At 42.0% G+C, this 41821-nt stretch carries 37 protein-coding genes and 1 pseudogene; 21 read left to right on the top strand and 17 right to left on the bottom strand.

Annotation, left to right across the window (positions count from 1 at the left end):
- Window positions 1–309: 309 nt before the first annotated feature.
- The 6 genes from CSV70_RS14595 to CSV70_RS14625 all read right to left on the bottom strand — a co-directional run bounded on the left by CSV70_RS14595 (window position 310) and on the right by CSV70_RS14625 (window position 4573).
- Window positions 310–546, bottom strand: coding sequence for a hypothetical protein (locus CSV70_RS14595; RefSeq protein ID WP_099629402.1), 237 nt, complete (start codon window positions 544–546; stop codon window positions 310–312).
- Between the two features lie 744 nt (window positions 547–1290).
- A complete protein-coding gene (locus CSV70_RS14605; RefSeq protein WP_085131502.1) occupies window positions 1291–1842 on the bottom strand; it encodes a hypothetical protein in 552 nt (183 codons plus the stop codon).
- A gap of 98 nt (window positions 1843–1940) precedes the next feature.
- Window positions 1941–2795, bottom strand: a complete 855-nt coding sequence (locus CSV70_RS14610) for an ABC transporter permease (RefSeq protein ID WP_099629404.1) — start codon at window positions 2793–2795, stop codon at window positions 1941–1943.
- A gap of 3 nt (window positions 2796–2798) precedes the next feature.
- A complete protein-coding gene (locus tag CSV70_RS14615; RefSeq protein WP_099629405.1) occupies window positions 2799–3710 on the bottom strand; it encodes an ABC transporter ATP-binding protein in 912 nt (303 codons plus the stop codon).
- Complete coding sequence (locus tag CSV70_RS14620) at window positions 3694–4116, bottom strand: DUF3021 family protein (protein ID WP_099629406.1); 423 nt, start codon at window positions 4114–4116, stop codon at window positions 3694–3696. The genes CSV70_RS14615 and CSV70_RS14620 overlap by 17 nt, the downstream gene beginning before the upstream one ends.
- Before the next feature lie 10 nt (window positions 4117–4126).
- Window positions 4127–4573 (bottom strand): LytTR family DNA-binding domain-containing protein, encoded by a 447-nt coding sequence (locus CSV70_RS14625; RefSeq protein ID WP_099629407.1) that lies wholly within the window; start codon window positions 4571–4573, stop codon window positions 4127–4129.
- Window positions 4574–4967: 394 nt separating this feature from the next.
- Between CSV70_RS14625 and CSV70_RS14630 the strand changes: the two genes are divergently transcribed.
- A complete protein-coding gene (locus CSV70_RS14630) occupies window positions 4968–5888 on the top strand; it encodes an HNH endonuclease (RefSeq protein ID WP_099629408.1) in 921 nt (306 codons plus the stop codon).
- A 171-nt stretch (window positions 5889–6059) separates the two neighbouring features.
- Entirely contained in the window at window positions 6060–7394 is a 1335-nt protein-coding gene (locus CSV70_RS16630) for a hypothetical protein (RefSeq protein WP_199171632.1), read from the top strand.
- A gap of 78 nt (window positions 7395–7472) precedes the next feature.
- Here CSV70_RS16630 and CSV70_RS14645 read toward each other — a convergent pair whose 3' ends face one another.
- Window positions 7473–10058 carry a CBS domain-containing protein gene (locus CSV70_RS14645; protein WP_099629409.1) on the bottom strand — a complete coding sequence of 862 codons (2586 nt, stop codon included), beginning with the start codon at window positions 10056–10058 and terminating at the stop codon, window positions 7473–7475.
- Between the two features lie 169 nt (window positions 10059–10227).
- The gene (locus CSV70_RS14650) at window positions 10228–10668 is read right to left on the bottom strand and encodes a cell wall hydrolase (protein WP_085131495.1); all 441 of its coding nucleotides are present in this window, start codon (window positions 10666–10668) and stop codon (window positions 10228–10230) included.
- Window positions 10669–11059: 391 nt separating this feature from the next.
- On the opposite strand from CSV70_RS14650, the gene CSV70_RS14655 reads away from it, so the two are divergent.
- The 9 genes and pseudogenes from CSV70_RS14655 to CSV70_RS14695 all read left to right on the top strand — a co-directional run bounded on the left by CSV70_RS14655 (window position 11060) and on the right by CSV70_RS14695 (window position 21099).
- Complete coding sequence (locus CSV70_RS14655; RefSeq protein ID WP_085131494.1) at window positions 11060–11836, top strand: gluconate 2-dehydrogenase subunit 3 family protein; 777 nt, start codon at window positions 11060–11062, stop codon at window positions 11834–11836.
- A gap of 23 nt (window positions 11837–11859) precedes the next feature.
- The gene (locus CSV70_RS14660) at window positions 11860–13620 is read left to right on the top strand and encodes a GMC family oxidoreductase (RefSeq protein WP_085131493.1); all 1761 of its coding nucleotides are present in this window, start codon (window positions 11860–11862) and stop codon (window positions 13618–13620) included.
- 69 nt (window positions 13621–13689) lie between these two features.
- On the top strand, window positions 13690–14262 hold the full coding sequence (locus CSV70_RS14665; RefSeq protein WP_099629410.1) for an SCO family protein: 573 nt from the start codon (window positions 13690–13692) through the stop codon (window positions 14260–14262).
- Between the two features lie 330 nt (window positions 14263–14592).
- Window positions 14593–16188 (top strand): annotated as a pseudogene (locus tag CSV70_RS14670) (long-chain-fatty-acid--CoA ligase).
- Between the two features lie 191 nt (window positions 16189–16379).
- Window positions 16380–17669 carry a polysaccharide deacetylase family protein gene (locus CSV70_RS14675; RefSeq protein ID WP_085131491.1) on the top strand — a complete coding sequence of 430 codons (1290 nt, stop codon included), beginning with the start codon at window positions 16380–16382 and terminating at the stop codon, window positions 17667–17669.
- A 19-nt stretch (window positions 17670–17688) separates the two neighbouring features.
- Window positions 17689–18189, top strand: a complete 501-nt coding sequence (locus CSV70_RS14680; protein ID WP_099629411.1) for a sigma-70 family RNA polymerase sigma factor — start codon at window positions 17689–17691, stop codon at window positions 18187–18189.
- A complete protein-coding gene (locus CSV70_RS14685; protein ID WP_099629412.1) occupies window positions 18182–19258 on the top strand; it encodes a S26 family signal peptidase in 1077 nt (358 codons plus the stop codon). Before CSV70_RS14680 ends, CSV70_RS14685 begins: the two co-directional genes overlap by 8 nt.
- Window positions 19259–19666: 408 nt before the next feature.
- Entirely contained in the window at window positions 19667–20059 is a 393-nt protein-coding gene (locus CSV70_RS14690; RefSeq protein ID WP_085131488.1) for a hypothetical protein, read from the top strand.
- 560 nt (window positions 20060–20619) lie between these two features.
- Entirely contained in the window at window positions 20620–21099 is a 480-nt protein-coding gene (locus tag CSV70_RS14695; RefSeq protein WP_099629413.1) for an OsmC family protein, read from the top strand.
- Window positions 21100–21188: 89 nt separating this feature from the next.
- On the opposite strand, the gene CSV70_RS14700 is transcribed toward CSV70_RS14695, so the two are convergent.
- Window positions 21189–22943 (bottom strand): GMC family oxidoreductase, encoded by a 1755-nt coding sequence (locus CSV70_RS14700; protein WP_099629414.1) that lies wholly within the window; start codon window positions 22941–22943, stop codon window positions 21189–21191.
- A 26-nt stretch (window positions 22944–22969) separates the two neighbouring features.
- Window positions 22970–23773, bottom strand: coding sequence for a gluconate 2-dehydrogenase subunit 3 family protein (locus CSV70_RS14705; RefSeq protein WP_099629415.1), 804 nt, complete (start codon window positions 23771–23773; stop codon window positions 22970–22972).
- A gap of 359 nt (window positions 23774–24132) precedes the next feature.
- Between CSV70_RS14705 and CSV70_RS14710 the strand changes: the two genes are divergently transcribed.
- Complete coding sequence (locus CSV70_RS14710) at window positions 24133–24705, top strand: SCO family protein (protein WP_085131484.1); 573 nt, start codon at window positions 24133–24135, stop codon at window positions 24703–24705.
- Window positions 24706–24771: 66 nt separating this feature from the next.
- Here CSV70_RS14710 and CSV70_RS14715 read toward each other — a convergent pair whose 3' ends face one another.
- The 3 genes from CSV70_RS14715 to CSV70_RS14725 form a co-directional block, all read right to left on the bottom strand.
- Window positions 24772–25905, bottom strand: a complete 1134-nt coding sequence (locus CSV70_RS14715; protein WP_085131483.1) for a CapA family protein — start codon at window positions 25903–25905, stop codon at window positions 24772–24774.
- 186 nt (window positions 25906–26091) lie between these two features.
- Window positions 26092–27072: a bile acid:sodium symporter family protein gene (locus tag CSV70_RS14720; protein WP_085131482.1), complete on the bottom strand. Its 981-nt coding sequence runs from the start codon at window positions 27070–27072 to the stop codon at window positions 26092–26094.
- The gene (locus CSV70_RS14725; protein ID WP_099629416.1) at window positions 27069–28469 is read right to left on the bottom strand and encodes an FAD-binding oxidoreductase; all 1401 of its coding nucleotides are present in this window, start codon (window positions 28467–28469) and stop codon (window positions 27069–27071) included. The genes CSV70_RS14720 and CSV70_RS14725 overlap by 4 nt, the downstream gene beginning before the upstream one ends.
- Window positions 28470–28782: 313 nt before the next feature.
- Between CSV70_RS14725 and CSV70_RS14730 the strand changes: the two genes are divergently transcribed.
- The 4 genes from CSV70_RS14730 to CSV70_RS14745 all read left to right on the top strand — a co-directional run bounded on the left by CSV70_RS14730 (window position 28783) and on the right by CSV70_RS14745 (window position 32263).
- The gene (locus tag CSV70_RS14730; RefSeq protein WP_099629417.1) at window positions 28783–30006 is read left to right on the top strand and encodes an ATP-grasp domain-containing protein; all 1224 of its coding nucleotides are present in this window, start codon (window positions 28783–28785) and stop codon (window positions 30004–30006) included.
- A 6-nt stretch (window positions 30007–30012) separates the two neighbouring features.
- Window positions 30013–31032, top strand: a complete 1020-nt coding sequence (locus CSV70_RS14735; RefSeq protein WP_099629418.1) for a YheC/YheD family endospore coat-associated protein — start codon at window positions 30013–30015, stop codon at window positions 31030–31032.
- A gap of 107 nt (window positions 31033–31139) precedes the next feature.
- A complete protein-coding gene (locus CSV70_RS14740; protein WP_099627341.1) occupies window positions 31140–31553 on the top strand; it encodes a CotY/CotZ family spore coat protein in 414 nt (137 codons plus the stop codon).
- 23 nt (window positions 31554–31576) lie between these two features.
- Window positions 31577–32263, top strand: a complete 687-nt coding sequence (locus tag CSV70_RS14745) for a DNA alkylation repair protein (RefSeq protein ID WP_099629419.1) — start codon at window positions 31577–31579, stop codon at window positions 32261–32263.
- A 171-nt stretch (window positions 32264–32434) separates the two neighbouring features.
- On the opposite strand, the gene CSV70_RS14750 is transcribed toward CSV70_RS14745, so the two are convergent.
- Together CSV70_RS14750 and CSV70_RS14755 are read right to left on the bottom strand one after the other, a co-directional pair.
- A complete protein-coding gene (locus CSV70_RS14750) occupies window positions 32435–33079 on the bottom strand; it encodes a hypothetical protein (RefSeq protein ID WP_099629420.1) in 645 nt (214 codons plus the stop codon).
- A 25-nt stretch (window positions 33080–33104) separates the two neighbouring features.
- Window positions 33105–33620 (bottom strand): hypothetical protein, encoded by a 516-nt coding sequence (locus CSV70_RS14755; RefSeq protein WP_369822365.1) that lies wholly within the window; start codon window positions 33618–33620, stop codon window positions 33105–33107.
- 114 nt (window positions 33621–33734) lie between these two features.
- Here CSV70_RS14755 and CSV70_RS14760 point away from each other — a divergent pair, with 114 nt between their 5' ends.
- On the top strand, window positions 33735–34622 hold the full coding sequence (locus CSV70_RS14760; RefSeq protein ID WP_099629421.1) for a 5'-3' exonuclease: 888 nt from the start codon (window positions 33735–33737) through the stop codon (window positions 34620–34622).
- Here the strand turns inward: CSV70_RS14760 and CSV70_RS14765 are convergent.
- Window positions 34611–35126: a C39 family peptidase gene (locus CSV70_RS14765; protein ID WP_099629422.1), complete on the bottom strand. Its 516-nt coding sequence runs from the start codon at window positions 35124–35126 to the stop codon at window positions 34611–34613. The genes CSV70_RS14760 and CSV70_RS14765 overlap by 12 nt on opposite strands.
- A 51-nt stretch (window positions 35127–35177) precedes the next feature.
- Here CSV70_RS14765 and CSV70_RS14770 point away from each other — a divergent pair, with 51 nt between their 5' ends.
- Window positions 35178–35360, top strand: a complete 183-nt coding sequence (locus CSV70_RS14770; RefSeq protein ID WP_099629423.1) for a hypothetical protein — start codon at window positions 35178–35180, stop codon at window positions 35358–35360.
- 26 nt (window positions 35361–35386) lie between these two features.
- Here CSV70_RS14770 and CSV70_RS14775 read toward each other — a convergent pair whose 3' ends face one another.
- Entirely contained in the window at window positions 35387–35707 is a 321-nt protein-coding gene (locus tag CSV70_RS14775) for a thioredoxin family protein (protein ID WP_085131471.1), read from the bottom strand.
- A gap of 166 nt (window positions 35708–35873) precedes the next feature.
- Between CSV70_RS14775 and CSV70_RS14780 the strand changes: the two genes are divergently transcribed.
- Genes CSV70_RS14780 through CSV70_RS14790 form a run of 3 tightly spaced genes read left to right on the top strand, consistent with a single transcriptional unit; the run spans window position 35874 to window position 41334 of the window.
- Window positions 35874–38300: a 3-hydroxyacyl-CoA dehydrogenase/enoyl-CoA hydratase family protein gene (locus CSV70_RS14780; protein WP_483315632.1), complete on the top strand. Its 2427-nt coding sequence runs from the start codon at window positions 35874–35876 to the stop codon at window positions 38298–38300.
- Between the two features lie 27 nt (window positions 38301–38327).
- Complete coding sequence (locus tag CSV70_RS14785; RefSeq protein ID WP_099629425.1) at window positions 38328–39503, top strand: acetyl-CoA C-acetyltransferase; 1176 nt, start codon at window positions 38328–38330, stop codon at window positions 39501–39503.
- Window positions 39504–39534: 31 nt separating this feature from the next.
- The gene (locus CSV70_RS14790) at window positions 39535–41334 is read left to right on the top strand and encodes an acyl-CoA dehydrogenase family protein (RefSeq protein WP_369822366.1); all 1800 of its coding nucleotides are present in this window, start codon (window positions 39535–39537) and stop codon (window positions 41332–41334) included.
- Window positions 41335–41821 lie beyond the last annotated feature (487 nt).

Genomic DNA, 41821 nt, shown 5'->3' on the forward strand with positions numbered 1-41821 from the left:
TCTTACTTAATGGCTTTTTGAATCGACTGGAGTTTCTTTAATTCTCAAAACAACAACCGATATCAAAGACAATAGATTCAGACAGAGTAATATCCAGTTATATAAGTTAGTCGAACCCTCTAGAAGATAGGTTCCATACCTCAGAGTATTTATTCCTAAAACAACTAATAATAATGCAAACATTTTGGTACTCACATTTCTCATCTGCTTTAACCCCCATTTCACAAGAGTTAGATGTAACAAAGTCTTAGATTATGTTCAGCATAGTGGCCCGTTTATCGAAATACGCTCTTTCACAAATGCCAGATTTTATTTTGAATACCGACGCTTAGAGATAACCCGAATAACAACTACTCCGACAACACTCGCTATTGTAGTTTTTATTAGAAAGTTATTAAGTAGCCCATCAATTACATAACCTTTGAATTTTTGATACACCGTTGCTTCTGAAACCCAATCAATCACATGGCCAATCCCAAATATTGCAGGTAAACTTATTAATATATAAATAAAAATAAATGTAAGTAGAAAAGCTTTTAGATTCATACTTCTCCCCACCCCCTTTGTACAGGCTTTATAAAGGTTAGTCGTTATTACTAAGCCAAAGTTTCACACATAAGGAAATGGCCAATTGCGACATAGTTGTGTTACAGAAAAAAAACCTTTTACAGAATTACCTCTGTTTCATGTTCATCGAGGATTTTATGAACACAATATATAAAATTACCCCTAGGCTTATAACAATTACGTAATAGTACCAGATTCCGAAGAGTAATAAATTTGTTAAAAAGCAACATACGAGCACTGTTGCTGCTATTCCCAATGAATGCTGAATCAGAGTGGATTTGAAGAATCTGTTACTTGCCTGGTAAACTAAAAACCCGATAGCCGGACTAATTACCGCAGAAAAAATAATTACAGAAACAAGCGCAAAGTATAGCATTAGAATACTCCTTATCTATTCATAATCTGGCCCAATTGCTTAATAATCCAACTTCTTATAATCCATTTTAACATAAAAACCCTTTTCTACTTCGATGTTTTCAATTATCTCAAAACTGTGTTCTAGGAAACCATTCCACTCATCAATTAGCAGAGCAGATAAATTTATCCGCTGTTATTGATTTGTCTATCCATTTTAAGTCGATTTATTATCGATATACGTATTTAACGTTGATACAATAATAAAAATAGAGGACACCGATTCATACACGAATCGTGTCCCCATTTGCCACGCATTTAATAGTTTCTTTCCATGTACCAAACCCATATCTCCATAAAAACAGCACGTTACCTATACCGCTGAACTTTTTCAGCCCTTGGCCAAATGAAGTAGGAGAGTGAGATCACCATATCAAGGCCTACGATGAGCGCCCAAAGCTTCAACATTTGAGAGAGTGCTTCCGTTTTGTTGGCATCTCCAATTAGGTAAATCATTGCAACCAAAAACCCGCCACCGATGATAAACGCTAGTACATGTTGCAACGCACCTTTCACGGAATGGCGTGCATGTGCATATCCTGTTTTCTTCGCTGGTTTTGTGCCTTGCTTCTTGACGTAGTAAAGAAAGCGTTCATCCGCCCAGCGAATCATACTTTTTCCGAATGCGATTGATACGCCGAGATAAATCGCCGCAATGGCATGAACTTGTGTAGCCACAGCGCCATTATAAAGATCGGAAGCCGTGACGACTAACAATAGTAAATCGATGACTGGTGTTAACGCTAGAAAAAACAAACCGAGCCGTTTTTTATTACATACATATCGTGTAATGAGGCCCGCAAGAATAACGACCCAAAAGCCTATTTCACAAGCAATAATCGTCCAAGCAATGAAATCCATTCATTCACCTCTTTTACTAGAGTGATATTGGTTATGCGTATCATAGCATAAACATTCTGAATTGTTTATGGAGTGGATACCGTTTAATGGTTTAATACTTATCTTCTACTATATTTCATCACACTCACTGAAAGTATAAAGAAAATGATGGTGATTAGTAAGAGATACACGACACTGACGAATGGAGAGATTTGCCATCCATTTACTTTGAAGAACACGCCCATATTCAACTGAAAGCTTTCTTTCACTTCAACGGGTGCTTGAGCGAATGCTTCGGCCATAGGAGCGTCCATGAGAATTTGGCGAAGCAAAGCAGCGATATGTGAGATGGGGAAGATGTGTATCAAACTTTGTAAGTAGGCAGGTAAAGTGCCGATTGGAATGTAGATACCTGTAAGAAAACCGACTAATGTACCAATTACTGTGCTAGCCGCAGCGAATGCAGGGGAGGTTTTAAAGAAAATAACGAGTAGAGAGATCATGGAACCAGCAGTCAAAACGGCTAGAAATATGACGCCTACCGATTGAATGATTTGTATGAATGAAAGTACCGGCTCCCCAGTGGCGAAAAGCATAGCGTTTGCTACAAGAAGAGTCATACTGCACATCAGAAATCCTATGGAGAGTGAGCTAATTATATAGCCACCGAGTAATACGGATTGTTTAATTGGTGTGACACGGAAATCTTTATAGGCATTGGTTGCTTGGTCGTTTACCATCACACTGAATGCGCCTAATGTGGTCGTCACACTCGTAACCGTGACGACCCCCGCAATAATCCAAGACAGCAACAGCCAATGCTTTGCTGGAAAGTCTGGCACTCCATCCGCGATCAGATCACCAAGAAAGAATACATAGAGTGCAATCAAGATGAACACAGCTAGCAATGAGAAAAACACTGCAGACTTATCCCGAAAATAGAGCAGTAAATTCCTTTTAGCGAAAACTAGCATCGTCTACACACCCTCTCGATCATGAATACGGATAAAGACATCATCCAAACTAGATTTTCGTACTTCAAAAGACGTAATAAGCGATTGGTATTTATGTAACATAGGAATAGCTGCTATCGTATTCGGTAAATCGATTGTGTATCCGCCAGTTTCTTCTTGAAACAGCACATGATCATGTAGAAATTGCGTGCGCAGTGCAGTGTGATCGGTTGTCGTAATGAATAAGCGATCCGCAGAGTATTGCTGTTTTAAATCAATCGGAGTGCCTTTGGCGATAATCCGTCCTTCTTTTATCACTATAACGAAATCCGAATTTGCGGCCTCTTCTATATAATGTGTCGTCAGAAAAACGGTCATGCCATGTTCTTTTTGTAAGTGTCCGATCATTTTCCAGATTTGCTGACGACTTTGAGGATCGAGTCCTGTTGTCGGTTCATCGAGCAACAAAATCTTGGGTTGATGGAGAAGGGCACGTGCGATATCGACTCTTCGCTTCTGGCCGCCAGATAATTTGCCGTATCGCTGCTTTAAGATGGAATGAATATCTACAATTTCAGCGCATCGCTGTATGGCAGACAGTATTTCATGCTTCGCCATTCCATATAATTGTGCACGAAATGCCAAGTTCTCTTGTACAGACAATAGTGGATCTAACAAGCTTTCCTGGAAGACGACTCCGATCTCTTTTCGAATGAATTCATCCTCTTTACCAACCGTAAATCCGTTGACCGTTACGGAGCCGCTGTCCGGTTGGAGCACGGTTAAAATAATAGAAATGACGGTAGATTTTCCGGCACCGTTCGTTCCAAGAAATGAGAATAGACTCCCTTTTGTCACGTAGAAATTCAACTCGTCAACTGCTTTCACATGACCGAAAGATTTACTGACATTTTCCACTTCAATGATCGTTTGCATCCCGATTCCTCCTCTGCAAGATCGTGTGATTTATTTTTAACTCATCTGCTTTATTGTTCAAGTAAATCAGTACAATAACAGAACCATACGCAATAAGCCCCACCAGTACAGCCATCACTAGGTTATACAACCCGAAAGGATATAAGTCGAAAAATGCACCGGCTACGATCATCACAGTCACGACACAGCTAGCTTCTAGCACATACACCCATATCGGATTCTCTATTGGTAATTGATGTGAAAGAAAAATAAGAATCGTAATGATGATAGAAATGACTAGTATGGAAAGAGTCAGCTTTTCTGTCAGTGGAGGGAAGATCCCAAGTAACCGAAATAAAGAGTAGACGATTGTGCTGAATGTAAACGCGAAGCAAGCCCCGCTTATATAGAGTAAAAGATTTTTCAACTGGATCACCTCATCCTAGGAAATGCTTTCGAAATATTTTTGCGTAGTGTCGATTCACGATGACCATTTCACCGTTTTCTAAGGTGGCTTCAAATCGCCCATTCAATAACGCACGCACACTTTCTATTTTGGATGTATTGACCATCATATGTTTGCTGACCCGTAGAAATCGCGTATTTTTCAATTGATTCTCAAATTCATAAAGCTTCAGTTCGCTTTCATAGACGTCTTCTTGTGTGTACAAAAAGGAGGCATTATCTACTGTCTCGATATATAGAACATCACTGGATGGTATCGAATACACAGCGTCATCTTGTGTAACTGTAAAGCTATACATCATTTGATTGATCTGCTGGATAAGCCGGGATAAGCGTTCATCCACTTCAGGACATTTAATGGTGATTTCAATCTCCTGAAATGTAGTGGATTCTTCAATTTTCAGCCGTATGGTCGTCACCCCCAGTTAGTCTTCATGGCTGAATCGTATCACGGTCATGGAAATCGAACAATAGCTTTTACAGTGACCTGCATATAGAGGGGGCTTAGTTGCATGAAGAGCTGTTGTGATTCAAATGAATGGACATTTCGTAACGCTGAAGCAGATAAAATAACCGCATTACAATGTAGTGGTCCCTCATATTCGTAAGGAGTGGGAGACCTTATTAAAGAATGAACTAAGTAAAAAGTTTTATCTAGCGTAAATGTCTGAGAATTTTGTATTTCACTAGTCATTGTTTTAACTGAATAGAAAGATAACGCCATGCGATTAATCAATCGGCTGTTGAAAGGTAGTCAGTTTCGTTATAATCAAGAGAGAAGAAATACATCAGTTCGCAAAGGAGTGAAGCACGATGCAAAGTTATATCGTTATGCAAGGACGTACATACGATGAAGAGAAAGAGTTAGGTGTGCTTTGGTCATTGCAGCAAGACAGTATAGGCAATGTTCATCATTTTTGGGAACGGATGAAAGAAGTGCGTGAAGGAGATCGTATCTTTCATTATGTAAAAGGGGATATGGTCGCCATAAGTGTAGCGAAGTCCAGTTACCGCGAGGAGCGAAAGCCGTCTGCGATTCCCTTGGCAGACAGTGAAGACGCCAATGGGTACTTAGTGGAAGTGGAGTATCACGAACTCGATCAACCGTTAACGATTGTGGATTGTTTAGATGAACTTCTACCATTATTGCCGATTAAGTATTCTGCGTTTCAAGAGAACGGCAATGGAAATCAAGGCTATCTCTTCCCATGCAATGAAGAACTGACTATTAAATTAGTTGAGTTGATTGCAGATTTAAATATTTATGAAATCGATGAAGAACAATTGGAGTTCGTCATGGGGACCGTTCAGAAGACGGAGCATGATTTCCTCATTCCAGTTCTCGCTGAAACCGAATCGGAAACGAAAACGAAAGTGCGAATGGGACAGCAGCGATTCCGCCATGAACTTATGCAGCTATGGAATGATCAGTGCGCTCTATGCGATATCGAGCTACCGGAATTATTGCAAGCTAGCTACGCTAAACCATGGAAAGATTGCACGAATAACGAACGCATCGATCCGAACAACGGCGTCCTTCTCTGTCGCAATCATGATGCGCTCTATCATAACGGCTTCATTGCGTTTGATGGAACAGGCAAGATTCATATTTCATCTAGCATTCCTGAAGGGGATTACGAGAAGTATGGATTGCATAGCAAGATGAGAGTGAACCGAACGGAGAAGAACAAGCCGTATTTGAAATGGCATAAGAAGCATATGTTTAAGGAATAGCTCTACCCGCTACATTGCATAGTAAGTCATTGGTCATATATATACACTCTAGTTCCGGTTAAATCACCACACTTCACCGATCACCTTGCAAAACTTGGTGAGTTTACCCTCTTTTTGTAGTATGATGCATAGAGAGAGTGAATTCGATAACATAGTGTGCGGAGGTACGACATGAATTATGGGGATCCGTTAAGAGATAAAGACATAGAACGAGATACGACAATTTATAATAGTGAAGGTTTTGACAGACGCGGCTTTAATAAGTTTGGTTATGATCGTCATGGGTTTAATGAACAAGGATTTAATGCCAGTGGTTTTGATAAGTATGGCTTTGATGCACAGGGCTTTGACAAAAACGGCTATAATAATCAAGGCTATGACAAAGAAGGATTTAGAGCCACGGGCTATAATAAAGCGGGCTTTGATCGAACGGGTTATGATCGTTATGGTTATGATGCAGACGGGTATAATAAAAGCGGTTATAACGTCCAAGGGTATGACAGAGAAGGCTATAAAGTAGATGGTTTCAATCGACAAGGCTTTCACAAGAATGGCTATAACAGAGACGGTTATGACGTCCATGGTTTCAACCGTGCGGGTTTCAATAAGCAAGGGTATGACAAGTACGGTTTCAATAAATACGGTGTGAGTGCGCAAGGGTATGGAACGGATGGATTTAATAAGCTAGGTTACGATAAGAACGGTTTTAATCGCCAAGGCTATAATAAATTCGGCTATGATAAACGAGGATTTAATCGTGATCGCAAGCATATGAACGGTACGATGTATGACAGCAAAGGCTTTGATTTTCAAGGTGTTCATTTAAATAATAGTCCGTTCGATGACCACGGCTTTGATCAAGCAGGCTATGATGCACAAGGTTTCAATAAAAGAGGATACAATCGTGAAGGGTTTACCCGCGATGGCGCACATATTAGTGAAAAGACGTATGATGAAGAAGGTTATGATCAGCACGGTTACAATCGTGATGGCTTTGACCGAGCGGGATACGATGCATCAGGCTTGAATTCGCTTGGTTATGATTCGGAAGGATATGATGCCCAAGGTTTCAATAAACAGGGTATAGACCGAGAAGGTTATAATCGAGATGGCTTTAATAAAGCAGGCGTCGATCGAGAAGGTTTTGGGAAGAATGGTCGAAATCGACAAGGGTATGATAAAAAAGGTTTTAATCTGCAAGGTTATGATAAGAACGGTTTTAATAAAGAAGGCTACAACCGATTCGGTTATGATCGCTATGGGTTTAATCGGGATGGCAAACATGCCAATGGTACAAAATATGATACCAAAGGATTCGACTGCAATGGTTTCACTCCGCAAGGACTCCACCGAAATGGAACGGACCGGGATGATCAGGGGTATGATAAGTCGGGCTATGATGCGGACCGCTATGACCGAAAAGGTTTCAATAAGCTTGGCTATGATCGAAGTGGTTATGACAAATACGGTTATGATAAAGCAGGATTTAGGGCGGGTTCAAAGTAAGGGGATTTTTTAGTAAGAGAAAAACACCTGGCAAGTTAGAGTGACACTCTAGCTTGCCAGGTGTTTTGCGTTTTTTCGTTACAGCGTACACAAATACTCTTCCAACCATTGATCGGCATCCTCTTTCGATGAAACTTCTCCATTTAGCTGACTCACTTCCAACTGAAGCAAAATCTTAGAAAAGGTTGGGCCTGGTTTGAGTCCCGCTTTTACTAAATCGGCACCGTTCAAATAGCTTTGAAGGGTGTTTCGATTGTATAAATACGCAATAACAGATTCCAGATAAGGCACGTGATCAGCTACTAGAATAAACAAGATGGCTTCGTCGGAGTAGTGATGCAAAAACAAATGGTAGTCCCCGGTTTGTGTAGGTTCTTTCCATTGTTCATGTTTTTGTAACGCCATGACTTCTTCCAATAGTTTTTTCCTGTTTTTCCGCAACGTGAATTTTTCTGCGGCATACAAACTATCATTACAATAGAATGGTAGTAAAAAGTAATTGAACCAACTAGGTTTTTCAGCGATCTTTAAATTAGAAATCTTACGTACTTGTTCGTTGTAAAGTTGCTCTAAACTTTCAGCCGTAACGACTGAGGCATCTAGCTGTTTTTCGTTTACACCGAACTGTTGCCAAACTTTCAAGTTGAACAGGCGTCGGATCACTTCTTTCGGACTGCCTTCCGTAAATAAACGGATCATTTCTTCGTTAATGCGTTGTGGTGACAAGTGGATTACTTTGTCGATAGACTCGAGTGCCAATTTTTCAGTCTGCTCATCCATCGAAAATCCGAATCGTTGTTCAAAGCGAACCGCTCGAAAAATGCGGGTAGGGTCTTCGACAAAACTCATATTATGAAGGATTTTGATTTTCTTCTCGCGTAGATCGTTCTGTCCGCCAAATGGATCAATCAATTCACCGAATGATTCGGCATTCAGACGAATGGCCATGGCGTTGATCGTGAAATCACGTCGCTGCAAATCATCGCCAAGAACAGATGTCTCAATCTCAGGTAAAGCGGCAGGCTGTTCGTAATATTCGAGTCGAGACGACACGATATCGATCGATAAACCGGATGGCGTATTCCATGTCGCCGTACCAAAGCTTTCATGTTCCATGACGTCGCCACCATGTGTTTCCAACATACGATTCGCCAATTCGATTCCATTACCTTCCGCTACAATATCGATGTCATAATTTGGCTTGTCCAATAAAATATCTCGTACGATCCCGCCAATTAAATAAACAGGCATATGAATACGACTGGCCGTTTCTCCGATTTCTTTCAACTGCTGTAAAGCCTCTTCGGATAATTGCTTTTTCATTTTTTCAATCAAGTCATTAGAAGAGAGAGTACTTGTTGCTTTTTTGTTTTCCGTCATATCACTGTATAGCACTTGGATAATATTAGATCGAGTCACAATCCCGACGATTTCTTCATTCTCAATAACAGGCAACCGACCGATGTTGTGTGCAATGACGAGTTCTTGAATTTCTTCGAGTGAAGCATCCGGTCCGATTGTGTAGAGTTTAGTCGTCATATACGCTTTGACAGGCGCATGGCCCAGTCCATGGTGATTCGCTTTATCGAGATCGCGTCGAGTAATGAGTCCGACTAGTTTTCCATTTTCGACGATAGGGTAGCCTGAATGTCCGTAGCGGTACATACGACGGCCAGCTTCTTCAATCGTCGTCTCGGGAGTTAGTGTTTTAACAGGAGAAGTCATCAACTCTTTGGCGGTAATCGCTGGGCGTAGCATCGTTTCCAAACTGTTGTTGATGTCTTCAAGAATTGCTTCTTTATCTCCTTTTTTTACCGTGGCGGAACCTGCATGTTGATGCCCGCCGCCTCCAAGCTTTTTCAGGATGGGTTGCAACGTGATTCGTTCTGAATTCGCACGACCAACGACGCATACTGTGTTTTTCATTTTAACGACAGCAATAACCGCATCCGTCCCTTTGACTCCTAAAACTTTTGTTGTAATTAAGGCAAGGCCGTTGACGAAGTGATCCAGTTCATGTGTACTTATGGCAATCTCGAGACCGTCAACTTCATGAATTTCTGTATGTGTAAGCAGCTGATCCAATATATCTTGCTGTTCGGAAGTTAACGTTTCCTCAGCAAAACTAGCGACCATTTCCAGGCTCATTCCTTGTTCAAGTAAATAGGCAGCTGCCTGCATGTCCCGTACTGTGGTGTTTGCATATGTAAAATTCCCTGTGTCTGTATACAGGCCGAGTCCAAATAGTGACGCTTCAAAGCTGGAAATAGCTATATTTTGTTTGCGTATTTCTTCAATAAGTAACGTGACTGCAGCGCCAGTTAATTCTACGATGCCCCCATCAGACTGCACGTCGTTTTCGCCTTGTTGGTGATGGTCGTAGACGATGATTTTGCGCGTGGATGCATCGAAATCGTCAGGAAGTTTACCTATTCTAGATAAAGATGCGACATCGACGATAATCATTTCCGTCACTTGTTCCCAGTTCACTCGAGCGCTCGGCACAAAGTCGAAGACATCCCGGTACATATTTAAAAAACGTTGTACGCGGCTTTCGAGCTTATCTGAAATAATTAGCTGTGCATCTGGATACATTTTTTTTGCAGCAATCATCGAAGCGAGTGCGTCGAAGTCTGTATTGACGTGTGATGTAATAATTTGCACGGGTAATACCTCCTATGTAAAAGCTATTCAATGTAGTAAATAGAAAAGTAACCACCTTCTACCCTGACCCAGTGGAAGGTGGTTACTTTTTACGTTCGATCGTATTCATAGGACCAGTTTACCATCTTCAACCAAAATGTTCAATCGAGTCTAGTCAAGGGTATTTACATTATCCCATGTACACACTGTCACAAGTTCCGGGTAGCGGTTCATAGAAACAATGGTTTTTAAACTGCCCTGTAAACGGTTGATCATACCAAGTGGGCGGGCAGGGACCATAGGGATTGAAGTACCATAGCGCATAGTGAGCCGGATGTTCTCGCCAATTAGTTAAATTCCTTCTAGCTAATTTCTTTTCAGATTCTCTTGCACGTTGATAAAATAAGTTTCCTTTTTGAACCGCTTCAAATGAATAATTATTCCCTTGTATTTGGAAAATGACATCATATATGGACCGTACATCATTGAAGTCCAGACAATCGGCTACTGCACGATTGACGATGACATTTCCGACATATAACATTCCTTGATTTCCTTCGGCTTCGGCTTCGGCTCTCATCATTCTAGCCATTAAATCGACATCTGAATCTCGGTATTTGACTCTCGCCATAGTTTTTCACCTCATTATAGTGTATGAGAACAAGTGGAAATGATGTTACATTTGGAGAACTATCGACTGAAGAACTTTGAAGTAAAAATACGGATCTATGCCTGACTAGATGATAGGCTTATTTTCAATAATAATTGAAAAAAGGTTAATAGTTTGAAAAGTCAGGACTTAAGATTTACACTATGCATAGAACAGTCCGTTTAGTAAGCGGAGTATTTTCTATTTGATCTACTAGAGAGTGGAGTGTTCTGTTTTCTACTAGCGTTGTCAACAAATACATAATGATCGCCTCAATGTAAACGCATTCATTATTTTACTGATTGCGCATATATTTCAGTATGGATCGCTAGTGTAGTGTTGAACTATTTACCTATTAAAGGAGGACAAGCTAATGGCTGATAATAATTCGAATAACCCGAAGAATACGAACGAAGTTTCTGATCCGGGACGCCGCAGTTTCGTCAAGAACACAGGAATTGCTGTCGGAGGTGTAGCCGGTGGTGCGTTGCTAGGAGGTCTGTTTAGCAGTCGATCGAAAAATAATAATTCGACTTCCACTGCGACTAAAGAAAGCGTGAAAGAGAAGCGCTATGAAGAAGCGCGTATGTACTTCACTCGTATTGCCGATTTCGCTATTTTGGAGCAGGCAGTGGAGCGGATTTTCCCTGAAGATCATAACGGTCCTGGAGCGATAGAATTAGGCGTTCCGTATTATATTGACAAACAGTTGGCAGGTCCTTATGGATCCAATGTAGGCGATTACAGACAAGGTCCTTTTATAGGTTCTAAAGCTTCGGCTGCAGACTCTAGTCTCGATCGTGGTCAGATTTTCATTAATGGATTACGAACAATGGATGTCGAGAGTCTAAAACGATTTGATACTAATTTTGTTAAAGCGACGGAAGATCAGCAATTAGAAATTATGACGGACTTTGCAGATGACAAAGTGGAAATCAAAGGTATTAGTTCGAAAGGATTCTTTAATTTGTTGCGTTCTACTACGCTTGAAGGCGCGTATTGTGATCCATTGTACGGAGGCAATCGAGATATGAAAGGCTGGAAAATGAAAGAATATCCAGGCGCCATCGCATCGTATGCCCATATGATAGAAGAAGATAAGTTCGTGAAAATGGATCAAGTGAGCCTTACAGATTACCAACCTAAATAAACTACAGGAAAGGGGAGAAAAGAATGGTAAAAACATTAGATAAAGTAGATGCAGTCATCGTCGGTTCAGGCTGGGCAGGCGGTATTGCGGCAGCTGAATTAACGAAAAAAGGATATAAAGTAGTAGGTTTAGAAAGAGGGAAAGCGCAAAAACGAGAAGATTTCGTCGGCGCGAAGGATGAACTTCGCTACGATGTGCGGAAGCTGATGTTCCAAGAATTGAATAAAGAAACGTTGACGATTCGTAATACGCTAGACGAAACGGCGACACCAAACCGCAGTAACGATACAAATGCGATCAATGGTACGGCTACTGGCGGTTCAGGTGTTCACTGGAACGGCATGGTATATCGTTGGCTTCCAACGGATTTCGAATTCCATACGAAAACGGTAGAAAAATATGGAGAAAAAATCATCCCGAAAGATATGCAACTCCAAGATTGGGGTATTACATATGATGAGCTGGAGAAGTATTACGATCAGTTTGAAAAAACTGCCGGCATCTCAGGTGAACCAGATCCATTGCGACCCGGTCAGCGTTCGGATGAATACCCGACACCGCCGATGAAAGAAACGGATATCATTCGTACCTTTACGAAAGCGGCAAAAGATTTGGGCTATCATCCGTATCGTATTCCTTCTGCTAACATATCCGAGACGTATACTAACCCTGACGGTGAGACGATTAACGGATGTGTGTACTGTGCATTTTGTGAAGCGTTCGGTTGTGACTTCGGAGCGAAAGCAGATCCGATTGTTACGGTTTTAGCTACAGCACATAAAAGTGGTAATTATGAGTTGCGTAATAATTCGTATGCGGTTCGGATTGTACATGAAAATGGCAAAGCAGTTGGTATTAAATATGTAGACACAGAAACAGGAGAAGAGTTCATTCAACCGGCAGATATCGTCGTGGTTGCCGGATTTACCTTCACGAATACTCGCCTCATGCTGTTATCTGAAATTGGCAAGCCATACAATCCGAAAGATGGAACAGGCGTGATCGGTAGCCACTTGACTGCTCACCAGCGCAACTTGACGCATACGCGTGTCCGTGGATTCTTCGATGAGAAGAAATTCAATCGCTATGCAGGTACCGGTGCGCTCGGCGTAACATTGGATGATTTCAATGTGGAGCAACTTGATCATACGAAACTCGATTTCTTGCATGGTTTCTGTTTGCGGACATCTCAAAGAGGAGATCGACCGATTACGAATAACCATGTTCCTGCAGACGTTCCATCTTGGGGGAAAGAATTTAAAGACAAGTCTATTTTCTATGCGAACCGTCGTATAGATGTTCAGCAACAAAACGGTGCCCTTGCTTGGCGAGAAAACTATATGGATTTGGATCCGACGTATAAGGATATGTTCGGTGATCCATTACTGCGCGTCACGAGCAAGTTCCATGATCAAGACCGAAACATTGTACGATATGCGCATCAAAGAGCGAAAGAGTTACTGGAACAAATGGGCGCAGACCATATTACGATTCCTGAAATTACAGAGGAAACAGAGTTTGATAAGTCGTCATTATCTGACCATACAGGTGGCGGTGTAGTCATGGGGGATCGTCCCGAAACGTCTGCTGTAAACAATTATTCACAAGTATGGGACATGGACAATTTATTCGTAGTGGGGGCTTCTTCATTCCCACTTATGGGTAGTTCCAATCCAACAGCGACAGTTGGCGCACTAGCTTACCGTGCCGCAGAAGGTATGATCAAGTTTTTAGAGACTGGCGGAGGCCAGTTAGTTAAAGAAAAGGAAACAGCAAAAGCATAATACTACAAAAGGAGAGAGGGATTACCTCTCTCCTTTCTTTCATACATACTAAAGCGAGGTAATATGCCTATGAACATACGGGCCGTCCTACTCCTACTGGCAGCCGTCCTTTTACTGAGTGCCTGCAATCATACCATCGAAACGAATAGGTCAGAGAAAATACCAGTTTTTGAATACACTACGCAAGATGAGAATAAACTAGGCTTGGATGACTTGACAGGTGATTGGTGGATTTCTTATTTCTCCTATACACATTGCACGACCGTTTGTCCGAGGACCACTGCTAATATGGTTGGTATTCAGGAAGCATTAAAAAGTGAAGGTTTAACACCTCCTATCATTTCATTCAGCATCGATCCGGAAAATGATACACCGGAAGTTTTACGAGAATACGCAAAAGACTATGGTGCTGATCTACAGACGATGACGTTTTTAACAGGTTATGATTTTGAAGAAATACGTGATTTATCAGTTACTACGTTTAAAGCCATGCTGGAAAAAGGAGCGCTTGACCAGCGATCACATAGCTTTTTCTTTTATTTGATTAATCCTGACGGAGAGATTGTGAAGCAGTATAACGGTATGAGCGATACAGATAATGAGTTGCTGGTGGCGGATGTGAAGAAAGTTTTAGGGAAGTAGATTTTTTGTTTGTGTAATCAACAAGAGGCTGGGACAAAACCCAAGAAATGCATGATGGATCATTTTTCTCCTTCATGCATTTTTCTTTTTGACTACGTATTTATAAAAGTAACTTTTGAGAAACAAGAGCGCAGGGGAGCGGACTATTTTATAGGTAAGTCCCAGCCCCTTTCATGTGAGGTGTACATGTGCCAGACTATAAATTATATGGACGAATACTGCAATAGAAGAATATTTCTATTAAACTTGTATTTTAAACTATTAGAAAATATAGTAAAATGGAAATGTTTGAGATACAATTGTGGTAGAACAGAATGAGGAGGTATGCAGATGAATGTTCCATTGGTTTTGACGCAATTTCTAGATCGTGCTGTTACGTTGTATGGAAGTAAGGAAGCGATTTTTGGGGAAGCAGGACGCTCTTTTACATATGCACAGTTAAATGGTCGAGTGAATCAGTTATCACACGGGTTACGTGACGTAGGTATTGAAAAAGGAAATCACGTGGCTTATTTATGTGGCAACTCCATCGAAATGCTGGAAGGATTTTATGGGCTTTATCAAGTAGGCGGCGTCATGGTGCCGTTAAATACACGATTGAAGCCTGAGGATTATCTATTCATTTTAAATCATAGTGAGTCGAAGTTATTATTTGTAGATCAAGATTTATATCATTTTATCAAACCGATTGAGCACTCGCTCGATACGGTAGAAAAGATTATTGTTCATCATAAAAACGATGATTCGGAAGCAGTAGATTACGATGTGTGGCTCGAATCATTCTCTACGGAATCATTTGACCGCGCAGACGTGCAGGAAGATGACGTATGCAGTTTACTTTATACGAGTGGTACGACAGGTAATCCAAAAGGAGTTATGCTAACGCACCGCAATAATTATTTGCATGCCATGAGTGCAATGCATCATTTGCGTGTGACCGATCATGATGTTCTACTTCACGTGCTACCGATGTTCCATGTGAACGGCTGGGGATCACCGTTTTATTATACAGCGAACGGCGCTTCTCAAGTATGCTTACGTAAAACGTCGCCGCAGACGATTATTGACGCGATTGAAAAGCATAAAGTCACGATAGTGCATATGGCACCGGCTGTATTGAATTTAATTTTTCAGTATTGCGAAGAGCATAAGCCGACGTTCACTCATAAGATTCGCGTGATTGTTGCGGGCTCTGCTCCGCCACCGTCGTTCATCTCACGGGTCGAAAAAGAACTCGGTTGGGAATTTATTCAAGTATATGGCATGACGGAAACATCTCCTTTAAGTTTGTTCTCTACGATTCGCTCGACTGTTCAACATTTATCGGATGAAGAGAAGCTTCAGTTAAAAGCCAAAGCGGGTTATTCCATGATTGGTGTGGACGTTCGACTAATTGATGACTACGGAGAAGATGTGGCACAGGACGGTCAGCAAGCGGGCGAAATCGCGGTCCGTAGTCATGGCGTCATGAAAGGCTATTGGAAGAATCAAGAGGCGACTGATGAAGTGTTGCGTAACGGCTATATGATGACGGGAGATATGGGGACGATGGATGAACACGGTTACGTCAATATCGTGGACCGGAAGAAAGACATTGTCATCAGTGGTGGTGAAAATGTTTCTTCTATAGAAATTGAAGGTGTACTCTATGATCATCCTGCTGTTTTAGACGCTGCGGTAATTGCTGTACCTCATGAGAAGTGGGGAGAGACACCGCATGCTTATATCGTGTTACGGAGTGGTTGAGAAGCGACCGAGCAAGATATTATAGATTTCACGAGATCGAAGCTAGCACATTTTAAAGCGGTGACAAGTGTGACGTTTGTGGAGGAACTTCCAAAAACGGCGTCAGGAAAGATCTTGAAAGTGCAGATCCGAGACGATTATTGGGATAAGCTCGGGAAAACAGGACGCAAAGTGAATTAACTAAGTGGGGGCAGTCTTTCGTTCTACTAAGAGCGAAAGAGTGCTTTTTCTCGTGAAGAAATAGAAGAGCCTTGGAAAGTCACATCGGTTCTGAACAACAAGCATCGTCAAAAAACTTACTAAAATATTTTTGAAACTTTTTCAGGAATCCTCCGTCTATACGGTGCGCAAATGATAATAGGGGGATTCACATGAAGAAAATATATAGTTGTCTGCTGTTACTTGCGAGCTTACTGTTATTTATAATGGGAAATGAAGCCAAGTGGAATTTGAATGAAGTACCATTGTTCCATGAGCAATCAGCGACAGCTTTTGCAGAAACGATACAAAGTAAACCATTCATTACAGAAAAAGAATTTGATCAGGTATTGACGCTGACAAACACTCAACCGATTTTTATGAAGCAAGAGAACTTAAAGCAAATTGGTGAACTGCAAGCCAATCAACCGGTTGCGCTCGTAGGAGAAGACGAGGAATATTACGAAATTCGAGTAGGTAAGATGCCAGCCTTCATTCGTAAAGGTCAGGCAAAAGTAGAAAAGCATGTGATGAAAACTCCTTTACATACAGAACGATTGGGTGCTGTAAAAACGGCTCAACCAACACCTGTCTATACGGAAGCGAATCTTGAAAGTGATGTTCTCATCCAATTAAGAAAAGGCTATCGCTATCCTGTTATAGAGGAAGATAAAGACTGGTATCTCATCAAAGTGGGTGAGCGCGCTGGTTATATCCATAAACCTTCAGTAGAAATGGATGAAGGCTTACCGGTACTGCTGTATCACCAAGTGCTACCCCGTAAAGAGATGAAAACGGAGATCAGCACGATTTCACTTGAAAGCTTTGAAAAGCAGATGGCATATTTGGCAGATGAGCAATTTACGACTTTGACTTCACAACAATTATATGATTATTTGGAAGGCCGACTTGTTGTGCCAGCGAAAGCGTTGATTATTACATTTGATGATGGTTTATTGTCATCTAAAGAATACGCCTATCCTATCTTGAAACAATATGGCTTTACTTCGTCTCAACATATTATTTCATCTCGTATGGATAGAGAAAAAGGCGGTCCGGCATTTGACGGGGGAGGCCTACTGAAGTATTTGAATGTGGAAGATCTAAACGAAATGAAAGATGTATTTCAGTTCGAAGCCCACACATGTGCATTGCATGAACTAGGTAGAGAAAGTGGTGCAGGATTAGTATTCGAACATACAGAAGAAGAAATCATTGAAGACTTACAGAAAAATTTACAACACGTTCCTTCAGCGCTTTCCATCGCTTATCCCTATGGACAATATAATGAAGAGTTCATTGCGGCGGCGAAAGAAGTAGGATTACTGATCGGCTACACAACAGTCGAAGGATATGCCAATATGGATCGATCCAATTATGAAGTGAACCGCTTTGGCATGACAGAAAAAAGGTCATTTAAGGATTTTGCAACGTATGTTGACGGAGACATGAGATGGCCATAGAAGAGAGTGACTAGCCCAAATGAATGAAATGGATCAAATCATGAATGAGCATTCGCGTTATTTAGTGCGTATCGCTTATTTATACGTGAAAAACTGGTCAACTGCGGAAGATGTCGTACAAGAAGTCTTCGTTACGTATTTCCAGAAGAGTGACCAGTTCCGTAATGAAGCGTCTATTAAAACGTACTTAACCAAAATGACTGCTAATCGTGCAAAAGATTATTTGCGCTCCTGGAAGCATAAAAAAGATGTAGTGTTCGAGACGATTTTTGTATCTTCTAAGAGCTCGGAACAACAACTATTGGAGAAAGAGCAACTGGCTTCACTTGAAAAGCATTTATTCCAGCTTCCTTTGAAATACCGCGAGCCATTACTACTATATTATTATGACGAACAATCAATTGCGGAGATCGCGGAATTTCTTGGGCTTAATGAAAATACTGTCAAGACTAGATTACGAAGAGCCAAGTTGCAACTTAAGGAATTCTTTGTGAAAGAGGAGGTAGAAACCTTTGAATGATTTTAAACAAAAACTGGACCATATGATGGGAGATACGACGGAACAGGAACGACGAATCAAACAGCGGGTACATGAAACCCTTCAACCTTCGCAAAGGAGACGGTTTTCTTGGCAAGCGCTACTGGTCACCGCAGCACTACCAGTCGTGGCTTTGTTGCTAGTGTTTAATCTAGTGTCAGATAATCAATTCTCTTCTGATCAAGGTCCAGGAACGCCGTATGATCCGCTTGACGACATGGCGTTAATTTCTGCTTTACAAAAGAAAGATCAACTATCCACTATAGATTACGAAGAATTTTCTTCATTACCTGTAGTAAAGAAAGTAGACGGTCTATTATATGTTGATGACGATTCCTTTTCACTACAGTGGAGCCCCGATACGTATCATCCAGTGATAGAACGTAAGGCAGACTTGTATGATGCCTCCGTCTATGATCCGGGAGATGTGGTACGCACATTTACGAATACGAATAGCCACTTACCGACGTATGCGGGTGTCTATTATGAAGTCGTTGCGGTTCCTGGAGATCGAGTTGTACTGCAAAACGGCAAACTAAAAGTCAACGGTAACGAGGTATCATCCGAACTAATGGATCGATATAAGGAGCAAAATGTAACGATTGCGGGCGGTTATGACCAGTTGTTAAATGCCCGGGAATACTTATTATTAAATCATTTCCCGGCAAAAGACACTGTGCAAGGAGCGACCATCACACCTATACACAAGATTTACGGCAAACTGATTGGTGTGGCAACCGAAGAAAAAACCGACTCTATCTATATAGATTATCTGACAGATCAGCTCAAAAGCGACTATACAGCCGAGCAGTACTTTGATTTATATTTATACGACCAGCTTACAGGATTGGGTAAACTACCTGAGTCTTCGGTATTTGCACAATCAAGCCGAATTGGAGAGCTTTTCCTGGAGGCAGCGTATCGTCGAGCCATTCCGATTGCCGATGATAAAGTAGAAATTCGTTATCAATATGGACGTGAAGGCGTCGTGGAGCAAGTGTTCACTATGGGAAGGGATGCAAGCTCCGGGCAATGGATAGTGGAGGAATAATGTCTTACACACTGTAAAGGAGGTGATGCATACATTTTCACGCAAACCAGGTTGGCACCTGTTCAGCACAAGCCGTCAACCAACCGCTCGCTTATAGAGCCAGCCTGGTTTTCATTACGCAACAACATTGGGAAGTATTATCGAAGTGAGAAATAGAAAACCACCAGACCGGCAGCTGTTTTGCATAAGCCGTCAACCAACCGCTCGCTATATAGAGCCGGTCTGGTGTGTATACATAATGGGTGAAATAGAAGACTAGTGATGCAGAAACAGAATTCGTTATCGCTGGTCAAAAGACAAGCATTTCAATGTTGAAAAGTACCGAACAAGTGTCTAGACTTTCCTCTTTGCATTGGGAGATGTATGATGAAATACTAAACGAGTATACTCATACTAGGAGATGATACTATGGCACTCAGTAGAAAAGATTATTTACAGAAAATTATTGGATTACACGAACGCTTAATCATAGCGTCAGAAGAGTATGAAGGCATTTCCGAACAATTCATTTCGAAACAAGAGCTGGATATACCCGCAATGAAAGAACAATGGTTAGTGAAAGTGGAAGAGTTCAAGCAGATCCTGGCAGACATGAATGCGTTGGAAGTTCCGAATGCCTTTGAAACAGAAGGCAATGAACTAAAAGAAGCCTATACGGTATTCGTCCATTGTGTAGAAGAGAAGACAGAGAAGTTCAGCGTGGAAGCGATGGAGAGCGGTGAGCTCGACGCCCTTCAGTCGAAAGAACTGCATGCTGCGGAAGATATGGAAGAATTGATTGAAAGCATGTTCCAAAAATAAATTATAAAAAAATAAAGAAACATTCAAACGGTAGACAAAATTTTAATGAAATTTGTCTACTGTTTTTATTGATAAAATTATTAACTATAGAAATTGAAACAGCGACTGTTCAAGTAGGTATGACGAGAAGAGTAAATTACTCTCTTCAAGCGAACGTTTTGTTCCACTCCAAGAGACGATTTTGCTACTAGCAATAACCTAAGAACTTAAACACACTACAAAAAAAGATATAGTGCGTGTGGAAAAAATATTTCCACACGCTGTATTCTTTTCTCTTTCTGACTCTATATAGTGTGCAAAGGAGGAGTCAGCTATGACGTATGATGGATCAGTTTATCAAGCGAGATGTGCTACAGTCGTGATGAGGCTCATCATCACATACATAGATTATGTAGTAACAGACAACACGTCATAAGTTTCAGTTCTATACTTCTTGTTAGTACTAGAAATTTGTTATCCTATCACTAGACAATCGATAAAGCGCAATGCATACCTTATTAGCAAATCAATGTTATACATGTATAATAGACACCATGAGAACAATCTGGAGGCATTAAAATATGAGCACAACAAAAGTTATGAATATAATGAAGAAATTGATAGAGCAAGATCCGTCACTCGCAATTAGTGAATGGCAAGGGACAAGCCAGTATGTAGTAGGAGAAATGATGTCACTTGAAACGAAAGATCTACAGGAAATTGATCTGGAAGGTATTGCGAAGCCAGGAGAAAAACAAGTCATGCCGATTGAATTATTAATCGCTGCAGCAACTACTAGTTTCGGTGTTACATTCCATTTGGAAGCGTATAATCAAGGAGTGACTGTAGATAGAGCGGAAATCGTTTTCACTGGCGTATGTGATAAAGCGCCGTTTCTAGGAATTCAAAGCGGCAATAGCGGTATTATGAAACCGATGATCGTTTTATCGGCTGAGTCCACTACGAATAAAGGACAACTGGCTGAAATCGCGGCTACTGCAGTTGAACGTTCACCCATTTTATCCAGTTTGAAAGAAGAAGTTATATTGCATATTAAGTGACTTCATAGAGTTATGATGTATTCTTACACAAAAAATACGCCATCACCTTGTCAATTCAGACATGGTGATGGCGTATGTAGTTAGTAAAATTAAGCGTTCTTTTCAAGTGGTTTTACAGCTACATTGCCGCCTTCTTTTAAGAATTTAATCATCCCTTCGGCTGCACGATAAGCGAATGCGCCAATTGTAACGGTAGGGTTGTAATTACTGTTATGCGGGAATGAGGACCCGCCTACGACGAATAGGTTTTCCATATCCCACATTTGTGAGTAGGTGTTGACTGCGGAGTTTTTAGGAGAAGCTCCCATGATGGCACCACCGAAGAAGTGATCCGTATAGAATTTATGGTCAAATACAGTATCGTCTTTCACCACATCGACGTTCATTTTGTCTGCGCCCATTTCTTTCATGATCTCTTCACAACGTGCGACGCCTGCTTTCGCACGTGCGATGTCTTGTTTTGCATATTCAACGGTGACACGAAGAAGTGGATTGCCGAGTGCATCTTTATATATTGGATCCAGATCCATATACGTATTCTTGTTCGGCAAGAAGCCACTTTGTGGTGTGATGAATAAGTTACGGTTATAATACTTTATTGAATTCTTTTTAAATTCTTTACCCCAACCAGGTGTATCATATGGAACTGCGTTATTGGCAATAGGACGTGAACCAAGCTGACTGTAGTGCACTTCATAGCCATGCAAGAAGTCTAGGTTCGTGTGATCTTCATTGTCCCCACTGAAATCATCGATCGTCGCGCCCATCCCGCCAGCACCCATGAAATTATTGAACTTTTTGTCTTCGAAGAATCCGCGAGCGCCAATATACGTTGACAAGTTGTTGAAGTGGCCTGTGAAGTTCTTGCCGATGATGCCTTGTCCTGTTTTCGGATCGTAGGGCTGCCCGATTTTAGAGTGTAACAGCAACTTCGTATTCGTAAAGACGAAACCTGCAAGTACCACGATATCTGCTAGTTGTTCGAATTCTTCACCAGTCGTGGTATCGGTATAGATTAATCCGTTCGCTTTCTTTCCATCGTGGCTTACTCGATTCACGAACGCATCATTACGAATTTCCATCTTACCTGTTTTATGTGCCGTCTTGAGTACCGTACCGATCGGATCCGCTTTCGCTCCGAAGTCACAACCATACTCTTCACAAAATGCACAGTATACGCAACCATTGATCGTTTCACCATCAGGGTTGGTGTATGTTTGTGAAGCATTAGCAGAAGGGATACGATAGGGATGATAACCAAGAGCTTTCGTTGCTTTCGTGAATAGACGAATATTCGGCGTTTCCTTCATAGGAGGATTAGGATACTTATCAGACCGTGGAGGACCAATTGGGTTTTCTTCGCCTGAGATGGCAGCTGTTTTTTCATATTGATCATAATACGGTTCGAGCTCATCATATGTAATCCCCCAATCCTGCATGGTCGATTCTTTAGGGATTTTATCTTTACCATAGCGCTCTACAGTCTTACTGTAAATTTCGAAATCATATGGCAACCAGCGGAAAGCTATCCCGTTCCAGTGAACACCTGCGCCTCCAGTATGATTTCCAAAACGTGCGTTCATATTATTCCGAACGGGTATTGCTTCCTTACTCATGGAGTTACGTGAAGTAATTGTATCCTTATTCAATTCTTGCATGAGATCGTATCGCTTAGAATAGCGTAACTCATCTTTCGTACCGATATAGTCTTCATGCTTTTTGTTTTTCCCTCGTTCTAATATGACTACATTATATCCTGCTTTCGTCAGTTCCGCTGCCGCAATTCCACCGACCCATCCTGAACCTACGATAACCGCATCTACCTTTTTAAGTTGTTTTACCATTTTATATCCTCCTTACGGTTTCTATTTTAATGCCCTTGGTAATCTCGCAGACTGACGGGATCCAGCTTTGCAAAATCATCTGATTCAATATAGTTAGCGTAAGAAGCCACAGCGCCCGGAAATTCTTTCATTTTCCATCCTTCCATATTGATATTGCCGCCGTACAATGGATCACAATAAGCGCCTTCTAATGTCGCTTGTTTTAACAAAATGAAATACTCTGAAGCTTTTACGCCTTTCATTTTCACTTTGTTTGCCTCGAAGTCCGTCATGATTTCTATTTGTTGCTCTTCGGTTGCTTTGTCAAAAGTAACTTCGAAACGCTTTTGACTTTCTTCGTCCATTTTACGAAGACCTAGCAAGAAGATCATGCCACGATCCAAAATCGATTGTTCTCCGCCAGGCCCTGCCGTTTGATCGACTGCTTTCAAATCAATTGCATAGGGAGCCTGTCGATAGTCGTATGCGTTGACACCCCAGCGTCCTGCTAATTGTTTGTCAATATAATAAGGGACACCTAACTTAATGGCGCCAGGACCGAGTTCGTCCTCAGGTAAAATTTGTTCTGTTGCTGCATTTAATACTTTAAAATCTTGATGACGTGTGAAGAATTGACGTGCTTGCGTTACTTCGATACCTTTATTGCTATCATTTTTCGCTATGTTGTCATTTTTCTTATCCAAACCGCCTGTGAGTAGACCCCCGAAAATAGATCCTCCGACGAGTCCACCAGCAACGAGTCCGGTATTTTTCAAGAAATTTCTCCGTCCCAAATCTTGCTCGTGTTGTGGTTTTCCATTTACGTCTTTGGGTGGTTGTTGATCCGCCATTTTAACCCCTCCATATACATAAAAATTTTTCATTGATTAGTACATAGAACATGTAGTCATTTCCATACGTTATCCTTATTTATCCTGCCCTTATTTATCCTATTTAGACAACAATATATTCTTTTATCATATTTCTTTTAAGTTTTTTGATTTAGTAAGTGAAGAAGTAGTAGACTGTAATACAGTGCCATTATCTATTATGATTCGAGTGAAATGGATCACGTGCGTCAAGTTGGAATAAAGATGATACAATCATTTAAGACTTAACATGATTGTAGTAAAACGTGCAATACTACACAGTAGGCCGTTGCAGAAGAATCACTTTATTTTTTGCGACATACTAAAGAGGGAGGATATTTATGAAAGTAAAATTTGCTGTTATTTTCTTGACCATGATTCTTATACTAAGCGGCTGCAATAATAAGATCGAAACGAATATGTCCCAAACGATGCCGGACTTTGAATTTACTACACAAGACAACGAACCGCTTGGCTTGAAGGATTTAAAAGGTGATTGGTGGATTGCCTATTTCTCCTATACCAACTGCATCACAGTATGCCCAAGAACGACCGCTAATATGGTCGGTATTCAAGAAAAATTAAAGGAAGATGGTTTGGAACCTCGTATTGTTTCATTTGGTATAGATCCCGAAAATGATACACCAGAAGTATTAAGGAACTATGCTGCAGATTTTGGAGCCGATCTCCGTACGATGAGTTTTTTGACAGGTTATGATTTTAAAACGATTCAGGAATTATCGAGAAACACATTCCTTTCTATATTGGAAAGTGGAGCATTAGATCAACGTGCGCATAGTTATTATTTTTATTTAATTAATCCTGATGGTGAAATTGTGAAAAGATACGATGGTCTAACAGAAACCGAGAATGAATTGTTGATAAAAGATGTAAAGACCGTGTTAAGTAAATAATGAGGTACATAACAAATAACGCCTTTCTAATCGATTGATTAGAAAGGCGTTATTTGTTTTATCTCGTTACCATTTCGGTACACCGACATGGTTTTCCACCCATTCTTCAGTGTAATGAATGGTGGAATGGGCTTTGTTAAGTGGTACGACTTTAAAGCGCTTATTTTGATCTTTAATGACGCCCGTCGGGAAAAAGCGTGGATCTTCGATAGTGACAGTCTTTTGCCCACCCGTTTGTTCTTTCGTTACAGACAGTCTGGCGATTCCGCCGAAGTTCGTATAATCGAACGGTTGGGCAGAATAGAAATTGCCGAGCGAGAAGAACACTTTGGTATGTCCGACTTCTCCATAGCGTTGTAGAACATGTGGGTGATGTCCGAACAGCACGTCAGCACCCGCATCCGAAACGAATTGCGCGAGCTCTGCTTGATCTTCGGACGTTTCGAGATGATACTCAGGACCCCAATGCAGCGATACGATCGTCACGTCTACCATTGGCTTCATCTGTTGGATTTCATTTTCCATTCGATCACGATCGATGTAGTTCACCAAGTACTCTTTGTCATGTAAATCTATCTCTACATTTGTACCGTACGTATAGGCGAGCACTCCGATTTTGATGCCGTTCACTTCGACAATTCGTTGGGTCTTGCGGTCTTTAAACGATTCATAAGCACCTACATACTGCATGCCATATTGTTGCGCATGTTCAATCGCCTTGCGCACACCATTTTCCCCTTTGTCGAACGTGTGATTGTTGGCGAATGAAACCATATCGACGCCAACATTTTGTAAAGCGGGGAGTATATGTTTTGGACTGTTGAACTTTGGATAGGTAGATAAACCAAGTTCCACACCGCCAGGCATAGATTCCTGATTTGCCAAGAGAAAATCAATACTGGTCATCTTCTCTTTTACCGCTTCGAATGCAAAATCGAAGTGAGGATACGTGTAAATTGGATTATGTAATAATATATCGCCAACCATACCGATTGTTGCCGTATGAATAATCGTTTCTTCTAATTTTTGATCTGGTTCTACTTTATTCATTTTTTCAGATGTACCGTCTACTGCATTTTTTTGTGCTATTACATCGGCTTTGGCAGATAATGTTTGCTCTCTATTATTCCAATCGCTCCACAAAATCACGCCACCTATAATCCAGACAAAAGCCAAAGAAGCAACAAGCCATTTTCTCATTACAATAATCTCTCCAAATCTATAATTGCTTTTCCTAGTACGTCTCCAAAAACTAACGATAGCATACTAGTAGAATAGTAAACAATTAATTTTTACAAATAAAACAACAAAATAGTTTTTTCTTTATTTATAGATAGAAAATGCCAGACTTCGACAAAGACATCGAAGTCTGGCATTTTCAGTTTACTATACATTGACTTTTGCTTTTGCTTGAATCAAAACTTCCGGTTCCTCGATATCTTTCGTTGGCTTCTTCGACCAGATTGTCGCAAGAATTGGACCCGAGATATTATGCCAAATCGCACCCCATACACTTGGAAGTGCAGCAAGGGGTCCGAAGTGCGCAGTCGCAAGCGCTACGCCCAGTCCGGAGTTTTGCATGCCCACTTCAAGTGAAATGGCTCGTCTGTCGTTTTCGTTCAATCCAAGTCCCAGTGCAATCAAATACCCAAGAAGTAATCCGATCCCGTTATGCAAGAACACGGCGATAAATACGATTAGACCTGAGCTTGCGACGTTGCCTGCATTTGCGGAAGTAACCGCAGCGACAATGATGAGAATCGCAACAACTGAAATAATCGGTACGACGGTTACACTTTTCGCAACTCCTCTTGGGAAGAATCGTTGGATGAGTAGTCCTAACGCAATGGGAATGATGATGACTTGTACGATTGACTTGAACATCGACAACGCATCCACCGGTAGCCACTGTCCAGCTAACAATAGTAATAATAGCGGCGTGATAAGTGGTGCTAATAGAGTAGAGAGGGATGTCATCGCAACAGATAATGCGAGATTTCCTTTTGCTAAATAGACCATGACATTTGAAGCGGTACCTCCTGGAACAGATCCAAGCAATACAAGACCGGCTGCTAGTTCAGGTGGTAGTTTCAATAAATAGGCAAGTCCGAATGCAGCCAATGGCATGACAATAAATTGAGCGGCTACACCAATGATCACGGGTAACGGATTGGTCAAAATGATTTTGAAGTCCACCGCACGTAACGTCAGTCCCATGCCGAACATGACAACGCCGAGTAAAATCGTGATGTATGCACCTAGTCCAAGAAAAGGAGTCGGGAACATGAACGCAATCACAGCGACTAGAATGACCCAAAATGCAAAGTACTTTCCAGCGATTGAGCCGATTGCTTCAAGTGTTTTCATGGTTTCATCACCTCAGAATCTAAATGGAAAATCTTGTTTGGATTGAGTAAGTTATCCGGATCGAGTGCTCGCTTGATTTTCTGCATGACCAGAAGTGCAGCGCCATGTTCTTCTTGCTGGTATTTCTGTTTGCCGATTCCGACGCCGTGCTCTCCGGTACAAGTACCGCCACGCTCCAGTGCATAGCGAACGATTTTTTCGTTTAGTTCATCGGCTTTCGCCAGTTCTGCTGGATCATTCATATTCATCATCAGCAAGACGTGGAAGTTGCCATCGCCTACATGGCCGACAATTCCACCCGGCATTTCAAGTGACTCGACTACTTCACGTGCATGATTGACCGCGTCAGCCAGTTCTGAAATCGGTAGACAGACGTCAGTGACCATTAGTTTTTTGCCGGGATTTCCATGAATATATGCATAGGCCAGATTGTGACGGGCTTCCCATAGTCGATTGCGTTCGGCGTTGTCTGTTTCAAATTCGATATCCGTGCACTGGTGATCTGCAACGATTTCTTTCGTGAATTCGACATCTTGCTGTAACCCTGCTTCATTGCCATGGAATTCCAAGAATAATGTGGGTTTTTCTTGATAATTCGTTTCACTGAAGATATTCGCTTGTTTAATAGATGGCTCATCCACCAATTCTACCCGCGCAATCGGAATGCCTGCTTGCAAGATAGAAACGACTGCTTCCACTGCATCATGAACGGTAGGGAACGATGCACGAGCGGCTGTTGTGAATTCAGGAATACCATAGACGCGTAATGTCAGCTCCGTGAAGCAACCTAGTGTTCCTTCTGAGCCAACAAATAATCCATTTAAATGAAGTCCAGATGCAGATTTAGCCGCTTTGTTGCCGGTATGGATGACCGTACCATCTGCCAAGACCACTTCGAGATCGCGAACTTGATCGCGCATGACACCGTACTTGACGGAAGTCGTGCCGCTAGCATTTGTTGCCGCCATGCCACCAAGTGTCGCATCTGCCCCTGGATCGACAGAGAAAAACAATCCATGTTTCTTCAGTTCTTTATTTAATTGAGTACGCGTGACGCCTGGTTGTACCGTAACGAGAAAATCTTCTGCCCGTACGTCTAGAATCGCGTCCATGTTTGAAAAGTCGATCGTGATTCCACCACTATCCGGAATGACACTACCTTCTAGGCTTGAGCCGAGTCCGAACGGTATGACGGCTACGTTTAGTTCTTTCGATAGGCGCATAATCTTGCTGACATCTTCCGTACAAGAAGGGAACACGACAATATCTGGTAATTTCATTGTATGGTAAGACTCATCTTTTCCGTGAAGTTCACGCACGGTGTCATTAATGGTCACTTGTTCTTCGGTTAATACTTCTTGCAAAGACTGGACAATATTTTCAGTAGTCGCTGTCATAGGTGTTCTCTCCTTATTGATCAATGAATTATGTTGAAAGTAGTTCCACTGATTAGAATTTTTAAACTATTTTAACTAACATTATACTATTATACTTACTAATCTGAATTATTCAATGGTATTTTACTTATCTTGCTCTTTTTATTCAATGTTTCACGAGCATAAAAACTATATTCACGCATGTTCGAAGGCCTATCTGACTAGCAGTAACCAATCATATGAATAAAAGAACGCAAAAATAACTGACTGTTTTGTTTGTATTTTTATTAACACATACAAATGATTAACAGGCTTTGGCTAAGGAGTGTGTGAAATGAATACTATTTTGTTTGTGGAAACTACGAAAAGTGGTTCGAGCAGGGAGGCGATAAAAGCTGCAGAAAGGTTAGGTTATGCCACCGTGTTGTTAACCGAGAATGCGAGATTTATCGATCAAAGAGAAGAGTTTCCGGAAGTTACGCAAATGATTCACATGGACAGCATAACGGAAGAAACGATTCGGGAACATATTCACGCAATACAGAAGTTGGGATTCAAACTGAAGGGGATTTTCAGTTTCGTGGATCCGTTTGTATCGATGACCGCTCATCTAGCAAATGAATTTTGTCATTCGAAAATTTCTGCTGATGCCTATCTAAAAATGGAGGACAAAGCATTAACTAGGACCGCATTGGCTACAAACGAAGCGACACCCAATTTTATGATTTTTGAACCATCGACGGATTTGAAGCAGTTCATCAGTGAGCAAGAGACATTTCCTCTGATCGTCAAATCGCCATTTTCAAAAGCATCTAGAGATGTGTATCTCGTTGAAGATCGAAAGGAAATGACTCGTGTCATGAAGAGTATGTTGAAAGCAAATCCTAACCAGCAAATTGTCATTGAAGAGTATTTGGATGGCCCACAGTATTTGGTTGAACTAGTGGTAGTTGAGGGGAAGCTCCATCCAGTTGCGGTAATTAAACAGGATATCCAAAAAGATTTGAAGTTTATCATTACTGGTTATGAAATTCAGCTATCACTAGAGAGAAACCTATACGCCAAGCTTATTAAGGCAGTGGAATCTATCTGCAACGACCTTGGAGCAAAAAATGTAGCCTGTCACCTTGAGTTACGATATGTCAGGGATACCTGGAAGTTGATTGAGTTGAATCCACGAATATCGGGTGGCGCCATGAATCGCATGATAGAAGAGGCATATGGTATTAATTTAATGGAAGAGACATTGAAACTATCTATGGGTGAAGAAATAAATTTGAAAAGAAAGCACGAAAACCATATTTATACGCATTATATTACCGTCAACGCGTATGGCACGCTGTTGAAAGTGACAGGGAAGAATTATGCAAAGAAGCATGAAGGTGTGCGCGAAGTCTACGTGAAACCACGTAAAGGGACATTCATGACACCGCCTATTTCGATGGGAAGTCGGTATGGCTATGTCATAGCTTCTGGCGAAACAGCATCAAAAGCGAAACGAAACGCTTTGCATGCTGCGAAGAATATCAAGTTTTATATAGAATCTAATGAGGAGTGAGAGCAGATGATTACAGTGGCGATGTTGCATTCAAGGAAACACCCGAGCAGAGTAGATAAAGCTTTTGCCTGGGCAGCTGTCGCTAAAATGGAAGGCGTGAATTTTTACTATTTTTCACCACAAGGCGTGGATTTTGAGAAGAAAGTCATTTCAGGTTATGTATATGAACAAGGCGAGTGGGTTGAAAAAGATATGAAGTTTCCGGATGTCATATACAATGCATGCGGGATGAAGACCGATGAGGAAATGGACGTCTATATTAAATTAAGTAAAATCGTTCCTTTCACTTCACACTCAGTCGGCAATAAAATGAGTGTCTATAGAAGGATTAGTAAAATGCCAGAATTTGTGGACTATCTAATTCCATCGATCCGGATCGAGCAACCTAAAGACGTGTTGGAGGCTATGAAAAAATATAAAAAAGTGATTATCAAACCAGTATCCGGCAGTCAAGGAAGGGGGATTTGGTTCGTCGAGCAAGATGGAGAGCATTTCCATAAGATCATCGATACAGAGAAGACAACCACAAATCGAAAACAACTTATTTCCGATCTTCAAGATTTAATCAGTGGGCAAGACTATTTGGTCCAGCCGTATATATCCTGCCGTACTAAAGATGGCAATCCATATGATTTCAGACTACATGTGCAGAAAAACGGAGAAGGAAAATGGATGATTTCGATTATTTATCCGCGGATCGGTACAATGGACAGAGTGACTAGTAATCTTTCACGTGGCGGCAGTATGGGGACGCTTAGATCGTTTTTAGAAAGAGAATTTGGCGATGAACGAAGGAATATGAGACAGACTTTAGAGAAGTTTGCTGAACGTTTTACCAATGAATTCGAAAGTACTTTCGACATAGAATTTGATGAGCTTGGCATTGATATAGGTGTCGACGAAAATAATAAGCTTTGGATATTCGAAGTGAATTGGAGACCAGGAAATGAGGAACTTGCATTTACTATAGCAAAGAACTTAGTTCCCTATGCTGTATATGTTGCCAAGCAAAATAAACCGACCTAATGTATATTCCAAACATGATCAATGAACGCATGACCGCACCCAACCATTCTATCGGCCTTGTCATATATATAGTAGATACGTATATATGAAGGGAAGGAAGAAAAACGATGACGACTCCTAGTGTAATTTGTGTTGCGATGAAGAGATTACTGGAAGAACAAGAATTGATGGCTACATTCAGTCAAGGATTTCAATATGTCTGTTCGTTTCCTGTCTACGATACGATACCCTTTACACTTCATGATTGCGAATTACAAACACCATTCAGTGCCCATTATAAATGCATGAAGACCCCTTATTTCAGATTGGAAAAATTCGATATGGATACATGCTGTGCAACCTTAACTTTATTGGAACCAGTCGATATGGAAGGCAATCCAGTAGACACTTGCGAAGAACTTTACTCCCTCAAGAAGACGAAAAGCTGTATTATAGTCAATATCAATTGTTTTTGCACCATCACACCACTTCCCCCTAAGCTAGTTGATAAAAAATTACCCACTATTGAACCGAAAAAATAATACAAACAAACAGGAGATCTTATATGCACGATATCATCAGGAAACAAATTTTTGATCAAATAGATACAGACTATCAAAAGTTTTCCTCTGCACTCATACCGACAAACGATACTATTCTTGGAGTGCGAATGCCGGAACTTCGTAAACTTGCAAAAAGGATTGCAAAAGATGATTGGCGAGCATATCTACAGACAGCGAATGATGAGTATTTTGAAGAAGTGATGTTACAAGGCTTAGTAATTGGTTACGTTACAGCGGACGTGGAAGAGCTCTTACTATATGTAGCGAAATTTGTTCCGAAAATAGATAATTGGTCCGTATGCGACAGTTATTGTTCGGGGTTGAAATTCACTAAGCAAAATAAGGAACGTGTTTGGTCATTTCTTCAACCGTATGTACATTCTGAGAAAGAATATGAACTTCGCTTCGGTATTGTGATGCTGCTCATTTATTATAGTGAACCCGACTATATCGACAGAGTACTCGGTTTGCTAGATCGCGTGCAACATGAAGGCTATTACGTCAAAATGGCAGTGGCATGGGCATTGTCTAGTTGTTTTGTGAAGTTGCCTGACCCCACAATGAGTTATTTAGCTGGGAGAAATTCATTGGATTTGTTTACGTATAATAAAGCATTACAGAAAATCACGGAATCGACGCGCGTAGAACAAGAAATGAAGAAAGTGATCCGCAGTATGAAAAGGCGCTAACAAAAGCCTAGTCTTGTGACTAGGTTTTTAGCTATGTAAACTGCATGTTTAAAGAGCCTTTGTTCCGGTCGTAAAGTATAAAGAAGGCATTTGGAGATGGATGAAAAATAAGAGAAACCTGACAAATCGTCAGGCTTCTCTTAGAACGCTTTCGAATCACTACATTTCAGTTCACATACACCTGAATGAATCGATCTTCTGCAAGTCTAATCCATAATACTCCCAGCGGTACTGACGTGGATCCCATCGATATCCTGCGATCGAAGTTCTACCGACGAATGTCGGGTAGTACCAGAACCCTTTGTTTCGTGAAGTCCATACATACGTATACCGATACAAGCAACCTGCTATGCCGCCCGGATCCACTGCGCGTAGTTGGGCATCCGGATAGCTCGGTATTTGATTGGGAGGAGCGGAAGTCGGTGCACTTTGCTGTGGATGACCTCCTGGCTGTCCTTGATGATGTCCGTGGTTCTCATGCTGTTGATGATGTCCTGGATATCCTTGCTGACCAGGATGTCCGGGAAACGCAGGGTGTCCTGGATAAGCCGGTTGATGAGGGGAACTTGGATAACTTGGTTGACTTGGATAACCCGGTTGATGCTGCGGTGGATACCCTTGTTGGTGACCTGGATAACTAGGAGGCCATTGCGGGTTTTGTTGATTTGGTGGTGGATATCCTGGATACCCACCTGGCCACCCCTGCTGTTGTTGGCCATATGGCGGACGATACTGTTGATGGTGTGCTTCATTCTGCTGACTTGGATATCCGTCAGGTAGCTTCGGATACCACATGCCTTCGTCTTGCTGATTCAAACTATCACTCCTTCATTTAGACTCATTACACACAACGAAACTGATCAATACGTTGCAAATCAATGCCTATATACTCCCAGCGGAATCTGCGTGGATTCCACTGAAACCCTGCGACGGATTGTCGACCGACAAATGTTGGATAAAACCAGAATCCATTACGTCGTGAAGTCCATACATACGTAAAGCGATACAAACAACCTGCTATGGCACCCGGATCAACCGCAAACGTCTGAAATTCTGGATAGCTCGGGATTTGATTCGGTGGCGGGGAAGTAGGAGCAGCTGCCTGACCGGCTGGATTCCCTGGCCGACTTGGCTGCTGCCCAGGGAAATTCGGTTGCTGTGGAAAACTAGGTGATGCAGGGAAGCCGGGCATACTCGGAAACCATTGCATACCTGGGAAACTTTGAGGTCCTTGCATACCCGGAAACCAAGGTTGCCATGAAGAAAACGATTGCGCTGTGGAGAAGCCTTGCGGGTCAGCACCTTGCCATGAATCTGTATATTGCGGATACCCCATAAATTCATCTTGTGGATTCAACTATTACGCCTCCTTTTCTATTCGTTTTATCATATGCAGTCTGTTGGTTATTTGACCTTATTATCTCTTCGTACGACAGCTGTGCTAAACTATTAACAAAGGAAGTGGATTAGAATGAATGAAAATAAACCGCATATTTTAGTAGTGGATGGAATGGCTTTGTTATTCCGTTCATTTTTTGCGACGGCACATAGCGGGCAGTTTTTCCGCAATGCATCAAATGTCCCAACGAATGGCGTACAAGGATTCGCGCGGCATACGATGAGTGCCATCTCAATTTTCCAACCGACACATTTAGCGGTGTGTTGGGATATGGGATCCAAAACATTCCGTAATGAATTATTCGCAGACTATAAAGCACATCGTCCTGCACCAGCACCGGAATTAATTCCCCAATTCGATATGGCACGGGAAGTATCGGAAACACTAGGATGGAAAAGTTATGGGATCAAGAATATGGAAGCGGATGATCTGATTGGTTCGCTGATTGAAACGTGGAAAGACGAAGCAAAATTGACAGTGGTATCGGGAGATAAAGATTTACTTCAGTTACTACAGCCCGATGTGTCGATTGCGCTGACGAAAAAAGGCTTCACGCAGTATGATGAATACACAGAAGCTCGTTTTATAGAAGAGTATGGAATTACTCCCAAGCAATTCATTGATATGAAAGCATTCACTGGCGATTCTAGTGACGGCTATCCAGGAGTGAAAGGGATTGGGCCGAAGACGGCATTGAAGCTCATACAGGAGTACGGTTCGGTCGATGGTGTGCTCGCGGCGAGAGAAAAATTAACAGCAGGAGTACAAAAGAAACTGAATGCAGAAGAGGAAATGTTAATGATTTCAAAGGATCTCGCAACGATTCATTGTGAAATTACACTCGACGATCCTCTAGAAGAATTGATCATTCCGGAGTTCACTGCAGAAACAGCAAAAGTGATGGAAGAACTCGGATATTCCATGATTGCTAAACAAGGACTACCTGTTTCACCGTTTTAATGGTTCGATTTTAACAAACGTCAAAATCAGTTTATTTGGCTCATAGGGGATGGAGCGTACACGGCTCGCGCAATTTCTGCCACCGTGGTCATGAACGAGTACATGCAGTTGATTCTCTACGTATTCATACCCGACCATCACGACCCAATGATAATCGAATGAAAATCGACTACGCCATTTGAACTTGAACCACTTATCAAATTTTAACGCAACGGGACGGTCTTCATCGATTTGCTCCATAGCCTGCTGTACAGTACAAATTTTCACATTCCACTGCGAGCCGACCATTTGGTTCAGCCTACGAACAAAGCGCCAAGTAGGCAAACCAATCTTCGTACTACCTAATGTTCGATACAACTCATTAATAGAAGGAGTTGGTTCAGAAGGGAAGAAATGGCGCAGCAAAACATACGCTGTAACAGGTCCGCAAGCCGACGGACGATAGCTAGGTTCAATGTCGTGGTCATATTGGGATTTGCCTTTCACTTCTATGTATTTGGACATGTAGAACGTCTCCTTTCTAGGAAATGTTGTTGGTTGATGAGGGGGCAATGTGTGGCGCTCATAATTGCTGTATACCCGCTCAATCCCGTTGGTAATGCGCTCTATGTAGCGGGCCGAGCGCTCATAGTTGTACCATATTCGCTCTATCCATCCAGTTATGCGCTCTATCACGCGTGGCAACCGCTCATACAAGTTACACAACCGCTCTATAAAGCAAATGCTGAGAACCTATAGGCTCTCAGCATTTTTACATATCATCTTTAGATCTTCACTTCGTCTAAAAACTGCGTAACTTGTTCAGGTGACTTCGCAAACGCACTATGTAGATGTGCATGCTTCTCACCATTTTGGAAGACTAACAGACTTGGGATTCCCATCACTTCATACTTTTCAGCAATTTCAGGAATAACGTCACGATCCGCTTCATACCATGTGTATGTATCGTATTTTTCAACGATTGGATCAATGAACATATCCATACGCTTACAGTCTGGGCACCAGTCTGCTTCAAACTTCACAAGTACTGGTTGGTCACTCGCAATGATTTCTTCAAACTCAGTTACCGTTTTAATTTCTTTCATTTAAATCGCCTCCATTCAATAAATAGTGTACAATGAATAAGGACGCTTTGGTATTAAATTGCTTATTTTAAAAAGTCTGATTAAATACAAATTAAATATTGCGAAATAGTTTCGAATGATCTATACTTAGATTCATAGACAACGCGTATTTTTTTTTACGCTATAAATGAATGAGTGTTCATTCAAAGAACATAAGGGAGGATTGCACGTGACTTATCAAATTAGAAAAGCGGCAGTTTTAGGATCTGGAGTTATGGGTTCTGGTATCGCGGCGCACTTAGCGAATATTGGCATTCCCGTACTTTTACTAGATATCGTTCCACCAAAATTAGGTGCAGAGGACGAGGCAAAAGGATTAACGTATGATCATCCACAATTCCGCAATAAGTTTGCGGCTACGGCATTGGAGAAATTACAAAAACAAAAGCCAGCGCCTCTGACAACGAAGAAAAGCTTATCATTACTTACACCAGGAAACTTCGAAGACCATTTGGATCAATTAAAAGACGTAGATTGGATCATTGAAGTCGTCGTAGAAAACTTGGATATTAAAAAGAGTTTATATGAAAAGATTGAAAATGTGCGTAAGCCAGGCACTATCATTTCATCCAATACATCGGGGATCAGTATTGAAGCGATGACAGAAGGACGTTCAGAAGATTTCCAGAAGCACTTCCTTGGAACGCACTTCTTCAATCCTCCAAGATACTTGAAATTGCTTGAGATTATTCCTACACACGCGACATCACCTGAAGTGGTAGAGTTCATGACGGTGTTTGGCGAGGATCGTTTAGGTAAGGGAGTCGTTATTGCGAAGGATACTCCAAACTTTATCGGTAACCGAATCGGTACGTATGGTTTACAAGTGACATTGCATGAAATGCTAGAACGCGGTTATACAATCGGCGAAATCGACTCGATCACAGGCACATTAATTGGTCGCCCAACATCCGCGACATTCCGTACATTAGATGTTGTCGGACTGGATACGTATATGCACGTTGCAAAAAACGTCTACGACCAGACAACGGGTGAAGAGCAAAAAACATTTGAACTACCTGATGTCGTAACTAAAATGATCGATAACGGCTGGATCGGCGCGAAAGCAAAGCAAGGCTTCTATGTGAAAAAAGGTCGAGACATTATGGAACTGGATATGAAGACATTTGAATATGTTCCTACACAGAAAATGAAAGCGCCTTCAATAGAAATGGCGAAACAGCAAAAAGGACTAGCTAATAAAATGAAGACGTTATTGTATGCAAAAGATCGTGCAGGCGAGATTTTGTGGAATACGTTAACACCCACTATGCTATATGCAGCACAGCTTCACGGGGAAATTGCAGACGATATCGTATCGATCGACAACGCAATGAAATGGGGCTTCGGCTGGACGCAAGGGCCGTTTGAAATTTGGGATGCGATCGGCGTAAAGAAATCTGTTGACATGCTGAAAGAAGAAGGCAAGGAAATTCCTGAACTTGTTCAATCATTGCTCGATAAAGGCTATGAAACTTTTTATAAAGAAGAGGATGGCGATACGTACTACTTCGACGGCTCGGACTATCAGATGGTGCAAGTAAATGAGAAAGCGATCAACTTGAAGCAGTACAAGAAAAAGCACGGTGTCATCAAGAAGAACTCGGGCGCCAGCTTGATTGACCTTGGCGATGGTGTAGCATTACTGGAATTCCATTCACAATCGAATGCGATCGGTCTGGACATCATTCAGATGATCAATTTCGCAGTAGACGAAGTGGAGAAGAATTTCAAAGGACTAGTAATCGGGAACCAAGGGAAAAACTTCTGTGTCGGTGCAAACCTTGGCATGATTTTAATGGAAGCCCAAGATGATAATATCTTTGAACTCGACTTTGTCATCCGTTCATTCCAGAACGCGATGTTGAAGATTAAATATAGCGGGAAGCCGGTTGTGGCGGCACCATTCCAGATGACGCTAGGTGGCGGAGCAGAAGTTTGCCTTCCAGCTGCACATATTCAAGCATCTATGGAAACGTATATAGGACTTGTTGAAGTAGGCGTAGGGTTGATTCCAGGTGGCGGCGGAAACGTCAACTTGTATCAGAAGCACCTTAAAGGTTTACCGAACGGTGTACCTACTGATTATCAACATATTGCGAATAAAGTATTTGAATCCATTGCCATGGCGAAAACGTCGACATCTGCTGAAGAAGCAAGAGAGAACAACTTCCTCGACTTTGCAGACGGCATAAGTGTCAATCCGGATCATCTGATCTACGACGCGAAGCAAGCCGCTTTGTCATTATATGAAGCAGGCTATGTAGCGCCGAAGAGAGCGAAAGTTCCTGTAACAGGCGATTCAGGCTATGCGACATTATTGCTTGCAGCTGAAGGCATGTTCATTTCTGGATTCATTAGCGAACATGATTTGAAGATTGCGAAGAAACTTGCATATGTACTGTCAGGCGGAAAGATTCCGTATGGTACACGTGTCGATGAGCAGTACTTACTTGATTTAGAACGCGAAGCATTTTTAAGTTTAGTGGCAGAACCGAAATCACAGCAGCGAATGCAGCATATGCTGGTCAAGGGTAAGCCGTTACGTAACTGATGAGAGATAGCTAAAGGAGGAAACAGAATGCGCGAAGCAGTAATTGTAGCCGGTGCTCGAACACCGATTGGAAAAGCAGGAAAAGGTTCTTTGGCAACTGTCCGTCCGGATGATCTAGGGGCGTTGACTATAAAGGAAACATTGAAGCGTGCAGGGAATTATGATGGGCCAATCGACGATTTAATCATCGGTTGTGCAATGCCAGAAGCAGAGCAAGGAATGAACGTAGCACGTAACATCGGCGCATTGGCTGGTTTACCGGATACCACTCCAGCCGTAACGATCAACCGTTTTTGTTCATCCGGTTTGCAGTCGATCGCTTATGCGGCAGAACGCATCATGCTAGGTCACTCAGAAGCTGTTTTAGCGGGTGGCGTTGAATCGATGAGTATGGTCCCGATGATGGGCAATACGATTCGTCCAAACTATAAGCTAGCAGAAGAAGCACCTGAATACTATATGGGGATGGGGCATACAGCGGAGCAAGTGGCGCAAAAGTATGGTATCTCCCGTGAAGATCAAGACGCGTTCGCAGTTGAATCACATAAACGTACGGAAGCGGCAATCAAAGAAGACAAGTTTGTTGATGAGATTGTACCGGTTGAAGTAACGAAGCGTTTTGTCGGTGCAGACGGCAAATATCAGGAAAAAACCATGTTATTCGAAATGGATGAAGGCGTGCGTCCAGGTACGACGATTGAAGTACTGGGGAAATTACGTCCGGCATTCGCGGCGAAAGGCTCCGTAACAGCAGGTAATGCGTCACAAACCTCTGACGGTGCGGGAATGGTCTTATTAATGGATAGAGAAGTGGCTGAAGAGCGCGGCTTGAAGCCAATGGCGAAATTCCTTTCATTCGCAGTAGGTGGCGTTCCACCAGAAGTGATGGGAGTTGGGCCAATTGTAGCCGTGCCAAAAGCATTGAAACTAGCCGGTCTATCTATTGAAGACATCGATCTGTTTGAGCTCAATGAAGCATTCGCATCTCAGTCACTCGCAGTTATTCGCGAACTAGGATTGGATATGGATAAAGTGAACGTCAACGGTGGAGCGATTTCATCAGGTCACCCATTAGGTGCAACAGGGACCATTTTGACTTTGAAATTAATTAATGAATTGAAACGCCAAGGCAAAAAGTACGGTGTCGTCACGATGTGTATCGGTGGCGGAATGGGAGCAGCTGGAGTATTCGAAGTTCTATAAAAAAACAGACAAGCAAACAGGGGGAAATTACATGACTAAAGCTATGGAGGGAACTACTATGACAGAATTCGTAAAAGGTGGAGCGTTTTTAACTGAGGACATGGACGCTAGTCGCGTTTTCACACCAGAGGATTTTACAGATGAGCAAAAGATGATCGCTAAAACAACGGAAGAGTACGTAAAAAACGACGTAACGCCGTTGATTGAAAAGCTAGAGAATCATGAGTTTGAAAACTCCGTAACATTGTTGAAGAAAGCTGGAGATTTAGGACTTCTAGCGGCAGATATTCCAGAAGAGTATGAAGGTCTCGCACTAGATAAGATTTCATCTGCGTTGATTGCTGAGAAATTATCAGTAGCTGGCGGCTTCTCGATTACACACGGTGCACACGTAGGCATCGGTACATTGCCGATTGTGTTATTCGGTAATCATGAGCAAAAAATGAAGTACTTGCCGAACTCTGCAAGTGGAGCAAAAATCTCAGCTTATGCATTGACAGAGCCGAGCTCAGGGTCAGATGCACTAGGCGCGAAGACGACTGCTAAATTAAACGCTGCTGGTACACACTATATACTGAACGGTGAAAAACAATGGATCACGAACTCTGCATTTGCTGATGTTTTCGTAGTATACGCAAAAGTAGATGGCGACAAATTCACAGCATTTATCGTTGAAAAAGAGTACCCGGGCGTTTCAGTTGGACCGGAAGAGAAGAAAATGGGTATTAAATCATCATCTACACGTACATTGATTCTAGAAGATGCAGAAGTACCTGTTGAAAACTTATTAGGTGAAATTGGTCGCGGACACGTGATCGCGTTCAACATTTTGAACATCGGTCGTTACAAGCTTGGAGTAGGTACAATCGGCGGATCGAAGCGTGCACTTGAATTGGCTATCAAATATGCTAACCAGCGTAAGCAGTTCGACACACCGATTTCTTCATTTAACTTAACGAAAGAAAAGTTTGGTACGATGGCTTCTATGTTGTACGCAACAGAAAGTTTGATCTATCGTACAGTTGGATACTTTGAAGAGCGTAACGCGGCGATGAGCCCGGAAGAGCAAAAAGACGGTGCAAAAGTGGCGGCATCCATTGCTGAATACGCAATTGAATGTTCTATCAATAAAGTAGTAGGTTCAGAAGTTTTGGACTATATTTCTGACGAAGCCGTTCAAATTCACGGCGGTTACGGTTTCATGGCGGAGTACGAAGTAGAGCGTATTTACCGTGACTCTCGTATCAACCGTATCTTCGAAGGAACAAATGAAATCAACCGCATGATCGTCCCAGGCACGTTCTTGAAGAAAGCAATGAAAGGCGAATTGCCATTGCTTCAACAAGCACAAGCGTTGCAAGAAGAGTTGTTAATGCTGATGCCGGAAGAAGTGGGCGATGAAGCATTGGCTCAAGAAAAGGCGCTTGTGAAGAACGCGAAGAAGATCGGCATCTTGGTTGCAGGACTTGCAGCACAGCGTTACGGTACGAAGCTCGATCAGGAGCAGGAGATTCTTGTGAACATCGCAGATATTGCGAATGATTTATTCGGTATGGAGTCTGCAGTGCTTCGTACGGAGAAGGCGATCAACAAGAATGGTGAAGAGAAAGAGAACCAGAAGCTTCTTTATACACAGATCTTCTGTCAGGAAGCGTTCGGACGTATCGAAGCGGCAGCAAAAGAGACGTTGCTTGCAGCGGTCGACGGCGACAACCAGCGTATGATGATTTCGGCTTTGCGTAAGTTGACTCGTAATAATCCGTATAACTTGATTGCGAAGAAGCGTGAAGCGGCAGAGAAGCTGATCGAAGCAGAGAAGTATATCGTGTGAGTATAGTTTAGACAGAACGCCTCCTATGTGGGGCGTTTTTTGTTTTGGTTGGAGTTGTTCAAGTTCAGTGAGTGAAGAGTGACGTCATGGGATTTCCACTGCAGCTGGGGGACGCTTTCCCGAGGGCCCGCGGTGAGCCAACTGTTCGCTTCGCTCTCTTAGTTGTCTCACCTGATCGGGCTGATCCTCCGGGAGTCGCCCCCAGCTTCCGTTACAATCCTACGTGGATAGTGGGGGTAGTTGAATCACTTACTGGAGGAGGTGTGTTAGTTATTGTTGTCTTTGAACATGGTTACGTTCAAAAGCAAGTGCTTTGGCGTGGTGAGAGAATTTGTGTGTGTGAAGGGATGAAAGCTCCAGTTGGGGACGCTTTCCTGAGGGCGTGGCCCGAGCCGCTTCCCTCACTTCGTTCAGTCCAGGGTCTCGAACTCACGCTGATCCTCCAGGAGTCGCCCCAACTTCCGCTTCCATCCTACGTGGATAGTGG

The sequence above is a fragment of the Sporosarcina sp. P25 genome, from assembly GCF_002743235.1.
GTDB classification, from domain to species: domain Bacteria; phylum Bacillota; class Bacilli; order Bacillales_A; family Planococcaceae; genus Sporosarcina; species Sporosarcina ureae_B.

Excerpts from the sequence above, each read along its gene's own strand:
- CSV70_RS14730 (WP_099629417.1), top strand. The coding sequence starts at position 28,783 with ATGAATACTATTTTGTTTGTGGAAACTACGAAAAGTGGTTCGAGCAGG.
- CSV70_RS14735 (WP_099629418.1), top strand. The coding sequence starts at position 30,013 with ATGATTACAGTGGCGATGTTGCATTCAAGGAAACACCCGAGCAGAGTA.
- CSV70_RS14780 (WP_483315632.1), top strand. The coding sequence starts at position 35,874 with ATGAATGAGTGTTCATTCAAAGAACATAAGGGAGGATTGCACGTGACT.
- CSV70_RS14725 (WP_099629416.1), bottom strand. The coding sequence starts at position 28,469 with ATGACAGCGACTACTGAAAATATTGTCCAGTCTTTGCAAGAAGTATTA.
- CSV70_RS14760 (WP_099629421.1), top strand. The coding sequence starts at position 33,735 with ATGAATGAAAATAAACCGCATATTTTAGTAGTGGATGGAATGGCTTTG.
- CSV70_RS14720 (WP_085131482.1), bottom strand. The coding sequence starts at position 27,072 with ATGAAAACACTTGAAGCAATCGGCTCAATCGCTGGAAAGTACTTTGCA.
- CSV70_RS14705 (WP_099629415.1), bottom strand. The coding sequence starts at position 23,773 with ATGGCGGATCAACAACCACCCAAAGACGTAAATGGAAAACCACAACAC.
- CSV70_RS14615 (WP_099629405.1), bottom strand. The coding sequence starts at position 3,710 with ATGCAAACGATCATTGAAGTGGAAAATGTCAGTAAATCTTTCGGTCAT.
- CSV70_RS14775 (WP_085131471.1), bottom strand. The coding sequence starts at position 35,707 with ATGAAAGAAATTAAAACGGTAACTGAGTTTGAAGAAATCATTGCGAGT.
- CSV70_RS14630 (WP_099629408.1), top strand. The coding sequence starts at position 4,968 with ATGCAAAGTTATATCGTTATGCAAGGACGTACATACGATGAAGAGAAA.
- CSV70_RS14765 (WP_099629422.1), bottom strand. The coding sequence starts at position 35,126 with ATGTCCAAATACATAGAAGTGAAAGGCAAATCCCAATATGACCACGAC.
- CSV70_RS14650 (WP_085131495.1), bottom strand. The coding sequence starts at position 10,668 with ATGGCGAGAGTCAAATACCGAGATTCAGATGTCGATTTAATGGCTAGA.
- CSV70_RS14745 (WP_099629419.1), top strand. The coding sequence starts at position 31,577 with ATGCACGATATCATCAGGAAACAAATTTTTGATCAAATAGATACAGAC.
- CSV70_RS14610 (WP_099629404.1), bottom strand. The coding sequence starts at position 2,795 with ATGCTAGTTTTCGCTAAAAGGAATTTACTGCTCTATTTTCGGGATAAG.
- CSV70_RS14785 (WP_099629425.1), top strand. The coding sequence starts at position 38,328 with ATGCGCGAAGCAGTAATTGTAGCCGGTGCTCGAACACCGATTGGAAAA.
- CSV70_RS14690 (WP_085131488.1), top strand. The coding sequence starts at position 19,667 with ATGGCACTCAGTAGAAAAGATTATTTACAGAAAATTATTGGATTACAC.
- CSV70_RS14655 (WP_085131494.1), top strand. The coding sequence starts at position 11,060 with ATGGCTGATAATAATTCGAATAACCCGAAGAATACGAACGAAGTTTCT.
- CSV70_RS16630 (WP_199171632.1), top strand. The coding sequence starts at position 6,060 with ATGAATTATGGGGATCCGTTAAGAGATAAAGACATAGAACGAGATACG.
- CSV70_RS14695 (WP_099629413.1), top strand. The coding sequence starts at position 20,620 with ATGAGCACAACAAAAGTTATGAATATAATGAAGAAATTGATAGAGCAA.
- CSV70_RS14715 (WP_085131483.1), bottom strand. The coding sequence starts at position 25,905 with ATGAGAAAATGGCTTGTTGCTTCTTTGGCTTTTGTCTGGATTATAGGT.
- CSV70_RS14665 (WP_099629410.1), top strand. The coding sequence starts at position 13,690 with ATGAACATACGGGCCGTCCTACTCCTACTGGCAGCCGTCCTTTTACTG.
- CSV70_RS14680 (WP_099629411.1), top strand. The coding sequence starts at position 17,689 with ATGAATGAAATGGATCAAATCATGAATGAGCATTCGCGTTATTTAGTG.
- CSV70_RS14595 (WP_099629402.1), bottom strand. The coding sequence starts at position 546 with ATGAATCTAAAAGCTTTTCTACTTACATTTATTTTTATTTATATATTA.
- CSV70_RS14710 (WP_085131484.1), top strand. The coding sequence starts at position 24,133 with ATGAAAGTAAAATTTGCTGTTATTTTCTTGACCATGATTCTTATACTA.
- CSV70_RS14700 (WP_099629414.1), bottom strand. The coding sequence starts at position 22,943 with ATGGTAAAACAACTTAAAAAGGTAGATGCGGTTATCGTAGGTTCAGGA.
- CSV70_RS14790 (WP_369822366.1), top strand. The coding sequence starts at position 39,535 with ATGACTAAAGCTATGGAGGGAACTACTATGACAGAATTCGTAAAAGGT.
- CSV70_RS14740 (WP_099627341.1), top strand. The coding sequence starts at position 31,140 with ATGACGACTCCTAGTGTAATTTGTGTTGCGATGAAGAGATTACTGGAA.
- CSV70_RS14605 (WP_085131502.1), bottom strand. The coding sequence starts at position 1,842 with ATGGATTTCATTGCTTGGACGATTATTGCTTGTGAAATAGGCTTTTGG.
- CSV70_RS14660 (WP_085131493.1), top strand. The coding sequence starts at position 11,860 with ATGGTAAAAACATTAGATAAAGTAGATGCAGTCATCGTCGGTTCAGGC.
- CSV70_RS14675 (WP_085131491.1), top strand. The coding sequence starts at position 16,380 with ATGAAGAAAATATATAGTTGTCTGCTGTTACTTGCGAGCTTACTGTTA.